This is a genomic window from Muricoccus harenae (assembly GCF_009848505.1).
Taxonomy (GTDB): domain Bacteria; phylum Pseudomonadota; class Alphaproteobacteria; order Acetobacterales; family Acetobacteraceae; genus Roseomonas; species Roseomonas harenae.
Map to the genome: position 1 here is coordinate 1 of NZ_WWDL01000034.1, position 55,203 is coordinate 55,203.

General features: G+C 65.3%; 48 protein-coding genes and 2 pseudogenes. 28 read left to right on the forward strand and 22 right to left on the reverse strand.

Features of this window, described 5'->3' with window-relative positions; translation table 11 throughout:
• The coding region (locus tag GSE44_RS20615; RefSeq protein WP_328799096.1) for an SDR family NAD(P)-dependent oxidoreductase at positions 1 to 148 on the reverse strand (148 nt) is incomplete at its 3' end.
• A gap of 126 nt (positions 149 to 274) precedes the next feature.
• Here GSE44_RS20615 and GSE44_RS20620 point away from each other — a divergent pair.
• Positions 275 to 1,003, forward strand: coding sequence for an SDR family NAD(P)-dependent oxidoreductase (locus GSE44_RS20620; RefSeq protein ID WP_159350721.1), 729 nt, complete (start codon positions 275 to 277; stop codon positions 1,001 to 1,003).
• A complete protein-coding gene (locus GSE44_RS20625) occupies positions 1,000 to 1,695 on the forward strand; it encodes an SDR family NAD(P)-dependent oxidoreductase (RefSeq protein WP_159350722.1) in 696 nt (231 codons plus the stop codon). Before GSE44_RS20620 ends, GSE44_RS20625 begins: the two co-directional genes overlap by 4 nt.
• A 137-nt stretch (positions 1,696 to 1,832) precedes the next feature.
• Here the strand turns inward: GSE44_RS20625 and GSE44_RS20630 are convergent, their stop codons facing one another.
• The 4 genes from GSE44_RS20630 to GSE44_RS20645 all read right to left on the reverse strand — a co-directional run bounded on the left by GSE44_RS20630 (position 1,833) and on the right by GSE44_RS20645 (position 5,926).
• The gene (locus GSE44_RS20630; protein WP_159350723.1) at positions 1,833 to 4,136 is read right to left on the reverse strand and encodes a putative bifunctional diguanylate cyclase/phosphodiesterase; all 2,304 of its coding nucleotides are present in this window, start codon (positions 4,134 to 4,136) and stop codon (positions 1,833 to 1,835) included.
• Positions 4,137 to 4,240: 104 nt separating this feature from the next.
• Complete coding sequence (locus GSE44_RS20635; RefSeq protein ID WP_235924997.1) at positions 4,241 to 4,789, reverse strand: putative pterin-binding protein; 549 nt, start codon at positions 4,787 to 4,789, stop codon at positions 4,241 to 4,243.
• A 40-nt stretch (positions 4,790 to 4,829) separates the two neighbouring features.
• Positions 4,830 to 5,501, reverse strand: a complete 672-nt coding sequence (folE, locus tag GSE44_RS20640) for a GTP cyclohydrolase I (RefSeq protein WP_159350724.1) — start codon at positions 5,499 to 5,501, stop codon at positions 4,830 to 4,832.
• 80 nt (positions 5,502 to 5,581) lie between these two features.
• Positions 5,582 to 5,926 (reverse strand): 6-pyruvoyl trahydropterin synthase family protein, encoded by a 345-nt coding sequence (locus tag GSE44_RS20645; RefSeq protein WP_235925006.1) that lies wholly within the window; start codon positions 5,924 to 5,926, stop codon positions 5,582 to 5,584.
• 271 nt (positions 5,927 to 6,197) lie between these two features.
• On the opposite strand from GSE44_RS20645, the gene GSE44_RS20650 reads away from it, so the two are divergent.
• Both GSE44_RS20650 and GSE44_RS26550 read left to right on the forward strand, forming a co-directional pair.
• On the forward strand, positions 6,198 to 6,569 hold the full coding sequence (locus GSE44_RS20650; RefSeq protein WP_159350726.1) for a hypothetical protein: 372 nt from the start codon (positions 6,198 to 6,200) through the stop codon (positions 6,567 to 6,569).
• Positions 6,566 to 6,949, forward strand: a complete 384-nt coding sequence (locus tag GSE44_RS26550; RefSeq protein ID WP_159350727.1) for a PAS domain-containing protein — start codon at positions 6,566 to 6,568, stop codon at positions 6,947 to 6,949. The genes GSE44_RS20650 and GSE44_RS26550 overlap by 4 nt, the downstream gene beginning before the upstream one ends.
• Here the strand turns inward: GSE44_RS26550 and GSE44_RS20660 are convergent.
• Entirely contained in the window at positions 6,891 to 7,472 is a 582-nt protein-coding gene (locus tag GSE44_RS20660) for a helix-turn-helix domain-containing protein (RefSeq protein ID WP_159350728.1), read from the reverse strand. The two genes, GSE44_RS26550 and GSE44_RS20660, sit on opposite strands and share 59 nt — an antisense overlap.
• A gap of 649 nt (positions 7,473 to 8,121) precedes the next feature.
• Here GSE44_RS20660 and GSE44_RS20665 point away from each other — a divergent pair.
• The 4 genes and pseudogenes from GSE44_RS20665 to GSE44_RS20675 all read left to right on the forward strand — a co-directional run bounded on the left by GSE44_RS20665 (position 8,122) and on the right by GSE44_RS20675 (position 12,056).
• Positions 8,122 to 8,352 carry a hypothetical protein gene (locus GSE44_RS20665; protein WP_159350729.1) on the forward strand — a complete coding sequence of 77 codons (231 nt, stop codon included), beginning with the start codon at positions 8,122 to 8,124 and terminating at the stop codon, positions 8,350 to 8,352.
• A 650-nt stretch (positions 8,353 to 9,002) separates the two neighbouring features.
• Positions 9,003 to 9,350 (forward strand): annotated as a pseudogene (locus tag GSE44_RS25855) (IS6 family transposase); the annotation flags it as partial.
• A gap of 351 nt (positions 9,351 to 9,701) precedes the next feature.
• Positions 9,702 to 11,003: a DUF4403 family protein gene (locus GSE44_RS25860; RefSeq protein ID WP_235925007.1), complete on the forward strand. Its 1,302-nt coding sequence runs from the start codon at positions 9,702 to 9,704 to the stop codon at positions 11,001 to 11,003.
• A 111-nt stretch (positions 11,004 to 11,114) separates the two neighbouring features.
• Entirely contained in the window at positions 11,115 to 12,056 is a 942-nt protein-coding gene (locus tag GSE44_RS20675; RefSeq protein WP_159350731.1) for a coiled-coil domain-containing protein, read from the forward strand.
• Positions 12,057 to 12,077: 21 nt separating this feature from the next.
• On the opposite strand, the gene GSE44_RS20680 is transcribed toward GSE44_RS20675, so the two are convergent.
• Positions 12,078 to 13,073 carry a Bug family tripartite tricarboxylate transporter substrate binding protein gene (locus GSE44_RS20680; protein ID WP_159350732.1) on the reverse strand — a complete coding sequence of 332 codons (996 nt, stop codon included), beginning with the start codon at positions 13,071 to 13,073 and terminating at the stop codon, positions 12,078 to 12,080.
• Between the two features lie 284 nt (positions 13,074 to 13,357).
• On the opposite strand from GSE44_RS20680, the gene GSE44_RS20685 reads away from it, so the two are divergent.
• From GSE44_RS20685 to GSE44_RS20705, 5 genes and pseudogenes are all read left to right on the forward strand, one after another.
• A complete protein-coding gene (locus GSE44_RS20685; RefSeq protein ID WP_159350733.1) occupies positions 13,358 to 14,563 on the forward strand; it encodes an MFS transporter in 1,206 nt (401 codons plus the stop codon).
• A 287-nt stretch (positions 14,564 to 14,850) separates the two neighbouring features.
• The gene (gene acnA, locus GSE44_RS20690; RefSeq protein WP_159350734.1) at positions 14,851 to 17,511 is read left to right on the forward strand and encodes an aconitate hydratase AcnA; all 2,661 of its coding nucleotides are present in this window, start codon (positions 14,851 to 14,853) and stop codon (positions 17,509 to 17,511) included.
• Between the two features lie 171 nt (positions 17,512 to 17,682).
• Positions 17,683 to 17,910 (forward strand): tripartite tricarboxylate transporter substrate-binding protein, encoded by a 228-nt coding sequence (locus tag GSE44_RS26310; protein WP_159350735.1) that lies wholly within the window; start codon positions 17,683 to 17,685, stop codon positions 17,908 to 17,910.
• A pseudogene (locus GSE44_RS20700) lies at positions 17,907 to 18,568 on the forward strand (tripartite tricarboxylate transporter substrate-binding protein). Before GSE44_RS26310 ends, GSE44_RS20700 begins: the two are co-directional and overlap by 4 nt.
• Entirely contained in the window at positions 18,534 to 19,502 is a 969-nt protein-coding gene (locus GSE44_RS20705; RefSeq protein ID WP_159350737.1) for a GntR family transcriptional regulator, read from the forward strand. Before GSE44_RS20700 ends, GSE44_RS20705 begins: the two are co-directional and overlap by 35 nt.
• On the opposite strand, the gene GSE44_RS20710 is transcribed toward GSE44_RS20705, so the two are convergent.
• Positions 19,477 to 19,899: a Bug family tripartite tricarboxylate transporter substrate binding protein gene (locus tag GSE44_RS20710; protein WP_159350738.1), complete on the reverse strand. Its 423-nt coding sequence runs from the start codon at positions 19,897 to 19,899 to the stop codon at positions 19,477 to 19,479. The genes GSE44_RS20705 and GSE44_RS20710 overlap by 26 nt on opposite strands.
• 391 nt (positions 19,900 to 20,290) lie before the next feature.
• On the opposite strand from GSE44_RS20710, the gene GSE44_RS20715 reads away from it, so the two are divergent.
• The gene (locus GSE44_RS20715) at positions 20,291 to 21,154 is read left to right on the forward strand and encodes an isocitrate lyase/PEP mutase family protein (RefSeq protein WP_159350739.1); all 864 of its coding nucleotides are present in this window, start codon (positions 20,291 to 20,293) and stop codon (positions 21,152 to 21,154) included.
• Positions 21,155 to 21,253: 99 nt separating this feature from the next.
• Here the strand turns inward: GSE44_RS20715 and GSE44_RS20720 are convergent, their stop codons facing one another.
• The 4 genes from GSE44_RS20720 to GSE44_RS20735 form a co-directional block, all read right to left on the reverse strand.
• Positions 21,254 to 22,231 carry a tripartite tricarboxylate transporter substrate-binding protein gene (locus GSE44_RS20720; protein WP_159350740.1) on the reverse strand — a complete coding sequence of 326 codons (978 nt, stop codon included), beginning with the start codon at positions 22,229 to 22,231 and terminating at the stop codon, positions 21,254 to 21,256.
• Between the two features lie 94 nt (positions 22,232 to 22,325).
• On the reverse strand, positions 22,326 to 23,393 hold the full coding sequence (locus GSE44_RS20725; protein WP_159350741.1) for a ketopantoate reductase family protein: 1,068 nt from the start codon (positions 23,391 to 23,393) through the stop codon (positions 22,326 to 22,328).
• Between the two features lie 635 nt (positions 23,394 to 24,028).
• Positions 24,029 to 25,000: a Bug family tripartite tricarboxylate transporter substrate binding protein gene (locus GSE44_RS20730; protein WP_159350742.1), complete on the reverse strand. Its 972-nt coding sequence runs from the start codon at positions 24,998 to 25,000 to the stop codon at positions 24,029 to 24,031.
• Between the two features lie 43 nt (positions 25,001 to 25,043).
• Positions 25,044 to 26,792, reverse strand: coding sequence for a thiamine pyrophosphate-binding protein (locus tag GSE44_RS20735; RefSeq protein ID WP_235924999.1), 1,749 nt, complete (start codon positions 26,790 to 26,792; stop codon positions 25,044 to 25,046).
• Positions 26,793 to 26,956: 164 nt separating this feature from the next.
• Here GSE44_RS20735 and GSE44_RS20740 point away from each other — a divergent pair, with 164 nt between their 5' ends.
• Positions 26,957 to 27,730, forward strand: coding sequence for an IclR family transcriptional regulator (locus GSE44_RS20740; protein ID WP_159350743.1), 774 nt, complete (start codon positions 26,957 to 26,959; stop codon positions 27,728 to 27,730).
• Positions 27,731 to 27,927: 197 nt separating this feature from the next.
• On the opposite strand, the gene GSE44_RS20745 is transcribed toward GSE44_RS20740, so the two are convergent.
• Both GSE44_RS20745 and GSE44_RS20750 read right to left on the reverse strand, forming a co-directional pair.
• On the reverse strand, positions 27,928 to 28,749 hold the full coding sequence (locus GSE44_RS20745) for a hypothetical protein (protein ID WP_159350744.1): 822 nt from the start codon (positions 28,747 to 28,749) through the stop codon (positions 27,928 to 27,930).
• A gap of 310 nt (positions 28,750 to 29,059) precedes the next feature.
• A complete protein-coding gene (locus GSE44_RS20750; protein WP_159350745.1) occupies positions 29,060 to 29,776 on the reverse strand; it encodes a L,D-transpeptidase family protein in 717 nt (238 codons plus the stop codon).
• Positions 29,777 to 31,327: 1,551 nt separating this feature from the next.
• Between GSE44_RS20750 and GSE44_RS20755 the strand changes: the two genes are divergently transcribed.
• The gene (locus GSE44_RS20755; protein WP_201306160.1) at positions 31,328 to 32,596 is read left to right on the forward strand and encodes a family 1 glycosylhydrolase; all 1,269 of its coding nucleotides are present in this window, start codon (positions 31,328 to 31,330) and stop codon (positions 32,594 to 32,596) included.
• A gap of 87 nt (positions 32,597 to 32,683) precedes the next feature.
• The gene (locus GSE44_RS20760) at positions 32,684 to 33,637 is read left to right on the forward strand and encodes a Gfo/Idh/MocA family protein (protein ID WP_159350746.1); all 954 of its coding nucleotides are present in this window, start codon (positions 32,684 to 32,686) and stop codon (positions 33,635 to 33,637) included.
• An 870-nt stretch (positions 33,638 to 34,507) separates the two neighbouring features.
• Here the strand turns inward: GSE44_RS20760 and GSE44_RS20765 are convergent.
• Both GSE44_RS20765 and GSE44_RS20770 read right to left on the reverse strand, forming a co-directional pair.
• Positions 34,508 to 35,344 (reverse strand): sugar phosphate isomerase/epimerase family protein, encoded by an 837-nt coding sequence (locus GSE44_RS20765; protein WP_159350747.1) that lies wholly within the window; start codon positions 35,342 to 35,344, stop codon positions 34,508 to 34,510.
• Between the two features lie 19 nt (positions 35,345 to 35,363).
• On the reverse strand, positions 35,364 to 36,128 hold the full coding sequence (locus GSE44_RS20770; protein WP_159350748.1) for a GntR family transcriptional regulator: 765 nt from the start codon (positions 36,126 to 36,128) through the stop codon (positions 35,364 to 35,366).
• Between the two features lie 262 nt (positions 36,129 to 36,390).
• Between GSE44_RS20770 and GSE44_RS20775 the strand changes: the two genes are divergently transcribed.
• The 8 genes from GSE44_RS20775 to GSE44_RS20810 all read left to right on the forward strand — a co-directional run bounded on the left by GSE44_RS20775 (position 36,391) and on the right by GSE44_RS20810 (position 45,418).
• Positions 36,391 to 37,203, forward strand: coding sequence for an enoyl-CoA hydratase (locus GSE44_RS20775; RefSeq protein ID WP_159350749.1), 813 nt, complete (start codon positions 36,391 to 36,393; stop codon positions 37,201 to 37,203).
• Positions 37,204 to 37,267: 64 nt separating this feature from the next.
• A complete protein-coding gene (locus GSE44_RS20780; RefSeq protein ID WP_235925000.1) occupies positions 37,268 to 38,326 on the forward strand; it encodes an ABC transporter substrate-binding protein in 1,059 nt (352 codons plus the stop codon).
• An 83-nt stretch (positions 38,327 to 38,409) separates the two neighbouring features.
• Positions 38,410 to 39,459, forward strand: a complete 1,050-nt coding sequence (locus GSE44_RS20785; RefSeq protein WP_159350750.1) for an ABC transporter substrate-binding protein — start codon at positions 38,410 to 38,412, stop codon at positions 39,457 to 39,459.
• Between the two features lie 33 nt (positions 39,460 to 39,492).
• Positions 39,493 to 41,238: an ABC transporter permease gene (locus tag GSE44_RS20790; RefSeq protein ID WP_159350751.1), complete on the forward strand. Its 1,746-nt coding sequence runs from the start codon at positions 39,493 to 39,495 to the stop codon at positions 41,236 to 41,238.
• 4 nt (positions 41,239 to 41,242) lie between these two features.
• Entirely contained in the window at positions 41,243 to 42,316 is a 1,074-nt protein-coding gene (locus tag GSE44_RS20795; RefSeq protein ID WP_159350752.1) for an ABC transporter ATP-binding protein, read from the forward strand.
• 677 nt (positions 42,317 to 42,993) lie between these two features.
• Complete coding sequence (locus GSE44_RS20800; RefSeq protein WP_159350753.1) at positions 42,994 to 43,962, forward strand: Bug family tripartite tricarboxylate transporter substrate binding protein; 969 nt, start codon at positions 42,994 to 42,996, stop codon at positions 43,960 to 43,962.
• Positions 43,963 to 43,967: 5 nt separating this feature from the next.
• Positions 43,968 to 44,648, forward strand: coding sequence for a cyclase family protein (locus tag GSE44_RS20805; protein ID WP_159350767.1), 681 nt, complete (start codon positions 43,968 to 43,970; stop codon positions 44,646 to 44,648).
• Complete coding sequence (locus tag GSE44_RS20810; RefSeq protein ID WP_159350754.1) at positions 44,645 to 45,418, forward strand: SDR family NAD(P)-dependent oxidoreductase; 774 nt, start codon at positions 44,645 to 44,647, stop codon at positions 45,416 to 45,418. Before GSE44_RS20805 ends, GSE44_RS20810 begins: the two co-directional genes overlap by 4 nt.
• A 297-nt stretch (positions 45,419 to 45,715) precedes the next feature.
• Here the strand turns inward: GSE44_RS20810 and GSE44_RS20815 are convergent, their stop codons facing one another.
• Together GSE44_RS20815 and GSE44_RS20820 are read right to left on the reverse strand one after the other, a co-directional pair.
• Complete coding sequence (locus tag GSE44_RS20815; protein WP_159350755.1) at positions 45,716 to 46,777, reverse strand: ABC transporter substrate-binding protein; 1,062 nt, start codon at positions 46,775 to 46,777, stop codon at positions 45,716 to 45,718.
• Between the two features lie 17 nt (positions 46,778 to 46,794).
• Positions 46,795 to 47,661, reverse strand: coding sequence for an SDR family NAD(P)-dependent oxidoreductase (locus GSE44_RS20820; RefSeq protein WP_159350756.1), 867 nt, complete (start codon positions 47,659 to 47,661; stop codon positions 46,795 to 46,797).
• A gap of 127 nt (positions 47,662 to 47,788) precedes the next feature.
• Here GSE44_RS20820 and GSE44_RS20825 point away from each other — a divergent pair, with 127 nt between their 5' ends.
• Positions 47,789 to 48,670 carry a LysR family transcriptional regulator gene (locus GSE44_RS20825; RefSeq protein ID WP_159350757.1) on the forward strand — a complete coding sequence of 294 codons (882 nt, stop codon included), beginning with the start codon at positions 47,789 to 47,791 and terminating at the stop codon, positions 48,668 to 48,670.
• Positions 48,671 to 48,781: 111 nt separating this feature from the next.
• Positions 48,782 to 49,897: an LLM class flavin-dependent oxidoreductase gene (locus GSE44_RS20830; protein ID WP_159350758.1), complete on the forward strand. Its 1,116-nt coding sequence runs from the start codon at positions 48,782 to 48,784 to the stop codon at positions 49,895 to 49,897.
• A gap of 135 nt (positions 49,898 to 50,032) precedes the next feature.
• On the opposite strand, the gene GSE44_RS20835 is transcribed toward GSE44_RS20830, so the two are convergent.
• Genes GSE44_RS20835 through pcaD form a run of 4 tightly spaced genes read right to left on the reverse strand, consistent with a single transcriptional unit; the run spans position 50,033 to position 54,220 of the window.
• Positions 50,033 to 51,127 carry an ABC transporter ATP-binding protein gene (locus tag GSE44_RS20835; protein WP_159350759.1) on the reverse strand — a complete coding sequence of 365 codons (1,095 nt, stop codon included), beginning with the start codon at positions 51,125 to 51,127 and terminating at the stop codon, positions 50,033 to 50,035.
• A gap of 11 nt (positions 51,128 to 51,138) precedes the next feature.
• A complete protein-coding gene (locus GSE44_RS20840; RefSeq protein ID WP_159350760.1) occupies positions 51,139 to 52,878 on the reverse strand; it encodes an ABC transporter permease in 1,740 nt (579 codons plus the stop codon).
• On the reverse strand, positions 52,863 to 53,417 hold the full coding sequence (locus GSE44_RS20845) for a carboxymuconolactone decarboxylase family protein (RefSeq protein WP_159350761.1): 555 nt from the start codon (positions 53,415 to 53,417) through the stop codon (positions 52,863 to 52,865). Before GSE44_RS20845 ends, GSE44_RS20840 begins: the two co-directional genes overlap by 16 nt.
• Positions 53,414 to 54,220 carry a 3-oxoadipate enol-lactonase gene (gene pcaD / locus GSE44_RS20850; RefSeq protein WP_159350762.1) on the reverse strand — a complete coding sequence of 269 codons (807 nt, stop codon included), beginning with the start codon at positions 54,218 to 54,220 and terminating at the stop codon, positions 53,414 to 53,416. Before pcaD ends, GSE44_RS20845 begins: the two co-directional genes overlap by 4 nt.
• Before the next feature lie 572 nt (positions 54,221 to 54,792).
• Here pcaD and GSE44_RS25865 point away from each other — a divergent pair.
• Positions 54,793 to 54,942: a hypothetical protein gene (locus GSE44_RS25865; RefSeq protein ID WP_235925005.1), complete on the forward strand. Its 150-nt coding sequence runs from the start codon at positions 54,793 to 54,795 to the stop codon at positions 54,940 to 54,942.
• Positions 54,943 to 55,203: the final 261 nt, after the last annotated feature.

The following is a 55,203-nucleotide window of genomic DNA, read 5'->3' on the forward strand; positions in this document are numbered from 1 at the left end:
CCACCTCCTCCGCCTCCGCCAGGCTGCTGCCGTAATGCACGGCCACGTCAAAGCCGGCCTCCGCCAGCCCGAGCGCGATGGCACGGCCAATGCGCTTCGCGGCGCCAGTCACGAGGGCTGCTCGGGGGATGCCGGGAGGAATGGACATGTGCCGCCTTAAATTGGGCCGCCCCCAACGCGGCGGGAGGGGCGGACTGCCCCGATGCATCCTCCTGCTCTAGGATGTGGCGGCGAGCAACCCGGCAGAAGCAGAGAATTCGTGCAGGACAGAAGCATGCAGACGACCATCGCGCAGACTGGCCTGGCGGGGAAGCGTGCCCTGGTCACGGGCCATTGCGGCGGCATCGGGCGAGCCATAGTCGCGGTGCTGGAAGCCTCCGGCGCCACGGTGCAGGGCCTGGACCGCCCGGAGCACGACCTGCTCGACATCGCCTCCATCGCCCCCGCCGTCGAGGCCGCCGCCGGGCGGATGGGCGGGCTGGACCTGCTGGTGAACAATGCCGGCGACACCATGATCGGCACCCTGCTCGATACGCCGCTTGCCGAGGCCGAGCGGATCATGCGGATCAACTGGCTCGCTCCCTTTGCGGTCATGCAGGCCGCCCTGCCGCATCTGCTGCGCCAGGGCGGCGCGGTGGTGAACATCGCCTCCGACCAGGCGCTGATCGGCAAACCCGCCTCCGCGGCCTATGGCGCATCCAAGGCCGCGCTGGCGCAGATGACGCGCTCCGCCGCGCTCGACTTCGCGGGACAGGGGGTGCGCTTCAACGCCATCGCCCCCGGCAGCACCGACACGCCTATGCTTCGCGCTGTCCTCGCCGACCTCGCCGCTCGCGACGCGTCCCGCCCGGCCAGCGACGCCACCTACACCGAGGCCGTCCCCCAGCGCCGCTTCGCCCATCCCGCCGAAGTCGCGGCGGTGGTCGCCTTCCTCCTCTCGGATCATGCAAGCTTCGTCACCGGCATCGTCATGCCCGTCGATGGCGGAACCACCGCCGCATGAGTGCCATCCTCGTCACCGGCGGCACCCGCGGCATCGGCCTCGCCTGCGCCCGCCTCCTGGCCCACCAGGGCCATCCGGTGATCGCCGCTGCGCGCCGCGCCCCCGCCACGCCCCTGCCGGACGGCATCCGCCACATCCCCTGCGACGTGGCCGAACCCGCTTCCGTCCGCGCCCTCTTCGACACCGCCGGCCCGATCCGCGCGGTGGTCCTCGCCGCCGGCAGCGCGGGCGGCGACCCCGCCACCCCGGACGAGGCGCATTGGCGCCGCATCATCTCCACCAATCTCGACGGCGCCTGGCGCTGCGCCGAGGCCGCCGCCCCCCGTCTGCCGGACCGCGAGGGCCGCATCCTCTTCCTTGCCTCCGTCCTCGGCCTGCGCGCCGTGCCGGACCAGGTAGCCTATTCCGCCGCCAAGCACGGGGTGATCGGGCTGATGAAGGCGCTCGCGCTCCGCCTCGCCCCGCGCGGCATCACCGTGAACGCCCTCTGCCCCGGCTGGGTGGATACGGACATGGCCCGCGCCCGCTGGGCCGAACTCCGCATGACGGCAGAAGAGGCCGCGGCCGGCACCCCCACCGCCCGCATCACCACGGCCGAGGAGGTGGCGGAGATGGCTGCCTTCCTTCTCTCCCCAGCCGGCGGGAACATCACGGGGCAGGCCATCGCGCTGGATGGTGGGGCGGGGTTGTGATCCAGGCTGGATTACGCGATCAGCCAGGATACTTCCGCAGGACGACAGCAGACACAGCCAATCTGCCGAGCAGACGGAACGCCGGCGTCCCGGCAGGAAACACTTCAAAGTTTCTGATGGCTCTTATCTGAACAAACTCAGCCGACGGCCACCAATCTGGGCTGCTTTTCCTCGAACCAGTGCCCGAGCTTCTCAACAGGCTCCGCTTGCCCAAAGAAGTATCCTTGCGCCTCCGTGCAGCCGGCTTCGCGGACCTGGTCCAGTTGAGCACTGCTCTCCACACCCTCAGCGGTCGCTGTCATCCCAAGCCTTACTGCAAGCTGAGCCACGGAGCGCACGATCGCCAGACAATCCGCACGGGAGGCCATGTCCCGGACAAAGGACTGGTCAATCTTGATCTTGTCGAAGGGAAAGCTTCGCAGGTAGGTCAGCGACGAGTACTTCGTTCCGAAATCGTCGAGCGCGGTGCGCACGCCCAATGCACGCAGACTGTGAAGCGTCCCGATTACCGCCTCACTGTCCTGAAGAAGCGCTGATTCGGTGATCTCCAACTCAAGACGGGATGCCGCAAGTCCGGACTGGAGCAGTGTGTCGCGAACCAGTTCAGAGAGATCGCCACCCGCGAACTGAACCGGCGAGATATTGACAGCAATTTTGACAAAGCTTGGGAAGGTCACTGCATCCGCGCAGGCCCGGCGCAGAACCCACTCACCGATTGGTACGATCAAACCGGTCTCTTCTGCAATTGAGATGAAGTCAGCCGGAGACACCATGCCGCGCACCGGGTGCCGCCAACGAAGAAGCGCTTCAAACCCGCTTAGCTGCCCGCGCTGGAGATCGAGCAAGGGCTGATAGTGCAGTTCAAGCTCGCCACGGTCCAGGGCCCCGCGCAAATCAGCCTCCAGGTCCATCCTCGCCTGCAACTCGGCCGCCATCGATGCCTCGAAGATCCGGTAAGTCCCCCGCCCGGCTGCCTTCGCCTCGTAAAGCGCCATATCGGCGTGCTTGAGGAGGGTGTCTCCATCGGGAGTGGATGACGTCGCGGCCGCGATGCCGACGCTGACGCCCACCGACGCCTGGAATTTGGCAAGATCGAATGGCGTGCTCAAGGACTTGATGATGCGCTGAGCAAGCGTCTCGACGTTATCCGGCAGAGCCCCCTTTCCTTGAAGTAGCACAGCGAACTCGTCGCCACCCAGCCTCGCGATAAGGTCACCATCGCGCATGCATTCGCGAATCCGGCCGGCCGCCAGGCGCAGCAACTCATCGCCCGCATGGTGGCCGAGCGTGTCATTCACGTTCTTGAACTGATCGAGGTCGAGGAACATCACCGCTACGTCAGCGCCGACGCGATGGAGCGCCCCGTCGAGCCGCGTTGTGAACTGCCGCCGGTTCGGAAAGCCGGTGAGGGCATCGTGGTTCGCGAGATGCCGGATCCTGGCTTCGGACCGGCGACTCTCCGTCACATCCTCGTAGGTCGTCACCCACCCGCCATTAGGAAGCGGCTGGTGCGAGATGGAGAGCGACCGACCTTCTCCGTCCTCCTGCACGAAGGTCGAGGCATGCGACCGTGCGGCCTGTGCCTGGTGCTCGGCCCAGGCCGATCCGCCGCCTTCCCGCTCGAAGTCAGCGGGCCCTGACTGGATCCCCAGGAGGTCAGCTGCATGAGCTCCTGGCTTCGCTGCGCCCGGTTCAAGATGAAAGATCTCGCTGAAACGCCGATTGCTGACGATGAGCCGGTGCTCGGCATCGAACATACCGAGCCCCTGCGACATGTTGTTGAGCGCCGCATCGAAGAGCTCGTTCTGCCGCCGGAGCTCAGCATCGCGCGCCCGCACTTCAGCGTTTGACCGGGCGAGAAGACGGTTGCGCCAGAATGTCGTCGCGGCAAGTGCCAAACAGCATGCAATGAGGCCAAGCAAAAGCCTTGAGAACACAAAATGGAGCCGGTCGAGTTCCTGCGTGTCCTCTGTCGCGAGGTCGGCACCATGCGCATGAGCGATCGATGAGAGGCGCGCCATCGGGCCATTGATCTGCTGGAACTTGCTCATCAGCTGAGCAATGCTGGCTGGGTCACCAAGGGAGCCAAGCAGAGGCCGCGAGCTTTCTACAGCCGCCTGAAGCTGATCGACGGACCGGACCAGTTCGTCGTGTGAGAGTATGAACGCCCCCGTCTCTCCACTCCTCAAGACGGAGACCCTGCTCTCGACGATCTCGAGCCACGTCTCAAGAAGATCCCGCTCAACCTCGCCACGGGTCAGCGTGAAGGCGCCAATCGCTGCCTGCAGCCTGGATACCTCCTGCGCCGCTTGCCCTACGGTCCAAGCGATGTTGTACCGGGAGAGCTTGCTGACCGCCTCCTGCCTGACGGAAATCAGGTGGGAGGCATACACGGCGCCCGCCCCGAGGAGCAGGGCGAATGCGACAGAGAAGATCTGCACGCCACTACCGGCGGTTATGGGCGAAATGCGCCAGCGCTTGGGCTGTCTGCCTCCACCCGAGGCCTGCCCCCGTGTTCTCCCAGACCACGGGGCGCCCCAGTTGATCACCGGACTATGAGCTGGGCAACCGACCAGGCCGAGCGGCTGTAGTAAAGCCTCGCACGGAGCTCCGGGTCAGAGTCATAAGGGTAAACGATGAAGAGCGGACCTCTTTCGCTCACGCGCATCGGGGCACCATTTCGGCGCGTCGCCAGAAGCACGCCAAACCGCGCGAAATCGGCAATCGGAATGTCGGTCGAGTAGTCGTTCAGCGCGACGGCGGTCAGTGTTTGCCCGCTTGCCCCGACCGCCTCCATCAGTCTCGCCATGGGAACGCCATCGAAGCGCACCGGGGCGTCATACCAAGGGGTGTTGGTCGTGATCGTCGCCGAGCCCATGCCCTCCAGCATGGCCCGGTCGAAGACCGCAGCATCCCCCTCATTCGTCACCTGGATCTTGCCCGTGACCCTCAGGATCGGTGACTGGCTTGGACGCGGGAGCGATGAGCCCTGGTGCGGAGCCGGGGCCTGCGCCCGCACGCGGCCTGTCGCCGCCACGGCGGCAACCGTGCCGAGCGTCACCATGAGGGCGCGTTTGCTGACACACCGATCCATCACGCTGGTATCCTTTCGCACTGAAAAATCGGGGCTGAACTCAGCGCGACGCTGTCTCGAGAGACGAACATTCGCGCAGGAACTCGTCTTTCAGGCCTGCCTCCTCGGTGAAGGCTCCGAAGTAGGCACTGGTCATCATGCGGCCGCTTCCCGCGCGAACGCCGCGCTGCATCCGGCACATATGGGCCGCAGAGATGCGAACCGCCAGACCGCGAGGGGCCGTGTTCTGCCAGAGGAAGTCACCGACCTGCTGAACGAGCTCCTCCTGGGTCTGCAGGCGGGCCGCGAAGTGATCAACGATCCGGTCATACTTCGACAGCCCGAGCACCTTACCTGTGGCAGAGGGCAGCACACCGATGAAGGCCTCTCCACGGATAGGCATCAGGTGATGCGCGCAGGTGGAGCGGACCTCGATCGGCCCCGTCACGATCAGACCATGGTAGCCTAGCCGGTTCTCGAAGTCGGTGAGCTCCGGGGGCGCAACACTGCGCCCGCGCAGAAGTTCGTTCACAAGCATCTTGGCCACCCGTCGAGGCGTGCCGCGAGTGTTAGGGTCGTTGCGGTGGTCGATGCGCAATACGTCGAGGAGTTCCTCCAGCTTCGCGCTGGCCGTACAAATCATCGCCTCCCGCTCATCCGAGGTGAGCGGAGCGTCTAGGGCCTCATTGGCAGCGCTGGGGCGGGATTGCAGACGGCGAAGTGCAACGCTCACTGAAGATCTCCTTGAACGGGTAGGCACGCACTCGGCGGATTGTGTGCTGTGTGCTTGACCAGAAGCAGATCGAGAGACGATTAGCGCCTGTTGCGGTACACGACGCCCTCGCCGGCCCCTTCGAGCCCGCGGCGCACCTCAACCCGGTCGACGCCGGGGATCGCCTGATCGAGATGTCGGCAGATCCACCCGGCTACATTCTCCAGGGTCGGGATCTCCAGGCCTTCGATGTCGTTCAGGTAGGTATGGTCTACCTTCCGCCGCAAAGCCGAGATAACCGGTTCGACCTCAAGCAGATCATGGGACCAGCCGAAAACCGGGTCCGGCTCGCCGGTAAGCACGACCTTGACCTTGAAGGTATGCCCATGAAGCGGGGTATCGGGGGTGGTCTTGTGCGCGGCTTCGAAGGCAAATTCCCGGAACATCTCGATCACGACCATTGCACCCGAAAATAGTGTGGCGCGAACCGCGGGTGACCCTCACACGCCGTCCGTGCTGCTTGGCAGAACCTACAACTAATCAGGCGCAATTAGTCAACTTTTCTTGATGGCAATCAATGTAGCGCGAACATGGCTGCCTTGGCGCTCTCGCGGGGCTTCGTTGGCAGGCGTCCCACCGCCGACTCTGCTGCCGAAACGGTCAAGGTCCACGGTGTCGAGCCCAATGCCTAGCTGTGGGACCTTGAGCGCGTGGTCGGTGATCATCCAGCCTGCCGCCTCGACGAACTGCTGGCTCAAACTGCTTATGCAGGGAGCGCCTACAGCTGAACTGGACGGCGCCACCAACGGCCGCGGCATGGCCCTCTTTGCCGAGGCTGCATGGGCGGTGGCCCTCGGGCGCCGCATCATCCTGCCGATCGACGCTCTCACGATGAAGGCGAGGGACGTGACCCTCAGTGGCGGCACGCTGAAGGGGGTGCCTTCGTTGGATGTCACTGCGTTCGAGGCGCTTCGACGCAGTATTGCCGAGGCGGAAGCGGCACTGCATTGGGGGGAGGTTCACTTTGCCCGGGCCTCGATGTCGCCCCGGCCGGCGCTTGGGGGTAGGATCTGGCCACCGGCGTCATGAGCAGCTCGCCGGGACCTGGGGAGCAGTTGACCGGCTGTGCGGAGCGCCCCGTCTGCAACTGCGAAATCCAGCTCAAGTCAATTCACCCGGCAGACCATCCTATCGTGCATGACGCAGTGCGGCGGGTCCTAGAACGGGAGACCAATGACTACGAGGCCGAATTCCGCGCTGTTTGTCCGGACGGCACGGTGCGTTGGCTACGTTCGGTCGGCCCGGTCACAGCGGACGCGGACGGGAGTGCCCGTGAGATCAGGGGGGGTCTCTGCCAGCCCCGTCTGACTGGGCCCGCCACCCGCGGAGATGTCGGCATTGGCGCTTTCACTACCTCGAAGCAATCAGAGCCCTGTAAAGCGCGATCTCCTCGCGGACGGCAGCCATGACCATCTCCGCAGCATCGTCAGAGATGGCGATGCAGACCCGGCGCCTGTCTGTGCCATGAAGGTAGCGCCGGATAAACTTGGCTTCCTCCAGCGCTGTCAGCTTCCGTAACGCCGTGCTCTGGGGCGCGCCAGAGGCAATGCAGACGGACGACACCGACACATGCTCACCCTCGGCACGGGCGGCGGTGAGGTCGACCAACATGTCCCAGGTAGGCCAGTCGAAGAACTCGCTGGGCGCATTGCGGCGACGGCGCGCGCGAAGCCTGGATAGCCGCTTCAGTTCATCGGCCCCGAAGCAATTGGCACCGGCCTTCCCATCTAACCCCTCTTCTGGGAGGTCCTCCTCCATGAAGGGCGCAGGCTTTGCCTGGACCGCCTCTGCTTCCAGAGCCGCGAAGAGCCGCTCAGAGCTCGCCTTCAGCTGTGCCAGCAGGGCCACTGCATCCTGCTCGGGCCTCTCGAGTTCGGAGTCTCCCATCGAGGAAGGGTTTTGGTCCGGCGGAACTGAGAGTATCTGGTTCAAGGCTTTGGCACCTGAGGCTCGGATCGAGCCAGTAGCGTATATCTGTTCCAATCACAAAAACGTGAGAGCTTATTGCACGTTCAGGTTGAGCGCAGCTGTAAGCCACACGGCTGTTGCATCGGCGCCACAACCAACTGAGCCTGCACTCAGGCACTGCATGGCGTGGTGGCAATCGACAACGGCCGATTTGAGCCCCGGACAGCAAAAAGCCGCCGCTCTCAGCGAAAGGGACGGCAGCCGCGGGAAGGTCTGGGAGTGGGGTAAGGCAGGTCTAAGCTGCACTGCGCCGGTCATCAGTCATGGGCGCGTGCGACGGCGAGGCGCTGGCAGGGAAGCCACCCTCGCCTCTTCATCGACATACGCCTCCCACTCGGTATTGAGGCGCGGTCCACTCTCCAGTGGACCTCGGCCTTGCCTTCGGGATCCGGAATTCGTCGACCGCACTCCTGTAACGTCCCGTTACTTCGGGATGACGTGACGCCCCCTGCGGATCCGTAAGGAATTGCTGCACTAGGTGCAGGTCAGGTCCCAACATGGATCAGTTACTTAGATCGGTGGCCTGCTGCTGCGTCATCATGTGCGCTACAGCGCCCTGGCGCCGCCGCACGACGACTGAGGATCTTTGCTTTATGCCTATGGCCGAGGGCACATGACCGCCGAACTCGATACCTTGCTTGGCCTTCAAGCGCAGCTCGAGACAAAGCTCGCGGCCGCACGTACAAAGTACCAGGCGGAGTTCGCCCGGCTCGATCGCCAGACAGAGACGCAATACAGCAAAATCCGAGCCGACATCGACTGGGCGGAAGCTGAAGTTCGACGCATCGAGGAGCAACTGCAGGACGTGCGGCGAAAGTTGGTGGGCGCGCCGCTAAAGCCGTAGTAGGCGGCACAGTGGGGCCGGCTTCCACTCAGACCAATTCAGCAGTGCCCAGGCCAAGCGGCATTGCTGCGGCGTCATGGTCCGCATCCTCCAGCGGCTTGCCGTCTCCCTGGTAGCACGAAGCTCACGCGCGCCTCCGCAACGCCGAGGAAGCTGGCAACGCCCGAAATGTGCAGCGAATGGAGGCTTTCTCCCATGCCGTCGCAATCGATCAGGACGAGCCGCTCACCGCGACTATCCAGCCCTGAGTCAGACAGGGGCGGGGAGGAGAGCCAAGGCGGAGGCAGCTAGAACACTCGTTCAGCTCAACTCCGAGGCAGGCCGGTAGATGATAACGATGCGCTACTCTGGTCCCTGTGCGACGACCTGGCCGCCGCTGGAGGCGGGGTGTGAGCAAGCGCCGCGGTGGACAGCAGATCGGCTTTGAACACACACGCTGTGGTTGTGTAACGCAGCTGTGCTGCAATGCCAAGATCATCATAGGTTAGTATCACGCCGGGTACCGAGCTGCTTCCGATCCAGATCCTCGATGGCCCCCGACCACCCCCCGGACGGGGTGCCTTCTCATGAGCTGCACCCGGAAAGGGGACGGCATTGACAAGTTGATGGCGGTGGTCGGAATGACCAAACTGGGTCAGATCGATGGGATGATGCCAGACCCCGCCACCTACCCTGGGTACCGCTTCCCGGCAGAGATCATCAGCCCCGCTGTCTGGCTCTATCACGTGTCCAGCTTGAGCCTGCGGGATGTGGAACTTATCCTGGCGGACCGAGGCATTGCCGTCCCTCACGAGAGCATCCGGTGCTGGTGCCGCGAGTTCGGTTCGGGGTTCGCGGCGAAGCTGCGGCGCCGCCGGCCAAAGCCGGGCGACACCTGGCACCTCGGTGAGGTGTTTTTGCGGATCAATGGCGTGCTGCATGACCTCTGGCGAGCCGTGGACCAGCATGGGGTGGTGCTGGATATCCTGGTTCAGGATCGGCGGAATGGGAGCGCAGCCAAGCGGATGTGGGTTTCCTTAAAGGCTAGAAGGTGCGGACGCCGAGCTGTTGATCCTGTAACCGTGGACCCAGCACCCAATCCCGCGTCCTCCGACGCTCGGCACGTCCCGCCTGGTGAACGCTTTCGAGGCGCTTGCCTAAAGGTGCAGAACCAGCCCGGTCGGGGTTATCTTCCGGCAATGGCGAGTGGATCAGTCCGGCAATATTGGACCGCATGGGGAACGGCGGGGGCTCTGGCGGTGCTGGCCATGGGAGCCGGCGCTGTCTGGATGCGAGGGCACGATACCCTTCTGGCCAGCGAGCCACCTCGTCGCGCGACCCAGCTGGACCTCCCGGCCCAGGAGAGCCGGGTGGCGCTGCAGCTTCGCCTGCCACTCGATCTGCTGCGGAAGGCAGTCGGACGGGCACTGCCGGCCGAGTTGCATCTAGCCAGCGAGGAGGGAGCCGACACGCGCTATGCGCTGACGCTGCGCCGCACGAGCGACGTCGTGCTGGAGGAGATCAATGGGCGCCTTAGCGCCCGGGTAGCGGTGGCGCTGAGCGGCACGGTGGGTCTCGGCGGTGGCTTGGCTGACCTGCTGGCGCTGGGTGAGAAGAATATCGATGCGGCGGCCGAGGTGCAGGCTGATTTGGGCCTGACGGTGGACAGGGACTGGTGTCCAGCGCCGGAGGTGGCGGTGTCCTATCGCTGGACCCGCAGCCCGCGGATGGAAGTCGTTGGCGGCATCTGGATGGATGTGGAGGCGCGCGTTCGCGCCCAGGTCGAAGAGGCAGTACACGGCATACCAGCGCAAATCGCAGTGCTGCTTCCATGCGGCATGGTGCGCGAGCGCGCCCTGGCACTGTGGGATCCGCGGACCATTCGGGTGCAGCTACCCGCAGCGCCGCCGTTGTATGTCGGTATTCATCCGCAGGCGGTGGGGCTTGGCGAGATCGTGGCGCGCAACGATGCACTGCAGGTGACGCTGGGACTGCGAGCGCGCACCACCGTATCCTCTGTGGCGCCCAAGCCCGCGCCACCGGGCTTCCTGCCGCCGCTGGCGGCCATGCCGGCTGGAGGAAGTAGCGGTCGGCTGCGGCTGTCTGTCCCCGTCCGCGCCGGCTACGACATGATCCGAGACTGGCTGATGCGGGAGTTCGGAGGGCGCGACATATCGGTTGAGACTCCGCTGGGAACGGTGCAGCTAAGGGTGAAGGAGATCTTCCTCTACCCGAGCGCCCCCGCCATCGCGCTGGCCATCACCTTCAGTGCCGACCTGCCAGGTATTTTGCCGGACACGAATGGGCGAGTGGTGTTCTCCGGCCGTCCAGTCTTAAGCCAAGGCGGCACGCGCGTGGGGCTGGAGGAGTTGCGCTTCGCTCGGAACCTCGACAGTACAGTGTGGTCGCTTGCGACCCTTCTCCTCGAGCGGCACCTCCGCGAGCGGATTGAGGCTCTCGCGGTGTACGATCTGCAAGTGGTAATGGACGGGGCACTGACAGAGCTACAGCACCGGTTGTCTGATCCTGACTTTACGGGTGGGCTGCGGGTTAGCCTGGTGCGGCCGAGTATGCGGCTCGAGCGCATGGTGCTGGAGAACGATGCCCTAACGGTCCTGGGTACAACGGAGGCCGGGCTGGAAGCGGAGATTGCTGCCATACCGCTACCGTGAGGCAGATTTGGCAGTGGGCGGCCAATCCTGCGATCCCGATCAACCCACTGGGGAAGTGGACTTGCCGCAGTTTGTCCGCTAGCTGGCCAGCAAATGACCAGGCGAACCTCCATGGACGATGAGGCGAAGCCGTACCTGCTGTCAGAGGCTGCGGAGCTGATTGGCGTCTCTGTGAATGCACTGCGAAAGCGCATCACACGTCGAAAGATGCGGGCAAACCGCAGCAATGAGGACGGTCTGTGGCGGGTGTGGCTAACCTCCTCCGAAATACAGGAAGCCAAGGCTGGACGGCTCGATGAGCAAGCCGGTGAAAGGCGAGCATTCAAAGTTCTAAAAGGCGAGACCGCGACCCTTCGTGCTGCGTTGAGCCGAGAACGGAACCGAGCGGACAAGGCCGAGGCCGAGCTCGCTGTGGCGCGGGCACTTGCCGATCAGCGCGCAGCCGAGCTGGCAGAGATGCGTGAACGAGCGGCACGGGCTGAGGGGGAAGCTGCGGCCCTACGTACCCAAGGTCAGGCGGATCGGGAGCGGGCCGCGCAGTTAGTGCGAGAGCGGGACACCGCACAGGCCAATCTGGCAGAGATGCGGCGGGTGCTGGGGCAGGCCGCTGGCGCCGCAGCCGGCCTCCAGGAAGCGGTCAAGATCGCCGAGGCAGGCCGGCACGACGCGGAGAGCCGAGCCGCGGCCGTTCAAGGCGAGCGAGACGTCGCAATTCGTAGGGCGGAGGAAGCCGAGCTGCAGTCTTCGAAGACCCAGACGCGCCTGGCCCAAGTTGAGGCAGAAGCAGAAGCTGCCCGAGGGCAGGGCGTAGATCTGGCCGAACTGGAGGCAGCTCAAGCTCGTGCCCGGGAGGCAGAGCAGCAGGTCGAGGGCGCAAGGCGGCTGGCTGATGAGGCGGAGCGCCGCGCGATGGCTGCGACCAGTCGCCTGGACCGCATTCAGCGGGCACGAATTGATGAGGCGCACGCCGCCGCATTGGCCGCCCGGACCAACCATGAAGCGACGTCTCCATCCATTTGGCAGCGCATCTTTGGACGGGCGAGACGATCCTGACCGCGTAGGGGCAACGGCCGGCTACTCTGGCTCGATCCCCACCGTCTTCCCGATGCTGACCGCGCGCTGCACCTCAGCACGGATGAAGTCGCGCGTGGCATCTGGCCCGAGGTCGCGCGGCTCTAGCCCCGCCGCGACGATGAGTCGCCGCGCCTCAGACATGGCCTGCACCCGCGCAATATCGGCCGCAATACGATCCACGATGGGGCGGGGCGTACGCGCGGGCGCGAGGATGGCGAACCACGCCTCCATGGCCGTGTCGCCGATTTCCAGTTCCGCGAAGGTCGGGACTTGTGGAAGGTCCGGGTGGCGCTCGGCGGAGGTGATCGAGAGCAGGCGCAACTCGCCCGCCTTGGCCTGGGTCATGACCCCCGGCAGTGTGGAGACGGCGAAGGCGAGCGTGCCGGCCAGGAGGTCGTTCAGCACCGGTGCCGCACCGCGGTAGGCGGCATGCACCGCCGAGAGGCCGTGCTTGCGCAACCACACCTCCTCGATGAGATGGGCGGTGGAGCCAGGGCCGGGCGAGCCATAGGTGAGCTTGCCTGGCTCCTTGCGAATCGCCTGTGCCAAGTCGTCCATTGTCCGGATCGCAGATTTCGATGGGACGGCGAAGGCATGCGGCGTAGCCGCCACCAGCGAGATCGGCTCGAAGTCTGCCACCGGATCGTAGGTCATGCGCCGGAACATCGCGACGTTCAGGGCGTGCGTCTGGATGTTGCCGAGCCCGATTGTGTATCCATCGGGCGCCGAGCGCGCCAGGGCCTCTGCGCCAATCATCCCCGAGGCGCCCGAGCGGTTCTCGACCACGACGGGCTGCCCCCAAAGGCTGGAGAGGCGCTGGCCGATGACTCGCGCGGGCGGATCGGCGGAGCCGCCCGGCGGATAAGGCACGATCAGCCGCACTCCTCTGGTGGGAAAGGCCTCCTGGGCCCAGACGGGGCAAGCCGCCAAAAGGGTGGAGGCGGCACCCAGCAGCACGCGGCGTCCGATCGTGGCTGAAGCAGTGTCTTCGTTCATGCTTCCTTTTCCTCCAAGCGATTCTGCCCCGCTTCAACGGCTTGCAAAACTTGGCCTCCGCTTCTCCAAATAGGCGCGGCTCCCTTTCGCGTAATCTTCGCCGCCGAAGCAAGCGCGTCCACCCTCATACAGCAAGATGCAGCGGGCGAGGCCACGCTGCATCGGGATGGGGGGGGCCTCAGCGGCAGCTGGGTCAATCGGCCCGCCTGAAGCGCAGTTGCTCCCTGACAAGTTCGCCTGATAGGAGCCCCGGCCTGAGATGAGGCAAGAGGGGGGAAATCAACATGGACGCACCCGTTACGCCAGAGGCGCGAAAGGCGCTCTGGGGCTCTGCCGTCGGCTATGCGATGGACGGATTCGACCTCCTCATTTTGGGCTTTATGCTCCGCGCCATCGCGAGTGAGCTTCAACTTGGCCAGTCTGAGGCTGCCTCCCTCGTTACTGGTACGCTAGTAGGCGCTGTCCTCGGCGGCCTCCTGTTCGGGATGCTCTCGGATCGGCTCGGGCGAGTTCGGGTGCTCACCTGGACCATCGTGCTCTTCGCGGTCTTCACGGGGCTTTGCGCGCTCGCCCAGGGCTACGGGGACCTGCTAGCCTACCGAATGATCGCCGGCCTTGGCCTGGGCGGCGAGTTCGGCATCGGGATGGCCCTCGTCGCGGAAGCCTGGCCCGCCGAGAAGCGTGCCCGCGTCTCCTCCTATGTCGGGCTTGGCTGGCAGGCGGGCGTCCTGCTGGCGGCGCTCATCACTCCGCTGCTGCTTCCGATCATTGGCTGGCGAGGGATGTTCGCGCTTGGCATCCTGCCGGCGTTCGTTGCCTGGGTCATACGGCGCAAGCTGCATGAGCCGGAGCTCTTCACCGCGCGCAATGCGGCAGCTGTTCGCGAGAGCTTTCCGCTGCGCCTTCTCGTGAAGGATACGCAGACGACAAAAACCAGCCTTGGGCTGATCATCCTCTGTTCGGTCCAGAACTTCGGATACTACGGCGTGATGATCTGGCTGCCTAACTATCTCAACAGCCGGTTCGGCTACGGGCTGACCCAGTCGGCCGTGTGGACGGCGGTGACCATCGCGGGCATGGCGGTCGGGATCTATGCGTTCGGCCAGATTGCGGATCGCATGGGCCGCCGTCCCGCCTTCCTCGGCTACATGATCGGCGCGGCGGTGATGGTCGTCGTCTACTCGCAGCTGACCGATGCGGCGGCACTGTTGATCGGCGGTGCGGTGATGGGCTTCTTCGTGAATGGCATGCTGGGCGGCTACGGGGCACTGATCAGCGAACTCTACCCGACGGCAGTCCGCGCGACGGCACAGAACGTGCTGTTCAATATCGGGCGCGCGGTGGGCGGCTTCGGGCCGGTCGTGGTGGCCGCCATCGCCGGCACCCATGGTTTCGAGACCGCCATCGCGGCGCTGGCCGCGCTCTATGTGGTGGATATCGTGGCGCTGTGGCTCCTCATTCCGGAGCGCCGGGGCGCGGAACTGGCTTGAGGCGGAGGGCCCAGCACGAGGCAGGTCCCTGCCTCGTGCACGTTTCTGCGGCGTGGGAGCCATGGAGGCCTCGACGGTGTCGAGTCTAACGGACCAGCTACCAGGCTTCAGGTCCACTTCGAGCAGAGCGTCTTCAACAGATCCGGCTCAGAGCGAGCCGATTACAGGCCGGGAAGCAGTTCTCCGAAGCCTCACTGCCCCGGCCACGACGAAGAGCTTGTTGTTTTGTGAGGCAATATAATACATGGCGGCGGCTGAACATTGCAGCTGGAGGCCCTAGAGAGCTCATGTCGCAGAGCACCGCCACCGTCGTGTCCAGTGCGAGGCTGACCGGATCCTTCGGCCAGCGGCGCATCATCGATTTGCCGGCTGCCGCCGGCGGTGCGGCGCTCCTTGCTCGTATGCCCTGGTGCCATCGCATTTTGCTCGAGAACCTCATGCGTCAGCCGGAAGCCGAGATGCGGGCAGCCGGGCGTGACGCCCTTCTGGCTTGGCTGGAGACGGGGCGCTCGGAGGCAGAGATTCCCTTCGCTCCGACCCGTATCCTCATGCATGACACAACCTGCGGCCCGGCGCTTGTGGACATCGCCGCCATGCGCGACGTGCTCGCGCGCGCAGGAGGCGATCCCGCGCGCCTGAACCCCGCCGTGCCAGTCGCCACCTCCACGGACCACTCCCTGCCCGTCGATGTGTCAGCCATGCCAGGCGCGCTGCAGACAAACATGGCGAACGAGATGGCGCGCAACGCCGAGCGCTACCGCTTCATGAAGTGGGCGGCAGGGGCGGTCAGCGGCTTTCGCGTCTTCCCGCCGGGCACCGGCATCATGCACACTATCAATCTCGAGCGGCTCGCGACCATCGTGACGACGGAGATGCGGGACGGCGAGGCCTGGGCCGTCCCAGACACGCTGGTCGGCACGGACAGCCACACGCCCATGGTCAATGGCATAGGCGTGCTGGGCTGGGGCGTTGGCGGTATCGAAGCCGAGGGCGTGATGTTCGACGTGCCCGTCTCGCTGCGCGTGCCCGAGGTCATCGGCGTCCGGCTGACGGGCGCGCTACCAGAGGGCAGCTTTGCCACCGATCTCGCCCTGACCGTCACGCAGATGCTGCGGAAATTCGGCGTCTCGGGTGAATTCGTGGAGTTCTTCGGACCTGGCCTCGGCACGCTGACTGCGGGGCAGCGCGCCGTTGTGTCCAACATGGCACCCGAATATGGCGCCACCACCGGCATGTTCCCGATTGACGGCCACACGCTGGACTACCTGCGCGCCACCGGGCGCGATGCGACCCAGGTTGCACTGGTGGAGGCCTATGCGAAGGCGCAGGGGCTCTGGCACGACCCGGCAAACGCGCCGCGCTACACCAGCGTGCTGGAACTGGATCTGTCCTCCCTCCGCCCCTCCCTGGCCGGTCCGCGCCGCCCGCAGGACCGGCTGGCACCCGCCGAGGTACCGGCTGCCCTGGAGGCGGCGGGAACCCGCATCTCTGAGGCAACGGAAGAGGGAATTCCGTCGGACGCCGTTGCGATCGCGGCCATCACCTCCTGCACCAACACCACGGATCTCGGGCTGCTCGTCGCAGCCGGGCTGGTGGCACAGAAGGCGCGCGCGCTGGGCCTTCACGTGCCGTCCTGGGTGAAGACCTCGCTCACCCCCGGGTCGCCAAGTGCCGAGCGGCGCCTGCAGCGCGCTGGCCTGCTGGACGACTTGGAAGCGCTGGGATTCGGGATCGCGGGCTATGGCTGCGCCACCTGCATCGGCAACTCCGGCCCATTGCTGCCTGCCGTGGCCGAGGCTGTAGAAGGGCAGGGGCTGAGACCGGTCGCTGTTCTCTCGGGCAACCGCAATTTCCCGGGCAGGGTGCACGCGCAGATCGATTCCGCGCTCCTCGCATCGCCGCCCATGGTGGTGGCCTATGCTGTTGCCGGTCGTGCCGGGCTGGACATCACACGGGACGTGCTCGGCACTGCACCGGATGGGCGGCCCGTTTACCTGACCGATATCTGGCCCCGAACGGCCGAGATCGAGGCTGCCGTCGACCTCGCCGGCGACCCGGCCGACATTGCCGCGGCCGGGGAGGCAGCGGATCGCTCCGCCGCCTGGCAGGCGCTGGAAGCGCCTTTCGTGCCGCTCTTCCCGTGGGATCCCGCCTCGACCTATCTGCGCCCGCCACCCTTCGTGAACTTTGGGCCGGAGGGCCAGGGGGCCGGCGTCCTGGCGGCGCACCCGCTGCTCGTACTGGGCGACGACATCACCACCGACCACATCTCCCCCGCCGGCGCCATTCCGGCCCGCAGCGACGCTGCGGCCTGGCTCATCGAACGTGGCGAGGACCCGCGCGACCTCAATGTCTATGCCTCCCGGCGCGGCAACTGGGAGGTGATGCTGCGCGGCCTGTTCACCAACAAGGCCGCGGTGAACCACCTCACGCCAGGGCTTCCGGCCGGCCACACGGTCTTCGCCCCCAGTGGTGAAGCGCTGCCCGCCTGGCGCGCCGCTATGCGCTACGCGGAGGCCGGGCTTCCGGTGGTCATCCTCGCTGGCGAGCGCTATGGCACCGGCTCCTCGCGTGACTGGGCCGCCAAGGGCGCCCAGCTGCTCGGCGCACGGGCGGTGCTGGCCAATAGCTTTGAGCGTATCCACCGATCCAACCTCATCGGCATGGGCGTGCTGCCGCTGCGCCTGCCGGATGACTGGCGCTTCGACACCCTTTGCCTGACGTCAGGCGACCTGATCGAGATTGGCTGGGATCCAGCTGCCCTGACGCCCCGCAGCGCGGTGCCCGTCACCTTGCGGCGCGCAAACGGCACTTCCATGCGGGGCTTGGCCACCGCGCTGCTCGACACGGCGCGCGAGGTCGGCCTGATCCAGGCCGGCGGGATGATCCCGACTATCCTGCGCCGCGCCCTGGCAGCCACGAAGGAACTGCAGGCAGCCGACGCCTAGGCGCCGCTCCGGCAGCCCCGCAGCTTCAGGACAACACAGGGGGCCGGCGCGACGCGCCGAGTGAGGGAGCGGTGTTCCCATGTTCCAGATGCGCATGCTGCTCGGCGCCTCGCCGCCCTTACTGCGCGGCCGTCTCTGGCGCAGGGCGGATCTCCGGATCGTCTGATCCAGATGGTTGTCGGCTATGCGCCGGGTAATGGCGTGGATATCGTCGCCCGACTGCCGGGCGAGGCGATGCGCAGCGCGCTAGGCCAGGTGCCAGTTGTGGAGAACCGGCATGGTGTCAGCGCCATCATCGGCGCCCGGACCGTCGCCCGTGCCCCGGCCGACGGCTACAACCTCCTGATGGCGGCTGCGGGCGAAATCTCGGCCACCCCGCCCTGCTCGAGGGCAAGATGACCTGTGATCCCCTGCGGGAACTGGCTCCGGTGTCGCTCGTCGCCACCGTCCCCAACGTGCTGGTTGCTGCGCCGGGCGTGCCGGTGCGAGATCCGGCCTCCCTCGCGGCCCATGCCAGGGCCAATCCGAACAAGCTGAGCTACGCCTTCTCCGGCAACGGCGTCACGGCGTCCCGCCACGATGCGGACACGGGAGCGCTGGAGCCATTCCAACTGCTTCTCTCGCTGCCCGACAGCTTCACGGGCAACAGCCGGGCCGCGGAGATCACCGTCTCTGCCGATGGCCGGTTCATCTATGCCTCGAACGGCGGTCACGACTCTGTCGGCATCTTTGCGATCGAGAAGGTACGGGCCGCCTGTCGCCGGTTGAATGGACCGCGACTGGCCGCACGCCCCGCTTCATTACGCTGGACCCGGCCGGTCGCTTCCTCTTCGCGGCCACCGAGGATGAGGACACCATCACTGCCTTTTCGGTCTCACCCGAGACCGGCGCCTCTCCCGGCTGGGTGAGGCGGCTCGGACGGGCAGCCCGGTCTGCATCATTTTTCGGGCTGCCGAGCCTAGCTAACTTCGATGGAGCGAGGACGTGCGAGGTGCAGGGCGGCGAGCTAGACTGCGCGGGCCATGCCCCGCCCGCCCGCCGCCATCCTGCACCGTGAACTCGCCCGCGCCATCGTCGAGCAGCTGCGCGCCGCGGCAGTGGAGCCGGGCGAGCGGTTGCGCGAGAATGATCTCGCCCAACGTCTCGGCACCTCCCGCTCCCCCGTGCGGGGCGCGCTGCAGGTTCTGCGGGAGGCCAAGGTGGTGGCGCGGCAGGAGAATAGGCGCCTGGTCCTCCGCCACCTGCCTTCCGTCGGAGAGGATCTTGCAGGCTTAGATCCGGAGACTGATGCAGCGGAGCAGATTTACTGGCGCGTTGCCTCGGATCGGCTGGCCGGAGCCTTGCCGGACGTGGTGGGGGAGGCAGACCTCGCGCGCAGATACGAGGCGTCTCGAGGTTCGGTGCATCGCGCGCTGCTGCAGGCCATGGGCGAGGGATGGATTGAGCGGGCCCCATCGGGGACTTGGCGCTTCCTCTCCCTGATTGATGGCCCAAAAAGCTATGATGAGTCTTATCGTTTTCGCCGCGCCATCGAGCCGGCCGCCCTCCTTGACCCGGAATTCGACTTGCCCGGCCTGACCTTGGCGCGACTGCGCCGGGACCAGCGGGACCTGCTGGAGCGTGCCGAATCTGCGAGCCCGCGTGAGGTCTTCGATTTGAACTCGGGCTTTCACCTCGCCTTGGTTCAGGCCTCCAATAATCGCTTCTTTGCGGATGCCGCGTTGCGGGTCACACGGCTGCGGCGCGTGGTAGGCTATGTCATCGCGCTCGACCATGGCCGGCTCGCTGCCCAGTCTACAGAGCACCTGGCGATCCTTGACCGGCTTGAGGTTGGCGACCGGGAGGGAGCTGCGTCGCTGCTCCTGAATCACCTCGATGCGGGCCGCGCCTCCAAGGCGCGGCTTCTCGCCGATGCAAGGCTGAAGCTGGAGGGGCTGACTTCTGCCGTGACCGAGCGGAAGAGCCTTACCCCACTAGGCCGAGCGGCCTGAGCACATCTTCGACCGAGGTGGTCTCGGTCTTCAGAAAGGACGCGAACTCGGCCGGAGGCATGTAGAGGTCCTGCCACCCGCGGAGCTTGCACTCGCGCTTCCACTCTTCGGAGCGCGCGATCTCGTCGGCGAGCGTTGCGAGCTGTTCCCGGTGCTCCTCCGGAATCCCTGGCGGCGCCCAGAGGCCGCGCCAGTTGTAGAGCACGGCATCCAGACCACCCTCCCGCATGGTCGGCAACTCGACATCCGGTTGGCCCCCGATGATGACCACGACGGCCGGTCCGCCGCCCGAGAAGGCCACGTAGGAGAGCTGGCTCGCAGAGATGCCCAGCGCGCTTCCCATCATCCCGAGCAACATGTGGTCCGTGCCGCCTGTAGAACCGCCTGCGACGGACATGGCCTTCGGGTCTGCCCGGAATACGGCGGTGTTACGGCTGCTCAGTCGCACGACGGAGAGGCGCCGCTATGCCGGCTCGTCGGGCAACCTCATCGGTCGAAGCCTGGCAACTTGTGGCACCAGACCAACGACGCAAAGCTAACCGCGCTTAAGGTCAGCGAACTCGACCTATCAACCGGTTCTCCGATCCCGCGCGGCCGCCGGTACCGACGACGAAGTCATGGCCGACTCCACCAGTCCAACATCCATTCAGAAGGATTTCTGGAATGCGTCACAAGGTCCATCGCTCCGCGGGGCCGGATCGGCGCTTGCACCTCATCGACTGATGGCAATAGCCAAATCCTGTCCTTCTGGTCACAGTGGCCAAGACGTGACGGGGAAGGATACATCCATGGACTGGACGAGCCGGCGACGACGCTTCCGCGAGATCCTCGACGGGGATCGCTGCATCCACCCCGCGTCGGTGCACGATCCAGTCTCGGCCCGCATCGCCGCGGACCTCGGCTTTGAGACGGCGATCCTTGCTGGTTCGGTTGCGTCGCTTGCGGTGCTCGGCGCGCCCGACCTGATCGTCCTGACACTCACAGAATTTGCCGAGCAGGCACTGCGGATCAACCGGGCTGGCGCGCCGCCGCTGCTGGTGGATGCCGATCACGGCTACGGCAATGCATTGAGCGTGATGCGCACCGTGCAGGAGCTGGAGACCGCCGGCGTTTCCGCCCTGTCCATCGAGGACACGCTGCTGCCCGCCCCATATGGCGGCGGTCCGGCGCGGCTGATTTCCCTGGCGGAGGGGGTGGGCAAGATGAAGGCTGCCGTCGCTGCCCGCGAAGACCCGGGGCTCGTCATCCTCGCCCGTACCAGCGCGCTGGCCATAACGGGGCTGGAGGATGCAATGGCACGGGTCCGGGCCTATTCAGGGTTGGGAGTCGACGGAATCTTCCTAGTGGGCGCCAAGACGCGCGCCGAAATCGAAGCGATGCGAGCCGTGACCGACTTGCCCTTCGTGCTGGGCGGGGCAGGGGGCGAGCTGGCCGACACGGGATGGCTGGCCTCGCGCGGGGTGCGGGTGGCACTGCAGGGGCACCAGCCCTTCCAGGCGGCCATCGCGGCACTGCACGCAACAATGAAGGCCCTGCGCGATGGCGCAAAGCCCTCCGAGCTTACGGGCCTCGCGCCTGCTGATCTGGCAAGACAGGTGACGCGCGAGGCCGACTATACGCGCTGGACGACAGACTTCCTGGGTGGGGCCTGAGCGGCCGACTGGGCCCAGTCCAGCGGCAGCACCCAGACCATGGAGAGAGGCGTTCCCCCTGCCCATGCACCTGGGGCAACGCTGTAGGGGCGGCCCCGGTCAATCTGCGTAGGTTCCGGCGGCCTGGATCACGGGCCGCCAGCGGGCAACCTCTTCGGCGTGGTAGCGGCGGTGGAAGTCGCGCGTTGCCCGATCCTGCGACGCTGGGGCGGTGATCAGCTCCGCGAAGCGGGTGCGCAGCCGCTCCTCGCGCAATGCCGCCCGCAATGCGGCGGAAAGGCGATCCAGGACCGGCTCTGGCACGCCGACAGGCGCGAACAGGCCGTGCCAGGTGGTCATGGTGGCTTCGGGCTTGCCGGCCTCTGCCATGGTCGGAAGGGATTCGAGGCCGGGAACCCGCGTATCGCTGGTGACGGCGTAAGCGGGGAAGCGCTTGTCCCGGATGTAGGGCAGGGTGTTCGTGACCTGGTCGCAGAAGATGTCGACCCGGCCCGCCATCAGCTCGGTGGTGATTGGCGCGCTGCCGCGATAGGCCACAGTTGTCGCGAGCGTGCCGGCGGCCTGTTGAAGAAGCATAGCGCAGAGGTGGCTGGAGGACCCGACACCGGAATGAGCGAGATTGAGCTTGTCGCCTTCCCGCTTCATCACGGACAGGTAGGAGGCGATGTCGCCTGCCGGAAAGCCGGGGCGGGAGACGATGGTCATCGCCGCTTCCGACACGAGGCCCAGCGGCTCGAAGCTCTCGGTCACGCTGTAGGGTAGGCGGCGGTACATGGTGGCACTGGCAGCGAAGCCGATGTTGGTGTTCAGGATTGTGTAGCCGTCCGGACGCGCCTGGTTGGTGCGGCCGGCGGAGAAGACCGTACCGGCGATGTTCTCGATCACCACAGGCTGGCCAAGGTCCTTGGCCATGCCCTCCGCCACGAGGCGGCTTATGACGTCTGTCGGTCCGCCGGCCGTGCCTCCGGCGATGAGCGTCACTGGGCGATTCGGAAAGGGGGTCTCCTGCGCGTGCAGGGCGGGAGCGGCGAGAGCGCCGGGGACCGCGGCAAGCAGCGTGCGGCGTGTCAAGGACATCTGACGTACCTCCATCGTTCCGCCTGCAGGCGGCACCGCCGCACAGGGCTTGGTCCCTCCGTCCGCGGCGGCGATCGGGCGCCGCGCGCGGAAGCTAGTTCAGGCGCAGGTCGAGGACATGGCGCGGATCGGGCTGCAACTCGCCCTTCTCGACGCGCTTAACGATGTCGGTCAGTGCCGCGTTCGCGGGGGCCTCAATGCCAACCTCTTGGCCGCGCTCGACGATGAAGCCGTTCAGGAACTCGATTTCGGTGCGGCGGCCCTTTACCATGTCCTGACCCATGGAGGGGCGATGCGCGCCGCCGCCCTTGGACGCCTCGGCCAGTCGGTGCTCGTCATAGACGCGCCGCGCGTCAGGGTCGCCCTCCCCAGCACGTGCGATCGTCTCCGGGTCGATGTGATGCACCTCCTCAAGCTGGTAGCCGAGGGCCTGCCCGATGCGAATTGCCTCGCCCCCGAGGCGGGCGGTGAAGTGGCGGAGGCTATCATTGGTCAGGATGTCGCGGCTGATCAGCCCGGTGCAGGCGGACAAGCCGTTGGCCATGGCGTTGGTTACCAGCTTCGACCAACGCTCGCCCCACAGGTTGGTCGTGACCTGGGTGCTGTCGGATAGCGCGACCAACCGGCCGACCTCCTTCGCGCGGTCAGTGACGCGGCCGTGCACCTCGCCAACGCGGAAGACGGTATGCGCCGCACCGCTCTTGCCGGCGGCGCGGCGGACATGACCAGGTTCGCACAGGTCCACAGTAATCGAGCTGGCGATGGCGCCAAGCGTGCGGCCCCAGCCGACGACCTCGGCGATGGTTGCCTCATTCATGCAGTTCTGAAGGGAGACGACAAAGCCGCCAGGGGCCAGGTACTGCCGCACCATCGCCGTCGCCCAGGCCGTGTCATAGGACTTCACGCAGACGAAGGCGATGTCGATCGGCGCCTCTTTGCTCAGCCCTTGCAACTCGGTCAGGTGCAAGGCTCGGACCGGCACGCGGAACTCGGGAACGTCACGCAGGTGGCTGATGCGCAAGCCGTGAGCACGCATCGCCTCGACATTCTCGGGCCACATGTCGACGAAGGTGACGTCCTCCCCGGCCTGCGCCATATGTGCGCCAGCATAGCCGCCGACCGCGCCGGTCCCAATGATGGCGATACGCTGACCTTTGGACATTCTCGCTCCCCTGGTCCTCGCGCTCCGGCGAGTGTTCGGGCAAGTATTCAAGGCATCCCTGTAACGAGTCAAATGCTGCGCAGGTCGGACCGCTCATGCCGGCCGTCACCGCCATCCTTGTCGAACTCTGGGCAGCCTCCTCATCCTCCTCAACTCGCTCGGCCCCACATCGTTCGCTCCATCGGGCCGGCGGCAGGCGGGCTGCTGTTCGCGGCGGGCGGCGCTGCCGTGACCTATGGCTGGGACATCACGGAGCACGCGGCGGATCCCGAGCGGATGGTGAGTGGTTCATGGCCGGATTCTGGGCCGAGCACTTCCGGCAGCACCATCGGGTCCCCCATGCCGATGCGGATATCAAGGCGGTGTGGCGCTTCCACTAGGAACGAGAGGCCCCGGTGGCGCGGCACTTCCTGACCCTGACCGCTGGAGCGGGCTGAGATTGGAAGTGGTTGCCTGCTCCTTTGCGGGAGCGGGGTGCGGAAGGAGAGCAAGGCGAGCTGGAATCGGAGGTATAACTGCCGCCCTGTCCCATTCGTTAATCGGCGCAGATCGTCCCCTTGGTAGGATTGTGGCACCAAATGTTGGAGCCTCTCCGCAGCGCTTCACGGAAGGGCGGTACCGTTCCCTTGAGTCGGCTACTCCACGGTAATCCGCGCATCCCGGATCAGTTTTTCCCACTTCGTTGTCTCCGAGGCGATGAAGCGCCCGGTCGCCGCGGGGCTCCGCTCTTCCGGTGCCGGAGCTTGAACACCGAGCTCCGAGACACGCGCCTGGGTCGCCGGGTCGCCCATGACCTTCCAGATGGCGGCCGACATGGCCTGGACCATGGGCGCGGGCGTGCCGGCAGGGGCGAGGACGGCGTTCCAAGTGGTCGCTTCGAAGCCGGGAATCGTTTCTGCCACAGCGGGCAGGTCCGGTAGCGCTTCGGAACGGCGGGCGCCGCTGGTGGCGATGCCGCGCAGAGCGCCGGCGCGCACCTGAGCGGCACCGGTCGCGACGCTGTCCATCACGAGGGCGATGCGGCCGGCGAGAAGGTCCGCCACCGCGGGGGCCGTGCCGCGGTAGGGAATGTGCTCCGCTTGGGCGTTGGTCATGGACTTGAGCAGCTCGACGCCGAGATGGGATGAGCCGCCGATGCCGCTGCTGCCATATGCGTGCTGGCCGCTGCGGAGGAAATCGATCAGCCCCTTCATGTCACGCACGGGGCTGTTGGGCGGCACCATGATGACCTGCGGCACCACGCCGATGAGGGCCACGGGCGCGAAATCCGCCTGCGGATCGAAGGTGAGGCGCGAGCCGTGCAGGGCGCGGTGCACGGCGTGCACGACGGTGGTGAAGAGAAGAGTGCCGCCATCCTTCGGTGCGCGGGCCACGGCCTCGGTGCCTGGCAGGGCCCCGCCGCCGGCCCGGTTCTCGACGACGACCCGCTCCGGAAGCGCGTTGGAGAGGCGTTCAGTCAGGATGCGGGCCACGGCATCAGTCGGGCCTCCGGCAGCATAAGGAACGATGAGGCGGACAGGCCGGTCCGGCCAGTGACCCTGGGCGAAGGCGGGCGCGGACAGGGCAGCGAGCCCCACCGTGGCCAGCAGGGCGCGACGCTCGATCATGGATGTTTCCTCATTGGCTATCTTGGTTCAGATCAGGCGCAGTTCAGGCAATGCGGTCGCCCTTCTTGATCACTGCCGCACGGTTATCCACGCCGGGCAGCATCTTGGCGGGGTCACGCGTCACAATAACGTCCAGCACTACGGGACCCTTGATGGACATGGCCTGGTGCAGCGCGTCCTCGATGCTCTCGGGATCCTCCACGCGGATGCCGGTGACGCCAAAGGCCTTGGCAACCTCGGCGAAGTTCACCTCGGAGAGGTCGGAGGAGTGATAATTCCCGGCACCATAGACCAGGTGCTGTAGCGCCTTCACATAGCCGGAGGCAGCGTTGTTCACGACGATGACGGTGAAGTCGAGGTTGAGGCGTCGCGCCGTCTCCAGATCGCCCAGCACCATGCAAAAGCCGCTGTCGCCAGTCAGTGACAGGATCGGGCGGCCGGGGGCTGCCAGCGCCGCACCCATCGCTCCGGGCAGGCCGTAGCCGATGGAGGCGAAGCCCCGGTCGGGTACGAAACCGCGCCCGGCGCGCTTGGTGTCGAAGAGCAGCCCGCCCCAATGTGCCGCAAAGCCGCCATCGGCGACCAGGATGCCATCCTCCGGCAGCACATTGTTGATGGCGGTTAGCAGGCGGGCGACGTTGATCGGGCGCTCCGTGGAATGCAGGCGCGGCGCGACCTCCTCCCGCCACTTCGCCATGCGGGCGGGCACTTCTTCCGCATAGTCGGCGTGGCGGGACTTGAGGTCGGGTGCCTTGGCCTGCAGCGCCTCATGCAGATCCTCGATGCCGAGCCGGGCATCGCCCCAGAGGAGCACGTCTGCCTGCCGGGTGCGGCCGAATTCCTCGGCCACGATGTCGAGGTGGATGATGGTCTTGCCCGGCCCTGGCACTGTGTAGCGCTTGGTTGCGATCTCGCCGAGCTTGCAGCCGATGACGAGGATGACATCCGCTTCTTCGATGAGCCCGTTGGCGATGCGGTCGTAGCGGCCGAAAAGCCCGGCGCTCAGCGGATCCGTGCAGGGAATGGCGCCCTTGCCTGTGAGGGTATGGGCAACCGGGATGTTGTTGGCGCGCGAGAAGGCCGTGAGGGCATCCCAGGCGCCCGAGATGTGCACGCCCCCACCCGCGAGGATGAAGGGCCGGCGCGCCCTGGCGATGAGGTCGGCGGCGCGGGCGACGGCGCTGCCATCCGGGCGGCAGCGCAAGGCGGGAGCGGCCTCGTTGATCGGGTCCACCTCGAACTCTTCCGCCTGGAAGGTATGGGTGGCGTGCATCAGGTCCTCGGGCACGTCGACGACGACGGGCCCGGGGCGGCCTGTGGTGGCGACCATGAAGGCGCGGCGCATCAACTCGGGTATGCGCTGGATAGCCTCAATACGGATCAACTCCTTGCAGACCGGGCGCAACAGCTCTGTCTGCCGGCACTCCTGCGTCATGTTCTTCCAGGCGTGGTCGCGATGCGTGTCGCCAACCACGCAGACCATCGGCGTGCCGGCGTTCAGCGCCTCCGCCAAGCCGGTGACGAGGTTGGTCGCTCCCGGTCCGAGCGTAGCGTCGGCAAGGCCGACGCGGCCCGAAACCTTCGCATAGGCATCGGCGAGGAAGACCGCCGAGCGCTCGTCATTCATCAGGTGGTGCGGCATGTCGAAGCGCCGCACCGCCTCATAGAGCGGCAAGAGCTGGAAGCCGCCCATACCGAACATCGGTCCGCCATGGAAGGCGCGGATGATGCGGGCAATGGCCTCCCCGCCCTGCATCTCGACCGTGGAGTTGGCAGTAAGGGAGTCGGGCACGCGGCATTTCCTCTTTTCTTCACGGCAAGGGGACAACACCCATGGCTGCCGCAGTTGTGTCCCATTGAGTGAGACGTTCATTCCTGGTAAATGGAATTTATACGGAGGGTGCCATCGGCTCGTCAACGCCGTCCCACCCTGATCCGCACGCGGAGTTTCGACCCATGGAGAGCAACAATTCTGCCGGCCATCAGGGCATTGACAGAGCCCTGGCGCTGCTGCGCGCGGTTGCCGCGGAGGGCAGGGGCGGCGCAAGGCTCGGCGACGTGGCAGCGCAGACAGGGCTCTCCCGCTCCACGACGCATCGCCTACTGACCCATCTCGTTCAGGCCGGCTTGCTGGAGCAGGATTCTGACGGACCGCACTACCATCTAGGTTTCGATCTCTACGATCTTGGCCGTCGTGCCGCGGAACGCCATGGTCTGCCCGGCATCGCGCGCGCCAGCCTTGTGCGGCTTGAGGAGCGCAGCGAGGATACCGTCTATCTCGGTATTCGCTCAGGTGACGATGCGCTCTGCACAGCACGTCAGGAAGGCCGCTACCCGATCAAGACCCTTACGCTGGCGGTGGGAGACCGGCGTCCGCTTGGCGTCGGCGCCGGCAGCCTCGCCCTTCTCGCCGCCTTGTCGGATGCGGAGGTGGAGCGCGCCATTCTCGCCAATACCAGCCGCCTAAGCACCTATCCCTCCTTTTCACCCGACCGCCTGCACGAATTGGTGCAGCGGACCCGTACCGATGGTTACGCCACAAACCCCGGCATGGTCCTTCCTGGCATGATGGCCGTCGGCGTTCCCATCCACACCCGGGGTGACCGAGTGGCGGGTGCGCTGAGCATCGCCGCGATCGAAGGGCGGATGCAGCCGGACCGGCGCTTGGAGTTGGTGACGTGGCTGCACGAGGAGGCCGCGGCGATTTCGGCGAGGCTGGACTCGCGCTGAAGCATGGGGTGGGTGGAAGCCGATTTGCCTGGATGGTGACGCGTTATTGGTCAATGGCCTTCGTCGTCACCGCGTTCACGTCGAATGTGCCGCGGAACTCCACCAAGTTGCGTGAGGGAGCGTCGGGATTGAGGGCGACCGTCGTCTCGTTCGCAGCTCGGTCCCGAACCGGGCTGTTGCCGCTATCTGTGATCTCGTCAGGACTCGCGTGCCCAGGCGAGCAGCACCTCAGAGGCGCGCATTCCCGGCTTCGCACCGAGGCACATCGCGGTTTCGTTGACCATTGAGATCTCGCCGTTCTGAAAGACCGAGGCGGCGTCGCCGATGCAAGCTGAGGCGGCGGAGACGGTGAAGGATGCGATGCCGCGCTGGTCGAGGGCGGGAAGACGCGTTGTTCCTGCGTCCTCGATCCCGACACCGGCATCGTGGAAGATCCCCGCGAAGCCCTCCGTTCGCAGCGCCATAAAGGGCGAGCCGCCGACGAGGCCGCCATGGGAGCCGGTGACGATGATCTGCCCGGCATCCTCTGGCGTGACGAGCGAGGCCGAATCCAGCAGCAGGATACGGCGCCTTCCATCCGGCACAGGCACCTCGCCGCGCGTCTCGCCGAGGGTGGGGACCGTGGCGCGGACATGCTTCGCTTTGCGTAGCAGTTCGGCAGCGTCAATACAGGCCATACCGTCCGTCACGCCCACGGAACGGGCCGGGGCATTGGCATGGCTGATAATTCCGCGCGCGCGCATGTCGGCCGTATCACCGATGCGGCAGGAGAGATGGGAGACGGTGGCCGCGGCGATGCCCAACGCCTCCAGATAACGCAAGGAGCCGGTGCCGGCCTCATCCTTGCCCAGCCCGGCATCGTTGAGGATGACGGCGCGCGCCTGGGCTTTGGCGGTAAGGTAGCCTGGATAAACCCCGCCATGGGAGCCGGAGAGGATGACGGCGCCACGCGCCTCGGATGGTAGCTTGGTAATGGTATCGGCAAAGATGATGGGGATGGAACTGGTGTCGGTGATCACGCCTTGAGGTCCTTTGCAGGGGTGGCAATGCCGAGCGTGCCGAAGGGTTCATAGACGCGCAGTACCTTCGTGTCGCTCCTTGGCCCTGCTCCGCGGGCGGCCATGGTGAAGCGTGGCACTCCGCAGCGGTGATGAGCGCGGGCGCAAGAAGCTGCGTGGCACCAAGAGTGATGAACGGGCTCTTCAGAAAGATGTCTGCGCAGGAATGCGGTAGGCAAGGAGTGAAGCCGCATTCTCGAACTGCGCCCAAGGTGGGTAAGCCGGATGTCGCGATCGCTCTTCCGGGTGGCTTTGGGCTCCACTGCTTCTTCTACAGCGGATTATCCTCGGGCGTATCGAGACGTGCGGCTGCTTCGGCCTCGGCGGGTGCTTGGGGGACGGGCCGCATGACTCGCCGGAACGGCGCCCTGCGAGCTCCGGGCGCATCAAGGCCATATGGGTCCGAATGCAACACGAGCCTGCCGAGGCGGTCGGGCCAAGCGGTCAGATAGGCCAGTGCAACCCGCACCTCCTGCGGAGGGATCAACTCGATGGTGCGTCCCGTCGCGACGGTCGTCTGGACTGCGGCCGGTGGTCGGTCGGTCATCCAGGCGACGAGGTCGCGGAGGTGCTCGACCCGGACGCAGCCATGCGATACCGCGCGGCTTTGGCGCGCGAAGGATGCGGGGGTGTTGGTCCCGTGGAGGAAGATGCCGTCCGAGTCCAGCAATCCAATCCGGACGGGTCCAAGGGGGTTATCGGGACCCGGCGGTTGGATCAGCCGCCCATTCACGATCTGGAAACCGGTAATGCCTGCGGCGCGAACCTCCCGCTCAATGCTGGCGGGTACGTACCATGGCGGATTGCAGCGGGCCGAGGTGACGAAAGTGGCGAACTGGGGCGTACGGGTCCGATTGGCACCCACGATCACCCGCGAGCGCAAGATCTCTCGCCCACCATCATAGGCGATGAGTTCGGCGGCCGCGATATTCACGAGAACCAGCCGGCCTGCCGAGAAGTCCACAGCGAGGTGGTCCAGACGCTCCAACGTCCGATCCACTGCCAGCCGGCCACGTTGATTGGCACTTGGAATGGCTCCACGGGCATGGCGGAGCTGCGCGCGACGATCCGGGGGTACGACGGTGGGTAAGTTTTGAGCAGCAGCCACCTTTGGCAGAATCAGGGCGCCCAGGTGAGCTGAGGCAGGCCCGAGGAATAAGGTGCTCGAGAAGGAACGGCGGGTCTGAAGCATGGTCTGCCCGAACTTGTGCGCGCCCATCCTAGCAGCCAAATGCGAAAGATCTCCTATTCTTCAGCGGCGCAAAGGTGGCCGTAGTCCCATCGGCTTACCCGTGAGGCATCGACGTCGCCGGCTCGTACAACTTGGGGGGGGTGTTCTGGAGGTGCTGGCGCTGGCCACATGAGAATCACGTCACAAAAACTCAGGAAGTATAGCGGAAAATAGTTTGATTTCAGATAATTACTGCCTTCAGGTTCAGCGGCCGACCGACCTGTTTCCAGGTGAGGGTTCCTTCAGGCAAGAAATCGCTGCTTGTTCAGCAGCCGACGCATTAAGGTCCTGGCGGAAACAGGAAGGACCAGAGCCCGACCGCGAACTCTGCGCTAGGAACGATTTTACCAGAGTGATGAGTTGAGCACCTGTTGAACTCCGCACCAGGCGACATGCCTCGCGGGAATCTGCCGTCAACGGAACCTGATCATGCGCTGCTTGCCCAAGGAACGTTTCCGGGGAACGACTCCTCGCCGAGCCCTGGTCTTCCGGGAGCAGGGAAGGGGCCGCCGCATAAGAGCATGGTTGGCTGTCGCAGCGGCTTGCATTCTGCAGGCCAATCCCATTGCGGCCGCGCCGGGGGAGCGAAGTGCAGGCGCCATCATCGAGGTTGCGCCCCGACAATCTCCAAGGCCCACCGTAGACCACTCCGGCAAGGCACGTCAGACCCAGGCAAATGTGCTGGATGATCCGGCCCTTGCCTCCTTACCGGCAGTTGGGCTGAGCGGGGTTTTGCCGCAGGGTACGACGGCACGGGTGCAGAACCTGCAAAATGGACGCTCGACACTGGTTCAGATCCGGAGGGGCGGCTCGGCGAGTGCGGGCCGGTTGCTCGACATCACGCCGTCTGTCGCGCGTGCTCTGGGCGTGGCCGGAAACAGCGCCCGTATCCTGGTCGCTCCCCTTGCTGTGCCTCAGCCCGATGGAACCATCCGGCTGGGTGAAGGCACCCGCTTGGCAGGATCGACAGCTGCGCCAGCTCTCAGCCCTCGCCCGGAGGATTGAGCGGCGTAGCGCCGCATGCTCTGGCAGAGCGGAAAGCCCGGGCCTTCTATCAACATGCCACCGACTAGGTCGGCTGCGCGCCATGCACGCCGCCGGTCACCTGCACAGCCTCCGCCAGGTTGCCTTAGCTGGGGGAGGGGGTGGTGACATCGTTTCGGGATCCAGCCGCGCCTGAGCCCCCCGCGCATAATTGGCAGGGTGGGCCGGCGGGCGCGCATCCCCCCGCTCCTGCCTGAGGCTGCGATACTGCCCTTTCTGCAACCCTACCCCGAGCGGCCGCGCTTAGCGGCATGAGGAGCTTGCATGACCACGCGCCCGGCCATCGCGGAACAGCCCTGCTTCGGCCCCTCGGTGCCGCATTTCATGTTCGCGACCGGTATCGAGGGCAGCATTCCGACCGTCGACGGGCGGCGGGTGGATCAGATGGTGGCCAGTGGGCATGTGCGTCGCTGGGCGGAGGACTTCGCGCTGGTCAGTGAACTCGGCTGCGGCTTCCTGCGCTACGGTCCGCCGCTGCATACGACTTGGCTGGGCGAGGGCCGCTACAACTGGACCTTCGCGGACGAGACCTTTGCCGCCCTTCGCCACCAGGGCACCTATCCGATCGCGGATCTCTGCCATTTCGGGGTGCCCGACTGGATCGGCAATTTTCAGAACCCCGATTTTCCACGGCTCTTCGCCGGTTACGCGCAGGCCTTCGCGCGGCGCTTTCCCTGGGTGCAGCTTTATACCCCCGTTAACGAGATGTATGTCTGCGCGTTGTTTTCCGGCCGCTATGGATGGTGGAACGAGCAACTGAGCAGCGAGCATGGCTTCGTCACCGCGATGAAGCACCTGGTAGGAGCCAATCTCGCGGCCATGCGCGCTATCCTCCAGGTGCGGCCCGACGCGATTTTCATCCAGAGCGAGTCCACGGAGCAGTACCACGCCGCATCACCCATGGCCTGGCCTGAAGCGCGCCACCGCAATGCCGAGCGGTTCCTGTCGCTCGACCTGAACTACGGCCATCCCGTGGATGCGCCCATGTACGAATACCTGATGGACAACGGGATGACCCGCGAGGAGTATGCCGGCTTCCGGAACACCGACCTGAAGCGGCATTGCGTTCTCGGGACCGACTACTACCAGACGAACGAGCACTTGGTGCGGGATGATGGCAGCACTCGTGCTTCGGGCGAGGTGTACGGGTACGCGACAATCATCCAGCAATACTACAGTCGCTATCACCTTCCGCTTATGCACACCGAAACCAATCTGATGGACACGCCTGAAAGCGATTCTACGGAATGGCTATGGAAGCAGTGGGCCAATCTGCTCCTACTATGGGAAACCCCCGTGCCGGTGCTGGGCTTCACCTGGTACTCGCTGACCGATCAGGTTGATTGGGACACCGCCTTGCGGGAGAATGCGGGCCGCGTGCATCCGGTCGGACTCTACGACCTGGATCGCAAGCCGCGGCGGGTGGCCGGAGCCTTCCGGCGGTTGATAGAGCAATGGAGCGAGGTGCTGCCGGCCCGGAGCCTGTGCCTGCGGCTTCCCCTCGCTCCGCTGCGTTCCGACGATGAAGGTTAGGCAAGATGCCTGCCTCCGGCAGGCGACCCGTGAGCTTCTGGTTGGAAAGCCGAGGACTGGAGGCCAGCAGAGGCCGGGAGAAGCAAGGTGGAACGCTGCCGGATCGCACTGGTGGGGTGTGGCGAGATTGCCCGCAAGCAGCATGCGCGTGCTCTGAGCGCCGTGGCGGGCGACACCGGCTTCACGCTCGTCGCAACCGCTGATCCCGAAGGCGGGTTGCCCGGCTTTGTAGGTAAGCACTATGCCGATCACCGCGCGCTGCTTGAGGCCGAGCCCGATGTCGCGGCCGTCTCCGTTGCATCGCCCACCGGCACCCATTTTGCCGTGGCCCGGGATTCCTTGAACGCCGGCCGCCATGTTCTGCTGGAGAAGCCGCCGACGACGACACTTGGCGAACTGACCGAACTCCAACGTATCGCGGAGGAGAGGAAGGTGGTGCTCGTCACCTCCTTCCATGCAAGACACAACATGGCCGTGGAGGAGGCGCGGAGGATCCTGGCCGGGCGGACGCCCGACAACATCCTGGTCGAGTGGCGCGAGGACTTCGAGCGGTGGCATGGCGGACAATCATGGCCTTGGCGGCCAGGTGGCTTCGGTGTGTTCGATCCAGGGATCAACGCGCTCTCGGTTCTCTGCCATGTCCTGCCCGACGCAGGCTTTCGCGTGGAGAAGGCACGTTTTCGGATCCCCGCAGGGGCAGCAACACCCTCCGCGGTGTGGATGTGTCTCGCCTGGGATGGCGGTGCGGGTGACGTCCAGTTCGAATGGCGCAGGGGCGGGGAAGATATTTGGAACATCACGCTCCGCAGCGCTGCCGCCAACCACGGTGCCGACACGCTGCTGATCCGCGGGGTCCGCAGCCTCCTGCGCGGCGGGGAGGTCATCTGCTCGGGCGAGGAGGACCGGGAATATGAGGGCGTCTACCGGAGCTTTCGCCGATCAATCGCCCAGGGCCATTCGGAGGTGAGCCTGCGGGAGATGCAGATGATCGAAGACGCCATGTTCATTGCGGAGGTTGAGCGGTCAGAACAGCCGTTCTAGGCTTCATCGGCGCCCGAGCGCCGCCTGGCAGGCACCCCTCCAATGCTCTGGCCGTTTGCTTGTGGCGCGCCGGTTGCCACGACCATGCAGGTCAGAAGATCGTACGAATCGCACCGCTTAATGCTCCGGGGACATAGAGCAACGAGTTAAATAGCAGTGCGGCGAAAGCTTGCACTGCTTCCCCGCTCAATCCCCTTCGGCTAGCCGCACTCCTTAGTCGGCGAAAATGTGCAGTTCCGCCATTGCGAAACGCGCGCGCCCAGCCTCCGGCACTAGGTCATGCACAGTCTGCGAACCCCTGCTGCGTAGGATCTTCAGCTGCAGGCGTTGTCACTCGGCACAGCCTACGAGCTGTCCCACATTGACGATATTGCATGCGATAGAGCGATGAGCCCGGCGCGTTCGACGTTGGACACGATCTCATTGGGCATGCCTATCTGGCCGGCCGCCTTGTTGTTCCGGTGCCGACGATCACCCTGGCCATTCCGACGGCCTCGCACCGGCGGCCGATGGCATGGCCTGTGCCGGCATGTTCTCCGGCGGGCGGAGCCACAGGATCATCTGTGACGTCGGTCACAAACTGCTGCAGGAGGCGCAGGAGGCCTTTCCCGAGCGGTTGCCGCGGCCGCTAGTCGGGTAGGAATTTCAAACATCCCTCGCGATTCTCCAGCGGCATCGTCTCCTGATCGTGTTCAGACGATCAGGAGGCAAGATGGCGCGGCTTTCCAGGCTGAAGCCGCAAGTCGACGAGAGTGCCAGGCCAAGATCGGTGCGTGAATGCCGGAGACGCGCTTGAGTCCGCGAGCCGGCACAGGCTGGGGCTCCTCGCAGTCCATGTTGCGGAGGAGCCCGACTACCGGCTGCTTGCCGTCAGGCTATGGCAAGCCCGGCGGCGCGGGCCATATCCACCATGTCGTAGCGCGCCTTGTTCATGTCCTCGAGCGTGCCAAAGGCGTTCATGTAGTGGCCCTTGAAGCCGCGGCTCTCAAGAAGGTCGAACATGGCGCCGAAGTCGAAGTTGCCCTGCCCAGGCACCAGATGCTGCTCATGCCCGTTCCGGAAGCAGTCGGCCAGACGCACCTCCGCCACCCGATCTAGCGGGATGGAATCGACAAAGCCCTGCACACCCTGCGGCATCAGGTGTGCGTGGTTCGCGGTGAAGGAGAGCGCAAAGGCGGGCGAGTGGATCCGCTCAAAATAGTAGCGCCATTCCTCAATTGTATGGGCGAGATAATGCACCTCCGCATCGGCTGGTTCCTTGTTCAGGTTCTCCAACAGGAGCAGAGCGCCGCGCTGCTCAGCGTACTCGACCATGCGCTTGAGGCGGTCGAGGCCGGCTTCCATGCGCATCTTGGTGTCGGCGGTGAAGTGGTAGCCGGCATGTACCACGATCCAGGCCGCGCCGAGCTTCGGCGCCACATCGATATACGCACGCATGTAAGCGTCGACCGCATCTGAGAGGAATGGCGAATACTCCGCGACGTTCACCGCCGAAAGCGTGTGCAGCCCCAACGTCACGCCGCAGCGCTCCGCCTGGTCACGGATTGCGGCGGCGCGGGAATCGTCGATGGAGTCCACTTTGTTCGCCCCGGTGTCGAGCTGCACGTCGATATACCGGACCTGATGTTGCGCGGCCCATTCCACCGCATCCTCCAGGCGCAATCGGCGGCCGGTATCAACGCCAATTCTATCGAGAAGTGACGACATGCTGGTCTCTCCCTTTGTTCTAGATGATTGCGCTGGGCCGGCTGCATCCGGCATCCTGCACTCGCGGGACACAAGGTCCGGCGGCGGGTTTGGCTGGCTCTTCGGCATAGGCGATGGCGCTCAGGAAGCGCGCGCGGCCAGAACGGGTGTGAGCCTCGGCTCGCTGCCGTGCGAGTGCTGCATCACCAGCCAGAATGCTGTCGAGAAGAAGATGATGCTCGTGATTGGATTCGGTCATGCTGCCGGCTCGGTCGAAGGAGCGGCGCCGGAGGAGCAGCAACTTGCGGGTGTGGTCCAGATAGGTCCTTTCCATCGCGGCATTGCCGCTGAAGGCCAGGATGCGCTCGTGAAACAGGTTGTTGTTCGCAAAGAAGGCGTCGCGCTCGCCAGCGGCGATGGCTTGGTCCATCTGCTCCAGCAGGGATCTCATGGTCATAGCCTGCTCACCGGTGCAGGCCACGGCAAGCCGGGAAGCCGCATAGCCGAAAAGGACCGAGTTCAGCTCGTAGATCTGCATGGCCTCATCAATGCTCAGTGTGCGCACGAAGGCGCCGCGGTTGAGGATGACGGTGACCAGGCCGGTGCGTTCCATCGCGCGCGCCGCTTCCCGTACAGGACCGCGGCTGACGCCGAGCTGGCGTGCGAGGGCGACCTCGTTGAGTCTGGCTCCTGGGGGTAGCGCGCCACTCCAGATCAAGGCTTCGAGCGCCAGTTGAACCTTGCTCGCGAGGGATCGCTGTCCCTCCTGCTGCGCGCCGATTGTAGACATCTTTCGTGTGCCCATCCGGCCTTCCTGGAGGGATCTCGTTATGCTGCGATTGCTTCGTCGCAGGTTCGGCACCTAAGTGGCGGCGTTCTCCCGGGATTATTGTTTACATCTCGGAAACCGGGTGGCAAGTTTTTCCACGGGAGAGAAACGAACGGTGCGATGCAGCGCGGTGTGCGGCATCCGTGGCGGGGCCAGAGCCCGCACGGACGATGCTGACGCGGTGACGGCGACGCTCTGCTCTCCTGTCGAGTTTGTGCGGCAAGGCGAGGGAAGTCCGATGGACATACAAGCGCCCGGAGGCTTCGCGGATGGGCGGATCCTGGTGCGTAAGCAGGACGGCATCGGATGGATCACCATCAACCAGCCAGAGAAGCGAAACGCCATCGCCCTTGCAATGTGGGACGCGATCGCCGCGGCGGCCACGGATTTTGCAGCGGATGATGGGGTGCGCGTTGTGGTCATGCATGGGGCAGGAGGCAAAGCCTTCGCCTCGGGCGCAGATATCAGCGAGTTCGACCGTGTGCGTTCCGATGCGGCCGCGCAGGAAGCCTATGGCCGCCGTTCTGCGGCGGCCCGACTTGCGCTGGAGGGCATGCGCAAGCCGCTCATCGCGATGATCCAGGGCTTCTGCATCGGCGGAGGTTATGCAACCGCGTTGATAGCTGACATGCGCATCGCTTCCAATGATAGCAGGTTCGGCATCCCGGCGGCCAAGCTCGGGATCGCCTATGGATATGAGAGCCTGGAGAAGCTCACGGCGCTGGCAGGGCCTGCGATCGCCAAGGAGATTCTTTTCACGGGCCGCCAGCTCGACGCGGCCGAGGCGCTGGCCTTTGGGTTAGTCAACCGAGTGGTCGCGCCGGAGGCACTGGAATCGGTTGTCATCGCACTTGCACAGCAGATCGCAGCCAACGCGCCCCTCTCGGTAAAGGCATCCAAGCTCGCCATCGACCAGATCGCAGGCAATCCCTCGCGGCGTGATCGTCAGGTGGTGGAAATGGCCAATCGTGCCTGCTTTGACAGCCAGGACTATGCCGAAGGACGCCGTGCCTTCCAGGAGAAGCGGACTCCTGAGTTCATGGGACGCTGACCAGGCCGCGGGCTCCAGGCGGGCGGAGATCCGCGCGGACCCAGGCATTGCAGGGAGAAAAGGCATGCATATGACCACGAGGCGCTTCTTCTGCGGCCTTGCCACTGGGGCCGCTGCTGCCCTCACGCAGCGCAGGGCGCTGGCCCAGGAACTGCCAGCCCATGAATTGGCGCTTTATGAAGCTGCCAAACGTGAAGGGCAGATCACCTGGTATACGGGGCAGATGCAGGCCGAGCCGTCCGAGGCCATCGGGCGCGCCTTTGCAGAGCGCTTTCCCGGGCTGAAGGTTAATGTCGTTCGCAGCACCTCGCAGGTCGCCTTCCAGCGGCTGGCGCAGGATATGCGAGCCCGCGTCTCACAATGCGATGTCTTTAGCTCCACCGACTACAGCCACGCGATGCATCTGAAGCGCGAGGGCCGGCTGATGGCCTATCGCCCGCAGAACGCTGCCGGGCTGATCGAGGTGGCGCGCAAGTCCGCCGATCCGGATGGCTTCTTCCAGATAACCTATCTTGGCCTCTATCTGATGGCCCGTCACAACACAACAGTGCCGGAGGCAGAGGCCCCGAAGAGCTGGAAGGATCTGACTGATCCACGCTGGAAGGATCGGATCGCGGTTGGACATCCGGGTTATAGTGGCGCGATCACGGCCTGGTGCCTGATGATGCAGAAGCTCTATGGCTGGGAATACTTCAAGGCGCTGGAGAAGAACCGTCCCCTGATCGGGAGATCGAGCGGTGACCCTGTCACGACGCTGAATGCCGGGGAACGTAGGCTCGGCGCGGCCATCCCGTCGGCAACAACCTTGCTCAGCATCTCCCGCGGCAATCCGGTGGCGCTCATCTATCCGACCGAGGGCACGCTAGTGGTTCCGTCTCCGACAGGCGCGTTGCGCGACGCGCCGCATCCAAATGCGGCAAAGCTCTTCGTGGAATTCGTCACCGGCCCGGCCTACCACGCAGCTACACGGCCTTTCTTCGGTGAGTCCCTGCGGCCAGAGGTCCCGCCGCCATCAGGTGCCAGGGCGCTGGACGCCATCACGATGTACACGCCCTCGCCAGAGGAAGTGGAGGCGGGCGCGCAGGAGGTGAAGGAACTCTGGCGGGACACGTTCGGCATCTGAGAACGGGCCCGTCCTGGCACCTGTAGGCCTGGCGCACCGACGCCGGGGCGAATGGCAAAGAACCGGCGAGGGAGGAGAACCACATGCAAAAGATCGGCCGACGCGGTCTGTTGGCGAGCGCCGCCATTGTAGCCGGCAGCGGCGGGGCTCATGCTCAGAGGCTGCCGTCCCACGAGCAGCAACTTTACGAAGCCGCTAAGCGCGAGGGCGAGGTTACCTGGTACTCTGGGCAGCTCAGCGCAGAGTCTTCCGAGGCTGTGGGAAAGGCGTTCGGAGAGCGCTATCCTGGCCTGCGGGTGAATGTGGTGCGGAGCACGTCGCAGGTTGCTTTCCAACGCCTGTCGCAGGACATGCGGGCCGGCGTTGCGCAATGCGACGTGTTCAGTTCCACCGACTACAGCCACTCAGCCCTCCTCAAGCGCCAGGGGCGGCTCCTGCAGTTCCGGCCGGAGAACGCCGCGGGGCTGCTGCCCTTCGTGAAGGAAGCAGCTGATCCCGACAATTTCTTCCACGTCTTCTACATTGGTGTGCACTTGATCGCCCGCCACAAGGTGCAGGTGGCGGAGGCGGATGCACCGCGTAGCTGGACAGACCTTACCAATTCGAGGTGGCGGGAGAAGCTGGCCGTCGGTCACCCCGGCTACAGCGGCGCCATCGGTGCTTGGGCCGTGCTGATGCGCAAGATGTACGGCTGGGACTATTTCAAGGCTCTGGAGAAGAATCGGCCTCAGATTGGGCGTTCGTCCATCGATCCGGTGACCGTGTTGAATGCCGGAGAGCGTTCGGTTGGTGTTGCCGTGCCATCGGCTAGCGCCCTGCTCAGCATGTCACGGGGCAATCCGCTGGAGTTGATCTACCCGATCGACGGCACGGTGGTGGTTCCGTCGCCAAGCTGCATCCAGAAGAACGCGCCGCATCCAAATGCGGCGAAGCTGTTCATGGAGTATGCTACCAGCGCGGAATACTTCCAAGTCACGCGCAGGACCTTCGGCGAATCGTTGCGCGCTGATGTGCCGCCGCCTGAGGGCGCGAAGCCGCTGGACCAGGTGAAGGTCATCACGCCAACGCCGGAGGACATCGAAACCGGAGTTCCAGAGGTCAAGGAAAGCTGGCGCGACACCTTCGGCGTTTGACGCAGCGGCCGGTCACAGAGGAATTGCGTTCGCATGCCTGATATCGCCACGGCTCTTCCAAAGCCAGCCATGGATGCGCACCCGCCTACCCGGCTCGCGCGGCTGCGTTACCTGGAGCCTTCTAACCTGCTGTGGATTCTGCTGGTGCTGGTGCTGCTCTTCCTGGTAGCGGTGCCGATCGGCAAGCTGCTGGTCGTCAGCTTTGAAAAGCAGGGCAGCGGGGAATTCACCTTTGCTAACTACCTCACGGCCTATGGCCGTGCCCGCTACTTGGATGCGCTGGTTAACTCCCTGATCCTCGGCACGGCTTCGGCGCTGCTCTCGGCTGTTTTCGCGGTGCCGATGGCCTGGGCGGTATCGCGGACAGACGTGCCGGGCAAAGGTGTTATCTGGGGCATGGTAATGGGGGCCTTCATCATACCCCCCTATCTTGGCGCGGTTGGCTGGATCTTGCTGGCCGGGCCGAACTCCGGCGTCTTGAATCAGGCTTGGCGATGGGTGAGCGGGGCGGAAACGCCGATCGTCAACGTCTACAGCTTCACCGGGCTGGCGGTCGTCATCGCCCTGCACTCGTTTCCGCTGATTTTCATCTTCGTCAAGGCCGCGCTGGATCTGATATCCTCCGAGATGGAGGACGCCGCCAACATCCTGGGCGCGGGAACCTTGACCGCGACCCGGCGCGTGACCCTGCCGCTGGTCTGGCCCTCCATCCTGGGTGGGATCATCGTGGTGTTCCTGGAAACCATCGCCCTTTTTGGCACGCCGGCCATGATCGGCATCCCAGCGCGCATCAACGTTGTTACCACCCAGCTCTGGCAGTTCTTCGAGTATCCCGTGAGGGTGGAAGTGGCGGCAGCCTATGCCATGCCGTTGCTGCTGATAACGGTCGGGATCATCCTCGCGCAGAAGCTTCTGCTGGCGCGCAAGGGTTATGTCTCCCAGACCGGCAAGGGTGGGGAGCGGCGGCAGATCCGACTGGGCACATGGCGATGGCCGGTCTTTGCCTATTGCGGCTTCGTGGGCGCTTTGGCCGTGGTAATGCCGGTTGCCGTCCTGCTGCAGGCTTCCTTTGCGAAGGCGTGGGGACGCGGCCTGTCGTGGTCGAACTTCACGGTCGACAACTACACCTATCTCCTGTTCCGGCATGAGATGGCACTGACCTCGATCTGGAACACGCTATGGTTCTCGGCAGCAGCGGCGACGCTGGCCGTGGTCATCGCCGTGCTTGTTGCCTATATCGTGGCCCGTCGACTGGTGCCCTTCGGCTCGGCGCTCGGCTTTCTAGCCATGGCGCCCTTCGTCATCCCTGGCATCGTCATGGCGATTGGCTTCTATGCCGCCTATGCTGCGCCGCCACTGGCGCTCTATGGCACGGCGCTGATTATCATCCTTGCCTTTACCGCGCGCTTCCTGCCCATCGCCTTCGCCAACTCGGCTGCGGCCATGCGCGCCGTGCATCCGGAGATGGAGGAGGCTTCGCGCATCCTGGGAGGCGGGCGACTGCTGACCATCCGCCGCATCACGGCGCCGTTGATCCAGCGCAGCCTACTCGGGGGCTGGCTGATCGTTTTCATTGTCGCCTCGCGGGAGCTGTCCTCAGCTGTCTTCCTGGTTGGGCCGCGTACCCGCACCATGTCGGTGCTGCTTTACGACCTGAGCGAAGCTGGCAACTTCGAGGTGCTCTCGGCCTTCGGCGGGCTGCTACTTGCCATCACCCTGGTATTTGTCGTCATTGGCATGAAGCTGGCGGGCCGCGACTTCATGCTGCGGAGGAACTGAACCGATGCCCCGTCTGACTCTGAAGGGACTAGGCAAAGCATATGGCAAGGTCAAGGTCGTCGACGATGTCGACCTGACGCTGGAGGAGGGTGAGTTCGTCTCCCTCCTCGGCCCCTCAGGTTGCGGCAAGACGACCACCCTGCGGATGATTGCGGGGTTCGTGGAGCCCACCGCCGGCAGCATCAGCATGAATGGCGCCGTGCTCTCCTCCCCCGGGGCGGTCATGCCGCCGGAAAAGCGCCGCATGTCGATGATCTTCCAGAGCTATGCGATCTGGCCGAACATGACCGTGGCGGAGAATGTCGGCTTCGGTCTTACGCTGCAGAAATTATCGGCATCCGAGATCAAGGCTCGCGTCGCGAAGATCCTAGAGGTGGTTCAGATGAGTCACTTGGCCGATCGCTATCCGGCGGAGCTCTCTGGTGGCCAGCAGCAGCGCGTCGCATTGGCACGGGCGATCGTGGTGCAGCCAGCCGTGCTTCTTCTCGATGAGCCGCTCTCCAACCTTGATGCCAATTTGCGTGAGGAGATGCGCTTCGAGATCCGGCGCCTGCACGAGGAGTTCCGCGTCACCACCGTCTATGTCACCCACGATCAGTCCGAGGCCATGGCGACGGCGGACCGCATCGCCGTGATGAACGGCGGGCGGATAGAGCAGGTCGATGCGCCGCACGTCATCTACACCCGTCCCAAGACTCGCTTCGTGGCAGCCTTCATCGGTCGGACCAATTTGGTCGAGGGGCAGCTGGACGGCGAAGAGGTGGGGCTTGACGGTTTCGCCCTGAGGCTGGGGCAGCTCCACAGCGTCATTCCTGGAAGCAAGCGTCCCATCCTGCTCTCGGTCCGTCCGCAGAGTATGGCACTGCACCGGGAGAAGCCACTCGGCCGTGATGGATACCCGGTACTGCCTGTCACCGTCGCTCAACGAACCTATCTTGGAGAGTCCTGGGACTACGTCGTGCGCCCGGAGGATAGCGGACTGCGCCTGCGTGTCGCGGCACCGCCGCTGCAGGTGCACGACGTCGGTGACAGCGTATGGCTGGAGATCGATCCGCAGCAGATCGCCGTGGTGAACTGAAGAGGACGCCGGCAGGGCGCACGTCACGCAGATCCAAATCGCGGCAGCGAGGCGGCATTTCAAATCTTTAGCATCGGCCGCAGCGCACAAAGTTAGTTAGCCTTCGGTCCGGCGGAAGTCACGCCCATGAGGCGAGTTCTCTCACCCAACAGTGACAGGACCGTGACCCCGTCATGGCAGTCGGGTATGGCGCGCCCGGGCCGCCATCTATCGCGTTGTCTGCCGACCGAGGCGGGCCGACGTAACGACGACCGATAAGTCCAATGTCTGACGCGAAGCTGAGGGAAGCGGTCTGCGCCATGCTCGCCGCTCCCCCCTTTCGTGGTGAGGTCAATGCGAGGGCTGTGCATGGCTGATGGTGGCAGGCGTCCAGACTTCTCGTCACCAGGTGCTGTCGTTGATGAGCGATGGCGGCCTGCTCGCCCCATCCCAGACAAGCGCGCGGCGGAAATCACGAATCCACTGATGCAAGGTACTTAGGCAACTGGGCCGCATCATTGGTCGACGCATCTGGTTAGAGGCTGCGTCACATTGGGAGCTGCTGCGGTGCTTCCCGGCAGGAAGCGGCAGGGACATCACCCCTGGACGAGAAGTCCCGTTCACCACAGTTCCGTTGGGCCTTTTCAACGAGTTTCAGCGCTACTACGCTTCCGAAAAATGATAGGGAGGAACAACAGATGCTGAAAATTCGTCGGCGTGGCGTCATGGCTGCCTCACTTGCGATCGCAGGTTCGGCACATGCACAGACCCCGTGGCCCGGGGAGCGGCCAATCAGCTTCGTCGTCCCGTTTCCACCGGGAGGAGGCACCGATGTCATGGCCCGCGCCATGGTGCCCTACCTGGAGAAATACCTGCCAGGGGCCCGCTTCGTTATCCTCAATCGGCCGGGTGCCGGGGCGGAGGTCGGGTACACCGCGGTTGCCACCGCGCCACCCGATGGTCTGACGATGGGCGTCGTCATCGTGCCGTCCCTTCAGACCATCACGATTGAACGGCAGCCGCGCTACCGGCTCGAGGATTTCGCCTATCTCGGAAGTGTCGTGGAGGACCCCGGCGGCTTCTTTGTCGCTCCCGACAGCCCGCTACGTACGCTCGCGGACCTGGCGGCGCTGGCACGATCAAAGCAGGGTGCCGTATCCGTTGGTACGGCCGGCATCGGATCAGACGACCATCTGCTGATGATCGCCTTCGAACGGCGTGCAGGCGCGAGCATGACGCACGTACCCTTCTCCGGCCAGGCGCCAACTGTCACCGCTCTGCTCGGACGCCACATCACCGTTGCGGCCATGAACATCGGCGAGAGCCTCGAACTCGTGCGGCAGGGCCAAGCGCGCCCCCTGGCCCAGGCGGCGGCGGCACGCGGTGTTCTAGCGCCTGAGATCCCGACCTTCCGCGAACAGGGCTTCGACATCATCGGTGGGGTCGTACGCGGCATCGTCGTTCCTGCCGCAACGCCCGCACCGATACGGGCCAGTCTGGAGAAGGCGCTGACTGCTATGATGGAGGACGCGGCGTGGCAGTCCGATGCAATGCGCCTTGGCCAGCCTCTGCGCGCGATGTCGGGGGCCGCCTTCCAACGCTATGTTGAGACGGAGGCAGCTGCACTGCGGCAACTTTGGCAGGAACGCCCTTGGAAGGACGGCTGACGCTTATGGCACGTCGCGTAATCGACCTCTCTACTCCGGTCCGCACGGACCATTTCCGTTGGGCGGTGGAACGGCGCTTGGCGAAATCCCATGAGGAAGGCGCGGGGCAGGCGACCTGGGCGGGCTGGAACGTTCACGCATTCACCCACATGGACAGTCCGCGCCATGTGGACCCAACGGGATTCACCACCGACGCGATCACGCCGGACATGACGGTGGGGGAAGGGGCCGTGCTGGATCTTACGGACGTTCCAGCCAATACGTCCATCGAGGAGAGCCGCATCGCATCCGCCGGTGCCCATCTACGCCCCGGTGACATCGCCATCCTGAAGACGCGTTGGGACGAGCGCTTCAGCATAGACACTCCAGATTTCTGGCTGCAGGCCCCCTGGATGACCGATGGAGCGGCGGAGTTCCTGCACAGCCGCGGCATCAAGGCCGTGGCCTTTGACTTTCCACAGGACTATTGCATCCGATTCTTCCTCACGGGTGAGAGGCGCCCGCCGTTACCTGAGCACGTGACCCACCACCGCTTGCTCGCACGAGGTGTGATCATGTTCGAGTACCTGGCCAACACCGGAGCGCTGAAGGCGCCCCGCAATCTGTTCGTAGGACTTCCCATCCGCTTGCCGGACAGCGATGGATCGCCCGCTCGCGTGATCGCCATCGAGGAGGAGCCGTCATGACGCTGGCCGGGAAGGTGGCGCTGGTCACGGGTGGCGGCGCAGGTATTGGCGCTGCGACCAGCCGCCTCCTGGCGGAGCGTGGTGCCGCCGTTCTTGTCGCGGATTTGAATGAGGCTGCCGCTGCCGGCACGGTGGACACGATTCGCGGCGCAGGTGGCCGGGCCGCTGCCTTCCGCATGGACGTTGCTGAAGCAGCGCAAGCTGCCGCAGCGGTGAAGGAGGCAGAGCAGCAGTTCGGACCACTCGATATCGCCGTGTGCAATGCGGGCATTACTGATCGCATACCAGCACTGGAGATGACCAGGGAGGCCTTCGAACGCATTCTGCGCACTAACCTGACCGGATGCTTCCTCAGTGCGCAGGCTGCGGCGCGTGCCATGGTCGCACATGGGTTGGGCGGCCGAATCGTCACCCTTGCTTCAGTGTCCGGCCAGTTCGGTGGCACGGGACGGGCCGCTTACGGCGCCAGCAAGGGTGGCATTATCAATCTCACCCGTGTTCTCGCAATGGAATGGGCCGAGCACGATATCCTGGTGAACTGCGTAGCGCCTGGCCCGACGCAGATTGCACGTACGGCACATGGTCCCCGTCAACGCAGTGCATTTCTATCCCGCATGGCGCTCAAGCGCTACGCCGATGCGGTAGATATCGCCGGTGGTATTGCCTTTCTCTGCTCCGAGGATGCCGGCTTTGTCACCGGGCACGTCCTGAACGTGGATGGCGGCTTTGCCGCGGCGGGGGTGCTGTACGACCCGGCAGAGGGTGCATGATCAGGGACGCGGATCCGTCCGGTCGGGATGGCGTTCTCAGACTGCCGCTCCCCAGGTTCACCTGACCTACCTCACCTTGGCGCGCTGGCCGTGCCGGGGTGAGGTATCTGGCTGATCGGAGTGCGGAGATGTTCTGCATCGAGCAGTTGGCGTCCAAGACCAGACCGCTGCGCCAGCGGACGTCGCTCCTGCGACGTTCCGCCCCGCAGCCATCTCGCTCCATGCCGGCGGGATGTGGGACGCGTGTCAGCTTGGCTGACTGCTGATGCAGCGCGCGACCCATCCTCATTTTTTCGGTCAGGATGCGAAGATTGCCTGCCAGTCTGCTCGCGCCTTCTGCATGTCCGCGGTGGACAGGGCACGCCAGTCGAGGTCGATCAGCTTCATGCTTCCCATATTCGGTGCGTAGTCGGTCACGGGGCTCTGGAAGCCCGTGCGGCCTGAACTCATGGCCTCTCGGCGCGCGAGGATCGCCTGCGCCTCGGGTGTGAGAATGTAGTCGATCCAGAGCTTCGCGGCATTCGGATGTGGCGCCTTCTTCAGGATGAAGCTGCATTGCGGCATCAGCACCACGCCTTCCGTGGGCATCACGAATTTCAGCTTCGCACCGTTAGCATTGTTCTGCAGGGCGCGGGTCGGCTGGCCGAAGATTGCCATCATGTCCTGGTTGGAGACGAGCCGGCTGGCGATCTGCTCCGACCGCACCAGGAAGTTCGGGCGCTTTTGCGCTACCGCTCGGAACCAGTCGTCGCCCACCACGCGCCGCAGCCCCATGAAGGTTGCGAGATACGCAGCCGAGATCGAGGCATCACCGAGGCTGAAGCGCCGCGCCTGCACGAAGCCAGGCACGTCCTGCCAGGACCGTCCGGTGAAGTTCACCGTCTCGCTGTTCCACATCGGCGCGAAGAGATAGGCACCGTTGAAGGCGAAGTGGCGCGGCAATCCCAGCCCCGCCGCGAAGACATCGCCGTAGTGCTGGTACTCCGGCGATTCATACTCCATCACATGCCCGTCCCGCACCTTCTCGAAGACCCAGGTCGGTGACGCGATGGACGCGATGTCCATCGTCACGCGCCCGGCCTGCAGCTCCTGCTCGACCCGCGTGATGAGGTTGCCGGTATTCGAGAGGGTGTAGTTCACGCGGAAGGAGGAGGGGAGCCCATAAGCCTTGCGGAAGCCCGCAGTCAGCTCATCATTCGTCTCGGGCTGGAGCACAGTGTCGAAGTAGCTGACGCTTCCCTCGCGCTTGGCGCCCTCGATGAGCTGGGCCCGACTGTCGCCACCTTGAGCCAGGGCCGGTCGCGCAAGCGTGGCGGCACCCAACCCGATCAGGCCCGCACCGAAGTCTCTGCGTCGCATGTCTACCTCCTCATCCGTCAGCCGGCACGGGCCGGAACTGCGTCCCAGGGCGCTGCATCGTGCAGCACGAAGCCGGCCGGACGTCCATTCCGCCGGGCCGCGAGCTCAGGTGGCGAGGCTCGGTCCCAGGTGTTCGCGTCGAAGCGGAAGCCGTTGATCCCGCCAGCGGCGTCGGAGACGACGAAGAGTAGCGGCGCCACCATCTCGTCGGGCTCCAGCAGGGGCGGCATGCTGCCGTTCCGGCTGCCCGTGCGCCATTCCTCGGCCATGCCAGGCGTGTTCGCGCCGGCACCGGGATTGACGATGTTGGCCGTGACGCCGGTGCCGTCCAACTCCTTCGCCCGGATCTCGGTCGCCATCTCCAGCGCCGCCTTGGAAGGCCCGTAGGGTGAGCTACCCGGCCGGTTCATCGTGTCGAGCTTCGTCGTGACATTGACGATGCGGCCCCAACCCTGCGCAAGCAGCAGCGGCGCGACGCGGCGGGCCATGCGATCAGCGGCCGTGAAGTTCGTGTCCATCACGGACTGCACCAATGTGTCGCCGCATTCCCAGAAGGACTGCGGCGAGGGGCGGCGGAACTTGTCCGGGCTAATGGTCGTGAAGGTCAGGCCCGCATTGTTGACGAGGATGTGGATTCCGCCCAGGCGATTGCACGCCCTATCCACCAGGGCGGTGCAGGCCTCCGGATCGCGAATGTCGGCCACGGCGGGCAGCAGGGCCGACTCAGGGATGCCTCGGTCATGCGCTGCGATGCGCATCGGCTCAACGTCATCGGCGATATGGCCGACGGCGAGCACCCGGTGCCCGGCCGCGGCGAGGCCCAGCGCCATGGCCTGGCCCAACCCGCGCAACCCGCCTGTGACGATGGCGACGCGCTCCGCCATGCATTTCCTCCCGCGACGAGGCCGTGCCGCCCCCTTGCCCGGGAGCCTAGGTCAAGGTCGAGTCGGGTGGAAATGTCCGAGCAGTTCAATATGCTCTTGCCCAAATGTCTGAAATCGGAGGATGCCGTTGAACAAGTTCCTGGCGCTGTCGGTCTTCACGAAGGTAGCCGAACATGGCGGCTTCACCGCGGCCGCGCGCCGCCTGGGCCTCTCGGTATCGGCGGTTACAAAGACGGTGGCGCGGCTGGAGGACGAACTGGGGACGCAGCTCTTCAACCGCACAACGCGGCAGCTCCACACCACGGATTTCGGCCAGGAGTTCTACGAGCGCTGCGTCCGCATCCTGGCTGATCTGGAGGATGCCGAGGCCGCGCTCCGCCAGGGCAGCGTCTCCTATACGGGGCGGGTGCGGGTGCTCACCCCCTTCTCCTTCGGGCGGGTGACACTGGTGCCGGAGTTGCCGGCTTTCCTACGGAAATACCCGGATATCCAGCTGGATCTCAGCTTCAGCGACGGCCCGGTGGACCTCATCGCCGAAGGTTACGACGTGGCCGTCCGCACCGGCGAGATCAGTGACTCCCGCCTCACCACTCGTGTGCTGACGCGCGGCTCCCAGGTTACCTTCGCCGCGCCGTCCTACCTTGCCCGGCACGGCACGCCCCGTCGGCCGGAGGACCTGCAGAACCACAACTGCATTGTCGGCCGCTTCGGTCCGGAATGGAGCTTCCGGGGGCCAGACCGCAAGCCGATGACGGTGATGGTGCGCGGCAGCACCATTGTGAACAGTGGCGACGCATTGCGGGAGGCGGCGGTGGCCGGCATCGGCATCGGCCAGGGCACCTGGTGGCTTGTTCGGAAGGACCTGGAGCGTGGCGCCGTTGAATCCATCCTTCCAGACTATGCGCTTGAGGGGATGCCCATCTCCATCCTCTATCCGGCCCAGCGGCACCTCCCCGCCAAGGTGCGCGCCTTCATCGACTTCCTCGTGGCCATCACGCGCGCTGACTGATTTCAGACGGAACGGCAAGTTTGTTTTGGCATTTCCGGACATTCTAGAACGCCACAAGCTGTGGCGTGATCCTGCCGCGCGCCGGCAGAGCGCCGTAGGAGAGGGCGATCCATGCGTCTGGGCTACTTCACCATGCCGATCCACCCGCAGGGCCGGAACTGGACAGAGACTTTGAAGGAGGATCGCGAAACGGTCATCCTTGCGGACCGGCTTGGCTTCCACGATGCCTTCATCGGCGAGCATCTGACGGACACCTGCGAGAACATCACCAGCAGCATGCTGTTCCTCGCCTCGCTGGTTTCGGACACGAAGCGCATCAAGCTGGCCACCGGCACGGCCAATCTCTCGCACCACCACCCGGTGATCGTCGCCAGCCAGGCTGCGATGTTGGACCACCTCTCCGAGGGGCGCTTCATTCTCGGCATCAGCCCGGGTGCACTCACCTCGGACGCCGAGGCGCTGGGTATCCTCGACCAGGACCGCAACAAGATGTTCGCGGAGTCGATCGACGTGATCCTGGAGATCTGGGCCCGCGACGCCCCCTACGACATCGACCTGCCCGACAACCGCTTCAAGGTCTCAACCATGAAGACGGAGGCGCTGCATCTCGGCGTCGGGAACCTGCCCAAGCCCTATCAGAAGCCGCGGCCGGAGATTGTCGGCACGGTGCTCGCCCCGGGCTCGCAGGGCGTCATCGCCATGGGGCGGAGGGACTTCCATCCGCTCTCGGCCAATTTCCTGTTGCCGATGTGGCTGCGCTCGCATTGGGAGAACTATGCTGAGGGCAAGTCGCAGGTGGGCCAGGTGGCTCAGGCCGCCGACTGGCGGGTCGCGCGCACCATCTTTGTCGCCGATGATGCCCGCACGGCAGCCTCTTATGGCGGCGACGACGCCAACAGCCCCTACGCCTTCTACTATCGCCAGCTTCTGGCGAAGATGACACGCAGTAAGCGGCTCTTCGTTTTCAAGAAGCACAAGGATGAGCCGGACGAGGCGGTGACGCTGGAGCGCGTGCTGCAGGAATGCGTCATCCGCGGCACGCCGGACCAAGTGGCGGACCAGCTTCTGGCCCTGCGCGAGCGGATCGGCGATTTCGGCGAGATCGTCTATGCCGGTCTAGACTGGGTCGACCCGGCGCTCGCCAAGCGCTCAATGACCCTTATGGCCGAGCAGGTCATGCCTCGGGTGAACGCGGCAATTGCGCAGGAGGCGGGGCGGGCGGCTTGAAACGGGCAGGGGAAGTTAACATCCCCGGCCTCCTCCTTTCCCAGAGTAATTTGCTGGCGCGCCGGTCACTAGCCGCGGCAGCCTTGAAAAAGCAGATGAGGGGGCCGGGGAGAATTTCTTCTCCCCGGCCTATTCCTATGCCGGCAGCACCACGCATTCCTCCGGCCGGATTGCGAGCGCCACCCGGTCCCCCGGTGCGCCGCCCATCGGCGGCTGCACTGCGCGCAGCTCTACCCCGCCCAGGTCCAGCACGTATTCCTCCGTCAGGCCGAGGAAGGAGGAGGCGCGCAGTTCGGCTTCCAGTGGTGGCAAGCCGGTCTCGTGGCCCATACGAACATGCTCTTTGCGGATGCAGGCGAGCACACGACTGCCCGGCGCGGGCGCGGGGCCTTCGCCCAACACGCCCCGCAGGGTCGTTCCCTGGGGCAGGCGGATCTCCGCCAGCCCGTCCCGGTCTGCCAGCATCTTCGCCTCGATCACGTTCAGCCCGAGGAAGCGGGCGATAAAGGGCGTAGCGGGGCGGTGGAAGACGTTGCGCGGGCCGCCCTCCGTCTCCACCCGTCCGGCATTCATCACCACCAGCCGCTCCGCCAGGCCGAAGGCCTCCGACTGGTCATGGGTGACATAGATTGCGGTGAAGGCCAGCCGGTCCTGGAGCACCTTGAGCTCCATGCGCATCTGCTCGCGCAGTGCGGCGTCGAGGTTGGAGAGCGCCTCGTCGAAGAGCACCAGGCGGGGCTCGTGGATCAGGGCGCGGGCGAGCGCGACGCGCTGCTGCTGACCGCCGGAGAGCTGCGTCGCCGATTTTGCCGCCGCATGCCCGAGGCCCACGATTTCCAAGATCCGCGTGACGCGCGCGGCGGCCTCTGCCTTCGGCACGCGGCGCACGCGAAGCGGGAAGCCGACATTCTCCGCCACGGTCATATGCGGCCAGACGGCGTAGGACTGGAACACGACGCCGAGCTGCCGCTCCTCCGCCGGCAAGTTAATCCCGCGCTCAGAGTCGAAGACCACCTGGCCTCCGATTTCGATCGTGCCGGAATCCGGTGTCTCCAGCCCGGCGATACAGCGGAGCATGGTCGTCTTGCCGCAGCCGCTGGGCCCCAGCAGGGCCAATGTGTGCCCCCGACCCACCCCGAAGGATACGCCGTCCAATGCCCGATGCGTGCCGTAACTCTTCACCAGCTGATCAACGCGGATGAAGGCCCTGGAATCCATGATGCCGTCCATGATGGCGCCCTTCAGGCCTGGGTGATGGAGGTGCGGGTGAGCCGGAACATGGCGAAGGCAAGGAGCAGCAGGATGAGCTGTACCACCGCCAACGCTGCGACATAGCCCGAGCTGCGGTCGGACAGGAGCACCAGCGCAACGCTGATCGTCTCCGTTCCCTGCGCGTAGAGCAGGATGGTCGCGCCCAGTTCCCGGATGAAGATGACGAAGAGCATGAGCCAGGCGGCGGTGACGGCGGGGCGCAACAGCGGCAACAGCACCCAGCGCATGCTCTGCCACCAGCTCGCGCCGCTTGCTCGCGCGCTCTGCTCCAGTTCTGGGTTGATGGCCAGAAACATGGCCGACACCGTACGGGTGGCGAAGGGGAAGAAGCGCGCGACATAGGCAATCAGGACGATCGTCAGCGTGCCGTAAAGCGGCGTCCGGATCGCCAGGATGAGGAAGCCAAGCCCGAGAATGATGCCCGGTATGCCCAGCGGCAGGGACAGGAACGCGTCCGCTAGCCCGCGCCGCCGTGGATCGCCACGGTTAAGGTAATAGGCCTGCAGCACCGCTAAGATCACGCCGACGGTCGCCCCGACCAGCGCCAAGATGAGGCTGTTGATCACCGCCCCCTGCGTCAGTTCGAAGTTGAACAGTACATACTCGAAATTAGCGAGGCTCGCCCGCGCGAGGTCGAACCTCCCCGTCCAGAGCCGCGAGAGCGAGACCATGATGAGCGCCGCCGTCGGCAGGATCACCGCGCCGCCGATATAGACTGCCTCCAGCGACAGCGCGGCGGCCTTGCCCGCACGGCCTAGCGGCAGCACGCGTGGGCGGTATCCCTTCCCGGTCACGATTTCGAAGCGCCGGCGGGCGAGGTAGCGGCGTTGTGCCATCGTCAGCAGGATCGTCACGCCTAGTACCATCACGCCAAAGGAAGCGGCGCGGCCGAAATCGCTGGGATACTGCACCGCGGCGAAGATCTCGGTCGGCATGGTGCGGATGCCGCTGGGCTGGGCGAGTGCTAGTGGCACGTCGAACAGACCCGCGCTTGTGATGAAAACAACCAGCGCTCCGGAGAGCAGGGCAGGGCTGACCAGCGGGATGCTTACATGGCGCAGTGTATACCAGAAGGAAGCGCCATGGACCCGCGCCGCATCCTCCAGCGCCGCGTCCATCTGCCGCAGCGGTGACATGACGAAGAGGTAGACATAGGGCGTGTAGAACAGCGTCAGCACCCAGATGACGCCGCCCAGGCTGTAGATATTGACGAAGGACAGGTCGATCCCGAGTTGCCGCAGGAAAAAGCCCTGTAGCAGCCCACTGCCCGGCGCCATGAGGTAGATCCAGCTGATCGCCCCGACATAGGGTGAGAGGAAGAAGGGAATGAGGTTTCCCACCTCCAGCCAGCTCCGCCCGGGCATGTCGGTGCGTGCCACAAGCCAGGCGAGGGTGAAGCCGAGAAGGCAACTCAGCACCGTGGCGCCAACGCCGCAGATTGCGGTGTTTCCGATCGCGTCCCAGAAACGGGAGTCGCTCAGCACGCCGGCGAAGTTGCCCAGCGATGGCCGCGCGCCGCCACCCTCCCAGACGAGCAGGCTCCGGATCAGCGTCGCCAGCAGCGGCCCGGCGATGAGCAGTAGGCCCGCGATCACCCCAGCCGCTGGAAGAGCACGCTGAAGCCCCAGGAAGCGGCGGCGCGGTGGCGCTTCCGGTATGGCTGGCGCAAGGTCGCGCCCGATCCCGGCCGCACTCACGCCGCCCGCCACGGGATCTCCGCCCCTTCGGGCACGCGGATGGCATGCGCGTTCAGGGTCAGCGCCAGCATTGTGTAATAGCCGACGAGGCCGGTGAGATCGACGATCCCCTGCTGCCCCAACATCTCGTGCAACCGGTCATAGAGGGGCTGCGACACCTGCCCCTCCCGTAAGAGCGTGGCGCAGTATTCCTGCACGAGGGTCTCCCCGCTCTCCTCGAAGCCCGGGTCCTCGCCCCGACCGAGCCGCGCCAGCGCCGCCTCGGGCACACCCAGCCGCTCAGCGATCGGGGCGTGGGCGTACCACTCATAGTCGCAGCGCCAGTGACGGGCGACGGTGAGGATCGCGACCTCCCGTAGCCTTTCAGGCACGGCGCATTGGAAGCGCAGGTAAACGCCGAGTTGCTCCACCTTCGCCGCCAGTGCCGGGCTGTGCAGCAAGGCGAGAAAGGGGCCGCGCACGCCGCCGCGCGCGCCGGTCGCGATCCGGTTGTATGCCTCCGACTGCGCGGGGCTCAGGGTCTGCGGGTCGAGCGCCGGAAGGCGGCTCATTGTGCGGCCACCGGGGCCAGCGCGGCCAGGAAGCCCTGAAGCGCCTCCGCCACCGCCTCTGGCCGCTCGATCGCCGAGAGGTGCCCCGCGCCGGGGATCTCGATATAGCGGGCGCCGGGCGTGGCCTCGGCCATGGCCCGCATCACCTCCGGTGGGGCGCCCGCGTCCTCCGCCCCCGTCAGGTAGAGGGTGGGCAGCGTGATGGCATGCAGCCGGGCGCCGTAGTCCAGGTTCTGCAGCGCGGCGGCGCAGCCGCGGTAGCCCTCGGGCCGGGTCCCGCGGACCATGGTTGCAACACGCGCCGCCGTATCCGGCTGTGCCTCACGGAAGCCTGCGGCAAACCAGCGGGACAGGCTCGGCTCCACCATGGCCTCCATGCCCTGGGCGGCCACGGCCGCCGCCCGCTGGGCCCAAGCATCGCGGTAGGCCGGCGGCGCGGAGGCACGGGCATTGCAGCAGGCCAGGCTCAGCAGCCGGTCCGGGTGGTGCAGGGCCAGGCCGAGGCCAACCATGCCGCCCATGGAGAGCCCCACGAAATGGGCGCGATCGATCTCCAGCGCGTCCATGACGCCGAGCGCATCCCTGCCGAGGACATCAAGGCTATAAGGCCCTGGCGGCGCATCCGATCCGCCATGGCCGCGAGCGTCATACTGCAGGACGCGGAAGCGCGGCGCGAGCAGGCGGGCGACACCGTCCCAAAGACCGAGATCGGTGGCAATACCATGGGCCAGCACGACCCAGGGGCCGCTGCCGCCATCTTCGATCCTGGCGTGGATTATCGTGCCATCGACGGCAACCCGCATTGGCTTCCCCCTAATCCCGGTCCCCGGTCAACCGGACCTTTTCAGCCCCGCCGGATGTGTGGGTAATCTTGGACGTTTGGGCTAGGTTAAGCGCCTGCTGGCCGGTTGATAAAATCCGAAATGAGAAATTCATCTTTGAACAATCTTCCGGAACCAGTGTTGCCTTTGGTGCATTGACGCCGAATGTCTGGGCCTCCTGTTCCTGCGGAGACATCAGCGGGGGCGAGTGGGCTGCCACTCCAGGCGGCCGCGCAAGACAATAGGCGCTCTGGCTCTGCCTAGCCGGTGCAGTGTCATGCGCTTTGAGTCTCTGATCATGTTCCTGGAGGACAGGTCAGCCTCCGAGTTGCACGCCTGGGGTAACCGGAAGGCTAATGCCGAGTCTCAGAAATTATGAATCTCGTGTGGGGGATTCCCGAACCGGGCGGGTTTGTGCTTCGAGATGGCGAACGGTTGAGGTTCGCTATGACTATCCCGTTTCGAGGTGACTCCTAGCCCTGACGCCGTGCCTGCTGCTGCCGCGCTGCAGCAAGGCGGGGTGGATTGGTGTGGAGCAACCCCCCATAGACCTTATGCCCCTGCTTCGGCGGGACCGGAATATCGCTGTGGGGATTGTGGAGACGGCGGGGCTGATCAGCGTGCTGCGCTTCAACCACCTGCAGCCTAGCACGAACAACCCTGCCGTGCGGCGGGTGCTGCTGAACACGTTGAACCAGCGTTAGCCCTCGAATTGTTTTCTCGAGAGGCGTCCGGCGGCCCCGGCCAAACGACCTAGCCTTACTGTGTCATCTCTGGGCGGCGATTTTGGGTTAGCTGCAGGCAACAGGGGCAGCGTGGGAGGGATTGGACGAGGCTCACGATGAGGCGGCATCGGACGGTGCTGATCGAATATGGGACGTGACGCTCAGGTCGGACTGGGGGTGCCGCGCGGCTGGAAGCCCTGGGGTAGCGCAGGTGCCGCGAGGTGTCCGCGGGTGAAGCGG

What these genes read in the sequence shown, in the direction of transcription:
- GSE44_RS20730 (WP_159350742.1), bottom strand. Translation starts at nt 25,000, where the DNA reads ATGATCGAGCGTCGCGCCCTGCTGGCCACGGTGGGGCTCGCTGCCCTG.
- GSE44_RS20785 (WP_159350750.1), top strand. Translation starts at nt 38,410, where the DNA reads ATGCAAAAGATCGGCCGACGCGGTCTGTTGGCGAGCGCCGCCATTGTA.
- GSE44_RS26310 (WP_159350735.1), top strand. Translation starts at nt 17,683, where the DNA reads ATGGTTGTCGGCTATGCGCCGGGTAATGGCGTGGATATCGTCGCCCGA.
- GSE44_RS20775 (WP_159350749.1), top strand. Translation starts at nt 36,391, where the DNA reads ATGGACATACAAGCGCCCGGAGGCTTCGCGGATGGGCGGATCCTGGTG.
- GSE44_RS20755 (WP_201306160.1), top strand. Translation starts at nt 31,328, where the DNA reads ATGACCACGCGCCCGGCCATCGCGGAACAGCCCTGCTTCGGCCCCTCG.
- GSE44_RS20685 (WP_159350733.1), top strand. Translation starts at nt 13,358, where the DNA reads ATGGACGCACCCGTTACGCCAGAGGCGCGAAAGGCGCTCTGGGGCTCT.
- GSE44_RS20790 (WP_159350751.1), top strand. Translation starts at nt 39,493, where the DNA reads ATGCCTGATATCGCCACGGCTCTTCCAAAGCCAGCCATGGATGCGCAC.
- GSE44_RS20625 (WP_159350722.1), top strand. Translation starts at nt 1,000, where the DNA reads ATGAGTGCCATCCTCGTCACCGGCGGCACCCGCGGCATCGGCCTCGCC.
- GSE44_RS20835 (WP_159350759.1), bottom strand. Translation starts at nt 51,127, where the DNA reads ATGGACGGCATCATGGATTCCAGGGCCTTCATCCGCGTTGATCAGCTG.
- GSE44_RS20680 (WP_159350732.1), bottom strand. Translation starts at nt 13,073, where the DNA reads ATGAACGAAGACACTGCTTCAGCCACGATCGGACGCCGCGTGCTGCTG.
- GSE44_RS20815 (WP_159350755.1), bottom strand. Translation starts at nt 46,777, where the DNA reads ATGCGACGCAGAGACTTCGGTGCGGGCCTGATCGGGTTGGGTGCCGCC.
- GSE44_RS20765 (WP_159350747.1), bottom strand. Translation starts at nt 35,344, where the DNA reads ATGTCGTCACTTCTCGATAGAATTGGCGTTGATACCGGCCGCCGATTG.
- GSE44_RS20620 (WP_159350721.1), top strand. Translation starts at nt 275, where the DNA reads ATGCAGACGACCATCGCGCAGACTGGCCTGGCGGGGAAGCGTGCCCTG.
- GSE44_RS20665 (WP_159350729.1), top strand. Translation starts at nt 8,122, where the DNA reads ATGACCGCCGAACTCGATACCTTGCTTGGCCTTCAAGCGCAGCTCGAG.
- GSE44_RS26550 (WP_159350727.1), top strand. Translation starts at nt 6,566, where the DNA reads ATGAGCAGCTCGCCGGGACCTGGGGAGCAGTTGACCGGCTGTGCGGAG.
- GSE44_RS20740 (WP_159350743.1), top strand. Translation starts at nt 26,957, where the DNA reads ATGGAGAGCAACAATTCTGCCGGCCATCAGGGCATTGACAGAGCCCTG.
- GSE44_RS20675 (WP_159350731.1), top strand. Translation starts at nt 11,115, where the DNA reads ATGGACGATGAGGCGAAGCCGTACCTGCTGTCAGAGGCTGCGGAGCTG.
- GSE44_RS20805 (WP_159350767.1), top strand. Translation starts at nt 43,968, where the DNA reads ATGGCACGTCGCGTAATCGACCTCTCTACTCCGGTCCGCACGGACCAT.
- GSE44_RS20770 (WP_159350748.1), bottom strand. Translation starts at nt 36,128, where the DNA reads ATGGGCACACGAAAGATGTCTACAATCGGCGCGCAGCAGGAGGGACAG.
- GSE44_RS20725 (WP_159350741.1), bottom strand. Translation starts at nt 23,393, where the DNA reads ATGTCCAAAGGTCAGCGTATCGCCATCATTGGGACCGGCGCGGTCGGC.
- GSE44_RS20635 (WP_235924997.1), bottom strand. Translation starts at nt 4,789, where the DNA reads ATGGATCGGTGTGTCAGCAAACGCGCCCTCATGGTGACGCTCGGCACG.
- GSE44_RS20810 (WP_159350754.1), top strand. Translation starts at nt 44,645, where the DNA reads ATGACGCTGGCCGGGAAGGTGGCGCTGGTCACGGGTGGCGGCGCAGGT.
- GSE44_RS20800 (WP_159350753.1), top strand. Translation starts at nt 42,994, where the DNA reads ATGCTGAAAATTCGTCGGCGTGGCGTCATGGCTGCCTCACTTGCGATC.
- GSE44_RS20780 (WP_235925000.1), top strand. Translation starts at nt 37,268, where the DNA reads ATGCATATGACCACGAGGCGCTTCTTCTGCGGCCTTGCCACTGGGGCC.
- GSE44_RS20715 (WP_159350739.1), top strand. Translation starts at nt 20,291, where the DNA reads ATGGACTGGACGAGCCGGCGACGACGCTTCCGCGAGATCCTCGACGGG.
- GSE44_RS25865 (WP_235925005.1), top strand. Translation starts at nt 54,793, where the DNA reads ATGCCCCTGCTTCGGCGGGACCGGAATATCGCTGTGGGGATTGTGGAG.
- acnA (WP_159350734.1), top strand. Translation starts at nt 14,851, where the DNA reads ATGTCGCAGAGCACCGCCACCGTCGTGTCCAGTGCGAGGCTGACCGGA.
- GSE44_RS20705 (WP_159350737.1), top strand. Translation starts at nt 18,534, where the DNA reads ATGCCCCGCCCGCCCGCCGCCATCCTGCACCGTGAACTCGCCCGCGCC.
- GSE44_RS20795 (WP_159350752.1), top strand. Translation starts at nt 41,243, where the DNA reads ATGCCCCGTCTGACTCTGAAGGGACTAGGCAAAGCATATGGCAAGGTC.
- GSE44_RS20720 (WP_159350740.1), bottom strand. Translation starts at nt 22,231, where the DNA reads ATGTCCTTGACACGCCGCACGCTGCTTGCCGCGGTCCCCGGCGCTCTC.
- GSE44_RS20845 (WP_159350761.1), bottom strand. Translation starts at nt 53,417, where the DNA reads ATGAGCCGCCTTCCGGCGCTCGACCCGCAGACCCTGAGCCCCGCGCAG.
- GSE44_RS20710 (WP_159350738.1), bottom strand. Translation starts at nt 19,899, where the DNA reads ATGTCCGTCGCAGGCGGTTCTACAGGCGGCACGGACCACATGTTGCTC.
- GSE44_RS20830 (WP_159350758.1), top strand. Translation starts at nt 48,782, where the DNA reads ATGCGTCTGGGCTACTTCACCATGCCGATCCACCCGCAGGGCCGGAAC.
- GSE44_RS20820 (WP_159350756.1), bottom strand. Translation starts at nt 47,661, where the DNA reads ATGGCGGAGCGCGTCGCCATCGTCACAGGCGGGTTGCGCGGGTTGGGC.
- pcaD (WP_159350762.1), bottom strand. Translation starts at nt 54,220, where the DNA reads ATGCGGGTTGCCGTCGATGGCACGATAATCCACGCCAGGATCGAAGAT.
- GSE44_RS20645 (WP_235925006.1), bottom strand. Translation starts at nt 5,926, where the DNA reads ATGTTCCGGGAATTTGCCTTCGAAGCCGCGCACAAGACCACCCCCGAT.